The organism is Bradyrhizobium sp. IC3123 (assembly GCF_020193625.1).
GTDB classification, from domain to species: Bacteria; Pseudomonadota; Alphaproteobacteria; order Rhizobiales; family Xanthobacteraceae; genus Bradyrhizobium; species Bradyrhizobium yuanmingense.
Map to the genome: position 1 here is coordinate 514,422 of NZ_JADYVF010000005.1, position 56,587 is coordinate 571,008.

The 56,587-nt window shown below is 64.0% G+C and carries 54 protein-coding genes, 1 tRNA gene and 1 riboswitch (1 of these 56 running past the window's edge); of the genes, 26 read left to right on the plus strand and 29 right to left on the minus strand.

The annotated features are described in order from the left end of the window. The first annotated feature begins 56 nt into the window (after positions 1-56). From I6F20_RS19910 to I6F20_RS19925, 4 genes are all read left to right on the plus strand, one after another. Complete coding sequence (locus I6F20_RS19910) at positions 57-1,250, plus strand: M20/M25/M40 family metallo-hydrolase (RefSeq protein ID WP_225127508.1); 1,194 nt, start codon at positions 57-59, stop codon at positions 1,248-1,250. Between the two features lie 267 nt (positions 1,251-1,517). Next, positions 1,518-2,720, plus strand: a complete 1,203-nt coding sequence (locus I6F20_RS19915) for a calcium-binding protein (RefSeq protein ID WP_225127509.1) — start codon at positions 1,518-1,520, stop codon at positions 2,718-2,720. A gap of 166 nt (positions 2,721-2,886) precedes the next feature. After that, positions 2,887-3,972 carry a mandelate racemase/muconate lactonizing enzyme family protein gene (locus tag I6F20_RS19920; protein ID WP_225127510.1) on the plus strand — a complete coding sequence of 362 codons (1,086 nt, stop codon included), beginning with the start codon at positions 2,887-2,889 and terminating at the stop codon, positions 3,970-3,972. A 225-nt stretch (positions 3,973-4,197) separates the two neighbouring features. Further along, positions 4,198-5,346 (plus strand): amidohydrolase, encoded by a 1,149-nt coding sequence (locus I6F20_RS19925; RefSeq protein ID WP_225127511.1) that lies wholly within the window; start codon positions 4,198-4,200, stop codon positions 5,344-5,346. 1 nt (position 5,347) lies between these two features. Here the strand turns inward: I6F20_RS19925 and I6F20_RS19930 are convergent, their stop codons facing one another. Further along, complete coding sequence (locus I6F20_RS19930) at positions 5,348-5,572, minus strand: hypothetical protein (RefSeq protein WP_036026065.1); 225 nt, start codon at positions 5,570-5,572, stop codon at positions 5,348-5,350. Positions 5,573-5,662: 90 nt separating this feature from the next. Between I6F20_RS19930 and I6F20_RS19935 the strand changes: the two genes are divergently transcribed. Beyond that, positions 5,663-6,385 carry a DUF72 domain-containing protein gene (locus I6F20_RS19935; protein ID WP_225127512.1) on the plus strand — a complete coding sequence of 241 codons (723 nt, stop codon included), beginning with the start codon at positions 5,663-5,665 and terminating at the stop codon, positions 6,383-6,385. A 1-nt stretch (position 6,386) separates the two neighbouring features. On the opposite strand, the gene I6F20_RS19940 is transcribed toward I6F20_RS19935, so the two are convergent. Then, entirely contained in the window at positions 6,387-7,574 is a 1,188-nt protein-coding gene (locus I6F20_RS19940) for a CaiB/BaiF CoA transferase family protein (RefSeq protein ID WP_225127513.1), read from the minus strand. Positions 7,575-7,757: 183 nt separating this feature from the next. Between I6F20_RS19940 and I6F20_RS19945 the strand changes: the two genes are divergently transcribed. Further along, positions 7,758-8,000 carry a hypothetical protein gene (locus I6F20_RS19945; RefSeq protein ID WP_156446846.1) on the plus strand — a complete coding sequence of 81 codons (243 nt, stop codon included), beginning with the start codon at positions 7,758-7,760 and terminating at the stop codon, positions 7,998-8,000. A gap of 266 nt (positions 8,001-8,266) precedes the next feature. Beyond that, on the plus strand, positions 8,267-9,154 hold the full coding sequence (locus tag I6F20_RS19950) for a VOC family protein (protein WP_225127514.1): 888 nt from the start codon (positions 8,267-8,269) through the stop codon (positions 9,152-9,154). 30 nt (positions 9,155-9,184) lie between these two features. Here the strand turns inward: I6F20_RS19950 and I6F20_RS19955 are convergent, their stop codons facing one another. The 6 genes from I6F20_RS19955 to I6F20_RS19980 are packed head-to-tail and all read right to left on the minus strand — an operon-like array spanning position 9,185 to position 15,065. Continuing rightward, positions 9,185-10,234: a LacI family DNA-binding transcriptional regulator gene (locus I6F20_RS19955; RefSeq protein ID WP_225127515.1), complete on the minus strand. Its 1,050-nt coding sequence runs from the start codon at positions 10,232-10,234 to the stop codon at positions 9,185-9,187. Beyond that, entirely contained in the window at positions 10,231-10,875 is a 645-nt protein-coding gene (locus I6F20_RS19960; protein ID WP_036004213.1) for a ThuA domain-containing protein, read from the minus strand. Before I6F20_RS19960 ends, I6F20_RS19955 begins: the two co-directional genes overlap by 4 nt. A 10-nt stretch (positions 10,876-10,885) precedes the next feature. After that, positions 10,886-11,983, minus strand: coding sequence for a Gfo/Idh/MocA family protein (locus tag I6F20_RS19965; protein ID WP_225127516.1), 1,098 nt, complete (start codon positions 11,981-11,983; stop codon positions 10,886-10,888). Between the two features lie 21 nt (positions 11,984-12,004). Beyond that, positions 12,005-12,850, minus strand: coding sequence for a carbohydrate ABC transporter permease (locus I6F20_RS19970; RefSeq protein WP_225127517.1), 846 nt, complete (start codon positions 12,848-12,850; stop codon positions 12,005-12,007). Further along, positions 12,843-13,796 (minus strand): carbohydrate ABC transporter permease, encoded by a 954-nt coding sequence (locus I6F20_RS19975; protein WP_225127518.1) that lies wholly within the window; start codon positions 13,794-13,796, stop codon positions 12,843-12,845. The genes I6F20_RS19970 and I6F20_RS19975 overlap by 8 nt, the downstream gene beginning before the upstream one ends. A gap of 3 nt (positions 13,797-13,799) precedes the next feature. Further along, on the minus strand, positions 13,800-15,065 hold the full coding sequence (locus tag I6F20_RS19980) for an extracellular solute-binding protein (protein WP_225127520.1): 1,266 nt from the start codon (positions 15,063-15,065) through the stop codon (positions 13,800-13,802). Between the two features lie 164 nt (positions 15,066-15,229). On the opposite strand from I6F20_RS19980, the gene I6F20_RS19985 reads away from it, so the two are divergent. Next, positions 15,230-15,988: an SDR family NAD(P)-dependent oxidoreductase gene (locus tag I6F20_RS19985; protein WP_225127522.1), complete on the plus strand. Its 759-nt coding sequence runs from the start codon at positions 15,230-15,232 to the stop codon at positions 15,986-15,988. A gap of 808 nt (positions 15,989-16,796) precedes the next feature. Then, positions 16,797-17,075: a hypothetical protein gene (locus I6F20_RS19990; protein WP_036026108.1), complete on the plus strand. Its 279-nt coding sequence runs from the start codon at positions 16,797-16,799 to the stop codon at positions 17,073-17,075. Between the two features lie 514 nt (positions 17,076-17,589). Here I6F20_RS19990 and I6F20_RS19995 read toward each other — a convergent pair. The 8 genes from I6F20_RS19995 to I6F20_RS20030 all read right to left on the minus strand — a co-directional run bounded on the left by I6F20_RS19995 (position 17,590) and on the right by I6F20_RS20030 (position 26,929). Further along, positions 17,590-18,303, minus strand: coding sequence for an ABC transporter ATP-binding protein (locus tag I6F20_RS19995; RefSeq protein WP_225127524.1), 714 nt, complete (start codon positions 18,301-18,303; stop codon positions 17,590-17,592). Next, positions 18,284-19,015 carry an ABC transporter ATP-binding protein gene (locus I6F20_RS20000; RefSeq protein ID WP_036004179.1) on the minus strand — a complete coding sequence of 244 codons (732 nt, stop codon included), beginning with the start codon at positions 19,013-19,015 and terminating at the stop codon, positions 18,284-18,286. Before I6F20_RS20000 ends, I6F20_RS19995 begins: the two co-directional genes overlap by 20 nt. A gap of 32 nt (positions 19,016-19,047) precedes the next feature. Next, positions 19,048-20,037: a branched-chain amino acid ABC transporter permease gene (locus I6F20_RS20005; RefSeq protein ID WP_109144604.1), complete on the minus strand. Its 990-nt coding sequence runs from the start codon at positions 20,035-20,037 to the stop codon at positions 19,048-19,050. A 16-nt stretch (positions 20,038-20,053) separates the two neighbouring features. After that, positions 20,054-20,923 (minus strand): branched-chain amino acid ABC transporter permease, encoded by an 870-nt coding sequence (locus tag I6F20_RS20010; protein ID WP_109144605.1) that lies wholly within the window; start codon positions 20,921-20,923, stop codon positions 20,054-20,056. A 222-nt stretch (positions 20,924-21,145) separates the two neighbouring features. Continuing rightward, positions 21,146-22,321, minus strand: a complete 1,176-nt coding sequence (locus tag I6F20_RS20015; protein ID WP_036004149.1) for an ABC transporter substrate-binding protein — start codon at positions 22,319-22,321, stop codon at positions 21,146-21,148. A gap of 31 nt (positions 22,322-22,352) precedes the next feature. Then, positions 22,353-23,795, minus strand: a complete 1,443-nt coding sequence (locus I6F20_RS20020) for a glutamine synthetase family protein (RefSeq protein WP_225123766.1) — start codon at positions 23,793-23,795, stop codon at positions 22,353-22,355. Between the two features lie 33 nt (positions 23,796-23,828). Next, a complete protein-coding gene (locus I6F20_RS20025; RefSeq protein WP_036026089.1) occupies positions 23,829-25,187 on the minus strand; it encodes an aromatic ring-hydroxylating dioxygenase subunit alpha in 1,359 nt (452 codons plus the stop codon). 56 nt (positions 25,188-25,243) lie between these two features. After that, on the minus strand, positions 25,244-26,929 hold the full coding sequence (locus I6F20_RS20030) for an amidohydrolase (RefSeq protein ID WP_518513060.1): 1,686 nt from the start codon (positions 26,927-26,929) through the stop codon (positions 25,244-25,246). A gap of 217 nt (positions 26,930-27,146) precedes the next feature. Here I6F20_RS20030 and I6F20_RS20035 point away from each other — a divergent pair, with 217 nt between their 5' ends. The 3 genes from I6F20_RS20035 to I6F20_RS20045 are packed head-to-tail and all read left to right on the plus strand — an operon-like array spanning position 27,147 to position 29,560. Then, complete coding sequence (locus tag I6F20_RS20035; protein ID WP_109144607.1) at positions 27,147-27,470, plus strand: 2Fe-2S iron-sulfur cluster-binding protein; 324 nt, start codon at positions 27,147-27,149, stop codon at positions 27,468-27,470. Further along, positions 27,467-28,705 carry an NAD(P)/FAD-dependent oxidoreductase gene (locus I6F20_RS20040; protein WP_225127528.1) on the plus strand — a complete coding sequence of 413 codons (1,239 nt, stop codon included), beginning with the start codon at positions 27,467-27,469 and terminating at the stop codon, positions 28,703-28,705. Before I6F20_RS20035 ends, I6F20_RS20040 begins: the two co-directional genes overlap by 4 nt. 60 nt (positions 28,706-28,765) lie before the next feature. Then, a complete protein-coding gene (locus I6F20_RS20045; RefSeq protein WP_036026095.1) occupies positions 28,766-29,560 on the plus strand; it encodes an IclR family transcriptional regulator domain-containing protein in 795 nt (264 codons plus the stop codon). Between the two features lie 28 nt (positions 29,561-29,588). Here the strand turns inward: I6F20_RS20045 and I6F20_RS20050 are convergent, their stop codons facing one another. Beyond that, positions 29,589-29,930 carry a 5-carboxymethyl-2-hydroxymuconate Delta-isomerase gene (locus I6F20_RS20050; RefSeq protein ID WP_225127530.1) on the minus strand — a complete coding sequence of 114 codons (342 nt, stop codon included), beginning with the start codon at positions 29,928-29,930 and terminating at the stop codon, positions 29,589-29,591. Positions 29,931-30,150: 220 nt separating this feature from the next. Beyond that, positions 30,151-30,225 (minus strand) — tRNA-Gln (locus I6F20_RS20055). A gap of 243 nt (positions 30,226-30,468) precedes the next feature. Between I6F20_RS20055 and I6F20_RS20060 the strand changes: the two genes are divergently transcribed. Next, on the plus strand, positions 30,469-32,247 hold the full coding sequence (locus I6F20_RS20060) for an acyl-CoA dehydrogenase family protein (RefSeq protein WP_225127531.1): 1,779 nt from the start codon (positions 30,469-30,471) through the stop codon (positions 32,245-32,247). A gap of 107 nt (positions 32,248-32,354) precedes the next feature. Here I6F20_RS20060 and I6F20_RS20065 read toward each other — a convergent pair whose 3' ends face one another. Continuing rightward, positions 32,355-33,587, minus strand: coding sequence for an MFS transporter (locus tag I6F20_RS20065; protein ID WP_225127532.1), 1,233 nt, complete (start codon positions 33,585-33,587; stop codon positions 32,355-32,357). A 230-nt stretch (positions 33,588-33,817) separates the two neighbouring features. On the opposite strand from I6F20_RS20065, the gene I6F20_RS20070 reads away from it, so the two are divergent. The 7 genes from I6F20_RS20070 (at position 33,818) to I6F20_RS20100 (ending at position 42,185) form a co-directional block, all read left to right on the plus strand. Beyond that, positions 33,818-35,479 carry a bifunctional metallophosphatase/5'-nucleotidase gene (locus I6F20_RS20070; protein WP_225127534.1) on the plus strand — a complete coding sequence of 554 codons (1,662 nt, stop codon included), beginning with the start codon at positions 33,818-33,820 and terminating at the stop codon, positions 35,477-35,479. 123 nt (positions 35,480-35,602) lie between these two features. Continuing rightward, positions 35,603-36,532 (plus strand): histone deacetylase family protein, encoded by a 930-nt coding sequence (locus tag I6F20_RS20075; protein WP_109145896.1) that lies wholly within the window; start codon positions 35,603-35,605, stop codon positions 36,530-36,532. 73 nt (positions 36,533-36,605) lie between these two features. Continuing rightward, on the plus strand, positions 36,606-36,857 hold the full coding sequence (locus I6F20_RS20080; RefSeq protein WP_008132970.1) for an exodeoxyribonuclease VII small subunit: 252 nt from the start codon (positions 36,606-36,608) through the stop codon (positions 36,855-36,857). 628 nt (positions 36,858-37,485) lie between these two features. Then, positions 37,486-39,414: a 1-deoxy-D-xylulose-5-phosphate synthase gene (gene dxs, locus I6F20_RS20085; RefSeq protein WP_225127537.1), complete on the plus strand. Its 1,929-nt coding sequence runs from the start codon at positions 37,486-37,488 to the stop codon at positions 39,412-39,414. Between the two features lie 214 nt (positions 39,415-39,628). Then, a complete protein-coding gene (locus I6F20_RS20090; RefSeq protein WP_225127539.1) occupies positions 39,629-40,183 on the plus strand; it encodes a nucleoside 2-deoxyribosyltransferase in 555 nt (184 codons plus the stop codon). A gap of 27 nt (positions 40,184-40,210) precedes the next feature. Continuing rightward, positions 40,211-40,945: a TlyA family RNA methyltransferase gene (locus I6F20_RS20095; protein WP_225127540.1), complete on the plus strand. Its 735-nt coding sequence runs from the start codon at positions 40,211-40,213 to the stop codon at positions 40,943-40,945. Then, positions 40,938-42,185: a class I SAM-dependent RNA methyltransferase gene (locus I6F20_RS20100; protein ID WP_225127542.1), complete on the plus strand. Its 1,248-nt coding sequence runs from the start codon at positions 40,938-40,940 to the stop codon at positions 42,183-42,185. The genes I6F20_RS20095 and I6F20_RS20100 overlap by 8 nt, the downstream gene beginning before the upstream one ends. 6 nt (positions 42,186-42,191) lie before the next feature. Here I6F20_RS20100 and I6F20_RS20105 read toward each other — a convergent pair whose 3' ends face one another. The 5 genes from I6F20_RS20105 to I6F20_RS20125 are packed head-to-tail and all read right to left on the minus strand — an operon-like array spanning position 42,192 to position 47,125. Next, complete coding sequence (locus tag I6F20_RS20105; RefSeq protein WP_036004112.1) at positions 42,192-43,043, minus strand: ABC transporter permease; 852 nt, start codon at positions 43,041-43,043, stop codon at positions 42,192-42,194. 2 nt (positions 43,044-43,045) lie between these two features. Further along, positions 43,046-43,894: an ABC transporter ATP-binding protein gene (locus I6F20_RS20110; protein WP_225127544.1), complete on the minus strand. Its 849-nt coding sequence runs from the start codon at positions 43,892-43,894 to the stop codon at positions 43,046-43,048. Then, positions 43,891-44,937 (minus strand): ABC transporter substrate-binding protein, encoded by a 1,047-nt coding sequence (locus I6F20_RS20115; RefSeq protein ID WP_225112637.1) that lies wholly within the window; start codon positions 44,935-44,937, stop codon positions 43,891-43,893. The genes I6F20_RS20110 and I6F20_RS20115 overlap by 4 nt, the downstream gene beginning before the upstream one ends. Before the next feature lie 41 nt (positions 44,938-44,978). After that, positions 44,979-46,193, minus strand: a complete 1,215-nt coding sequence (locus I6F20_RS20120) for a CaiB/BaiF CoA transferase family protein (RefSeq protein ID WP_109144616.1) — start codon at positions 46,191-46,193, stop codon at positions 44,979-44,981. Further along, complete coding sequence (locus I6F20_RS20125) at positions 46,190-47,125, minus strand: hydroxymethylglutaryl-CoA lyase (protein WP_225127546.1); 936 nt, start codon at positions 47,123-47,125, stop codon at positions 46,190-46,192. The genes I6F20_RS20120 and I6F20_RS20125 overlap by 4 nt, the downstream gene beginning before the upstream one ends. Here I6F20_RS20125 and I6F20_RS20130 point away from each other — a divergent pair. Next, the gene (locus I6F20_RS20130) at positions 47,102-48,124 is read left to right on the plus strand and encodes a GntR family transcriptional regulator (RefSeq protein ID WP_225127548.1); all 1,023 of its coding nucleotides are present in this window, start codon (positions 47,102-47,104) and stop codon (positions 48,122-48,124) included. The genes I6F20_RS20125 and I6F20_RS20130 overlap by 24 nt on opposite strands. 84 nt (positions 48,125-48,208) lie before the next feature. Next, positions 48,209-49,288, plus strand: coding sequence for an Acg family FMN-binding oxidoreductase (locus I6F20_RS20135; RefSeq protein ID WP_225127550.1), 1,080 nt, complete (start codon positions 48,209-48,211; stop codon positions 49,286-49,288). On the opposite strand, the gene I6F20_RS20140 is transcribed toward I6F20_RS20135, so the two are convergent. Further along, positions 49,285-49,884 (minus strand): hypothetical protein, encoded by a 600-nt coding sequence (locus I6F20_RS20140; RefSeq protein ID WP_109144619.1) that lies wholly within the window; start codon positions 49,882-49,884, stop codon positions 49,285-49,287. The two genes, I6F20_RS20135 and I6F20_RS20140, sit on opposite strands and share 4 nt — an antisense overlap. A gap of 111 nt (positions 49,885-49,995) precedes the next feature. Here I6F20_RS20140 and I6F20_RS20145 point away from each other — a divergent pair, with 111 nt between their 5' ends. Continuing rightward, positions 49,996-50,835 (plus strand): nucleotidyltransferase domain-containing protein, encoded by an 840-nt coding sequence (locus I6F20_RS20145; protein WP_225127551.1) that lies wholly within the window; start codon positions 49,996-49,998, stop codon positions 50,833-50,835. Between the two features lie 4 nt (positions 50,836-50,839). Here the strand turns inward: I6F20_RS20145 and I6F20_RS20150 are convergent, their stop codons facing one another. Continuing rightward, positions 50,840-51,475 (minus strand): hypothetical protein, encoded by a 636-nt coding sequence (locus I6F20_RS20150; RefSeq protein WP_036004087.1) that lies wholly within the window; start codon positions 51,473-51,475, stop codon positions 50,840-50,842. A 189-nt stretch (positions 51,476-51,664) separates the two neighbouring features. Next, positions 51,665-52,528, minus strand: coding sequence for a DUF1194 domain-containing protein (locus tag I6F20_RS20155; protein ID WP_036004084.1), 864 nt, complete (start codon positions 52,526-52,528; stop codon positions 51,665-51,667). A 261-nt stretch (positions 52,529-52,789) separates the two neighbouring features. Beyond that, a riboswitch (Fluoride riboswitch) is annotated at positions 52,790-52,866 on the plus strand. 118 nt (positions 52,867-52,984) lie between these two features. Between I6F20_RS20155 and I6F20_RS20160 the strand changes: the two genes are divergently transcribed. The 3 genes from I6F20_RS20160 (at position 52,985) to clpS (ending at position 55,046) form a co-directional block, all read left to right on the plus strand. Beyond that, positions 52,985-54,187, plus strand: a complete 1,203-nt coding sequence (locus I6F20_RS20160) for an MFS transporter (protein WP_225127552.1) — start codon at positions 52,985-52,987, stop codon at positions 54,185-54,187. Positions 54,188-54,215: 28 nt separating this feature from the next. Continuing rightward, positions 54,216-54,599, plus strand: coding sequence for a fluoride efflux transporter CrcB (gene crcB / locus I6F20_RS20165; RefSeq protein ID WP_036004076.1), 384 nt, complete (start codon positions 54,216-54,218; stop codon positions 54,597-54,599). A 141-nt stretch (positions 54,600-54,740) separates the two neighbouring features. After that, positions 54,741-55,046, plus strand: a complete 306-nt coding sequence (gene clpS / locus I6F20_RS20170) for an ATP-dependent Clp protease adapter ClpS (protein WP_036004073.1) — start codon at positions 54,741-54,743, stop codon at positions 55,044-55,046. Positions 55,047-55,088: 42 nt separating this feature from the next. Here clpS and I6F20_RS20175 read toward each other — a convergent pair whose 3' ends face one another. Next, positions 55,089-56,279: an adenylate/guanylate cyclase domain-containing protein gene (locus I6F20_RS20175; protein ID WP_225127553.1), complete on the minus strand. Its 1,191-nt coding sequence runs from the start codon at positions 56,277-56,279 to the stop codon at positions 55,089-55,091. Positions 56,280-56,341: 62 nt separating this feature from the next. Next, positions 56,342-56,587 carry the final stretch of a chorismate synthase gene (gene aroC, locus I6F20_RS20180; RefSeq protein WP_225127554.1) on the minus strand. It continues 843 nt past the right edge of the window, so 246 of the gene's 1,089 nt are visible here — the last part of the coding sequence; its start codon lies off the right edge, out of view; it ends in the stop codon at positions 56,342-56,344.

A 56,587-nucleotide genomic window follows, 5' to 3' on the forward strand; every position in this document is an offset into this window, starting at 1 on the left:
AATGCGGAAGCGCAGGAGATGCTGCGCCGCCATCCGCATCAAGGGAATTCGAGTCCATGCCTGTCGACACCAAAGCCGCCACCGATCGTCTCATGCGCTTCCTCGCCGTGGAGGGCGTCACCGGGCAGGAGGCGGCGATCGGGCGGGAGCTCACGGCTGCGCTGAAGGAGAGCGGTGTGCCGGCGAAGGCGATCCGGCTCGATGACGCCAACACGCGCATTCCGGTGCCGACCGAGACCGGCAACCTCATCGTCGACCTGCCCGGCCGCGGCGCGCTGCACAACCATCCACGCATCATGTTCATGACCCACATGGACACGGTGCCGCTGTGCGCCGGTGCCAAGCCAAAGTTGACGGGGCGCAAGATCGTCAACGACGCCAAGACCGCGCTCGGCGGCGACAATCGCTGCGGCTGCGGCGTGCTGGTGACGCTGGCCGCCGAGCTCCAAAAGCAGAAGCTCGATCATCCGCCGATCACGCTGTTGTTCTGCGTGCGCGAGGAGAGCGGGCTCTATGGCGCGCGGCACGTCAAGCTCGACGAGCTCGGCAAGCCCGTGATGGCGTTCAACTATGACGGCGGCTCGGCCTCCAACGTCGTGATCGGGGCCGTCGGCGCCGACCGTTGGACCGTCGAGATCTTCGGCCGCGCCTCGCATGCCGGCGTCGCACCCGAGCGCGGCATCTCCTCGACCATGATCATGGCGCTGGCGCTTGCGGACGTGAAGGCCGGCGGCTGGTTCGGCAAGGTCGTGAAGGGCAAGAGGCAAGGCACCAGCAATGTCGGCCCGGTCACCGGCGGCGAAGGCCGCCCCGCGGGCGATGCAACCAATGTCGTCACCGACTACGTGCATGTGCGCGGCGAGAGCCGCAGCCACGACGGAAAATTCTTCAAGGAGATCACCAAGGCCTACAAGGCCGCGTTCGAGAAGGCGGCCAAGAAGGTCACCAACGCGCAAGGCAAGTCCGGCAAGGTCAAATTCAAGGCCGAGACCGACTATTATCCGTTCCGCATGAAGGAGAACCTGCCGGTGGTCAAACGCGCGATCGAGGCGGTGTCTGCCGTGGGCGGAACGGCGAACGTGCGCGCCGCCAATGGCGGCCTGGACGCCAACTGGATGGTCCGCCACGGCGTTCCGACCGTGACCTTCGGTGCCGGCCAGAACGAGGCGCACACGGTCGACGAATGGATCAATCTCGACGAATACGACCGCGCCTGCGCGCTGGCGGTGCAGCTCGCGACGATGCGGTGAGATGGCAAACGGCACGTCATAGCGCTTTAACACGGCTCTGATCTAACGAGTCGATCGCGGTTTCCGTGAAGTCCGCACCTGTCCCGTGCTGCCATCGATGGCGAGCACCGTCACGCGGTTCCTCGGCCGCAATCAAACCGAGTCAGGAGCAAACCTCCGCCATCAACTCCAAGTAGATTCAGATCCAAGCGTGACCGCAGTGCGTCTCGCCGAGACCTCCGCTGTTTTCAGAGTCACGCGACTGACATGAAATGGGAGTGATGCGCCATGCGCACGATGCCGAACGACACCCTGATCCTCACCTTTCCGGACTTCAGCCAAACCGCGACCATCGTCGGAGATCCCAACTTCCCGATCGACGGCTGGGGCGGGAACGACACGGTGACGGCAACCATCCTCAACACGGACGTGTTCGTTACGCTGATCGGCGAAGACACGGTCATGCAGGGCAATTCCCACGGCGGCAACGACACGCTCACGGCGAACGTGGATTATCCCTTTAGCGGCGCCACCATTATGGGCGACGCCGAGACCATGTTGGGCAATGCTGCAGGCGGCAGCGACACGCTCACCGCCGACGCCGGCGGCAATTTCCGCTCCAACATCTCCATTTACGGAGATGCCGGAGGCGACATGTCGGGCAACACGCAAGGCGGCAATGACACGCTGACAGGCGTGACCGGTGGGCGCGCCTTCGAGAACGTGTTCAGCGGCGATGCCGGGGGATCCATGAGCGACAACGCGCATGGCGGCAACGACACGCTGAACGTATTCGAATATGCATACGAAAGCACGGCGACCCTCAGTGGGGATGCCATCGGTGCCATGACCGGCAATACAATCGGTGGCAACGACGACCTCACGCTCGGCATCAGCAGCGGCATGGCGATCGGAGGTGGAACGCTGGCCGGCGATTCGCTCACGTCATTGACCGGCAATGCCCAGGGTGGCAACGATACCCTGACCTTCGTGACGAATGGCGGCGAGCCGCCGCCGGCCGTCTACGGCTCCCAGCTGATTGGCGACGCCATGAACATGTCCGGCAGTGCGCGTGGCGGCAATGACATCCTCAATGGCGGAGAGTTCACTGATCATCTCTACGGCGATGCGCGGACTTATGCGCCATCTACCCCTGGCTCTATCACCGGCGGCACGGACACGCTGAACGGCGGCGCGGGTAATGATCAGCTGTGGGGCGGACCGAACAACGATGTTTTCGTCTTCACGGCCGGCTCCGGCAACGACGTCATCAACGACTTCAATCAAGGCAACATCGCGGTCGGCAGCACCGCGGGGGAACTCGACGTGATCAACCTGCACGACTACGGTTTTGCCGACTGGGCGACCCTGTCCGGCCTCATCAGCGATGACAGCTCGGGCAATGCGGTGATTCAGCTCACTGCCAATGATACCATCACCCTGAGCGGAGTGCATGCGGCCTCGCTGGAGGCGACTGACTTCATAGTCTAGCGTAAGGTGGGTTAGCCCCGCGGATTGCGCGAAGCGCAAACCGCGGGGCGTAACCCACCATCTTCGTATCCGCGGAGACAGAAGAGGTGGGTTACGCCAGCGGCCTGCGCTTCGCGCAGCCGCTCGGCTAACCCACCCTACGAAGAACAAAAATCAGGGAGGCACCATGCCACGCATCGCAAACATCGAGACCGGGCTCTACCGGATCCCCCTCCCCATCACCCTGTCGGACTCCACGCATGGCGACATGACGGCGTTCGAGCTGCTCACCTGCCGCATCCGCGATGCCGATGGCGCCGAGGGCGTCGGCTACACCTATACGGTCGGGCGCAACGGCGGGGCTGTGGCCGACATTCTCGAGCGCGAGATCCCGCCGCTGGTCGAAGGACGCGAGGCCGACGATACCGAGGCGATCTGGCATCATGTCTGGTGGGGGCTGCATTATGGCGGGCGCGGCGGGCCGGCGGTGCTGGCGCTCTCGGCACTCGACATCGCGCTGTGGGATCTGAAGGCGCGGCGCGCCAAGCTGCCGCTGTACCGCCTGCTCGGCGGCTTCGATGCGCACGTGCCGTGCTACGCCGGCGGCATCGACCTCGATCTCTCCGTCGATGCGCTGCTGAGGCAGACCGACGGCAATCTCGCCAAGGGTTTTCGCGCCATCAAGATGAAGGTCGGCCGGCCCGACCTCAAGTCCGATGTCGCGCGTCTCTCCGCGATGCGGCAGCATCTCGGCGACGGCTTTGCGCTGATGGCGGATGCCAACATGAAATGGACGGTCGAGGAGGCGATCCGCGCCGCGCGTGCTTTCGTTCCTTTCGACCTCACCTGGCTGGAGGAACCGATCATCCCCGACGACGTCGCCGGCCATGTGCGTATCATGCAGGCAGGCGGCGTGCCGATCGCGGCGGGCGAGAATCTGCGCTCGCTGTGGGAGTTCAAGAACTACATCGCCAGTGGAGCGGTGTCCTACCCGGAGCCCGACGTCACCAATTGCGGCGGCGTCAGCGCCTTCATGAAGATCGCGCGGCTGGCGGAGGCGTTCAACCTGCCCGTCACCAGCCATGGCGCGCATGACATCACCGTGCACCTGCTCGCGGCCTGCCCGAACCGATCCTATCTGGAGGCGCACGGCTTCGGGCTCGACAAGTATATCGAGCATCCGCTGGTGCTGAAGGACGGGCTGGCGCTGGCGCCCGATCGGCCGGGTCATGGGATCGGGTTTGACTGGAAGGGGCTGGCGAAGCTGGCGTAACACCCATTGCTCGTCATTCCGGGGCGCGACGAAGTCGCGAACCCGGAATCTGTTGGGCCGCGGAGCTCGCTGCACGATGGATTCCGGGTTCGCGCCAAGAGGCGCGCCCCGGAATGACGGAAAAAGCGCACATTGCTGCACGCGAGGCATTCCAAGGTGCAGGGTGCATGGCGGTGATAATCCTTTATGGTGACGGCAACCGACACCTTGCGAGAGACGCCTGCCTTGTCCCCCGAACTGCACCAAAAACTGACCGCGTGGCGGCGGCATCTTCACGCCCACCCGGAGCTGTCGCTCCAGGAGAAAGAGACCGCCGCGTTCGTGCAGAACAAGCTCACCGAGCTCGGCATTCCCTTCGAGGCTGGAATCGGCGGCCACGGCATCGTCGCGACCTTGAGGCGCGGCCACGCGCAGAGGCGGGTCGGCCTGCGCGCCGACATGGATGCGCTGCCGATCACCGAGGATACCGGGCTGCCCTACGCTTCGAAGACATCCGGCGTGATGCATGCGTGCGGCCATGACGGCCATACCGCCGCGCTGCTGGGCGCCGCAGCGCTGCTCGCGGGCGACACCGATTGGAGCGGCACGGTCGATTTCATCTTCCAGCCGGCCGAAGAAGGCTTTGGCGGCTCGCGCGCGATGGTCGCCGCCGGCTTGTTCGATCGCTTTCCGATGGAGCGGATATTCGGCTTCCACAACTGGCCGGGCCTTGCCGCCGGCACCATCGCCGTGCACGACGGCGTGGTCATGGCCTCCGGCGGGCGCATCACCATCACGATCGAGGGCCACGCCGGGCACGCCGGCATGCCGCATCTGACGCGCGATCCCCTGGTGGCGGCCGGGCACCTCATCGTCGCGCTGCAATCGGTCACCTCGCGCAGCGTCGATCCGCTCGACACCGCCGTGCTGTCGCTGTGCACGATCGAAGGCGGCACCGCGCCGAACCAGATCGCCGGACGCGTCACCATCCGCGGCACGCTGCGCTATCACCGCGAAGCGGTCAAGGACGTCATCCTCGACGGCATCACGCGCACCTGCGCCGGGATCGCGACCAGCTTCGGCGTCAAGGTCACGCCCGAGATCGTCTGGGGTGTCGGCGTCGTGATCAACACGCCTGATGAGGCCGACCTCGCGCGCATCGCCGCAGAGAAGGTGCAGGCGCGGGTGCGGCGTGATCTCGCGCCTAGCATGGCCGGCGAGGATTTTGCCCATTATCTGCAGCAGCGGCCCGGCGCCTTCGTCTGGATCGGCAATGGCGAATTGCGCGATGGCGCCGAGCTGCACGGCCCGCGCTACGATTTCAACGACGCGATCCTGCCCGTGGCATCAAGCTGGATGGCGGAAGTGGCCAAGGCGGCGCTGGCGACGAACTGACTTAGGAGATCTCGCGCGGCAGCTTCCAGTCCGGCCGCGGCGCGAACGTCTCCTCCGTCTCTTCGATGCGCTCGACGTGATAGCCGGCCGGCAGAATGTGGCCGCCCTCCTCGTCCGCAATGGGGACGTCCGTGACGAGGCCCTCGATCAAGGCAGCTTCCCACACTTCCTTCTCGGTCGGAAAGGGATTGCCGATCTGCTTGTTGCCTTCGAACAGCGCGTACATCGGTTCCGGTCCTCGCGTTCACGCTCACGAGAAACGTATCGGCCGCACGGACGTTCCCTCCGGCAAATGGCAACGGATGGTACGTAAAACATGGCGCGCGTTCTGATCGGAACTTCGGGCTGGCACTACGCTTCCTGGCGCGGCCCGTTCTTCCCCGAGGGCGTGACGCTGAAGCAGCAGCTCAGCTACTATGCCGGGCAGTTCGACACCACGGAGCTGAACGGGGTGTTCTACCGCACGCCAACGCCGGAGGCGGTGACGGGATGGCGGGAGCAGACCGGCCGCGATTTCGTGTTCGCCTGGAAGGCGTCGAAATTCATCACGCACTGGAAGCGCCTGTCGGAGCGCTCCGTCAACAGCCTCGAGCTGCTGGAGGACCGCATCTCCAGGCTCGGCGGCAAGGCCGGCCCGATCCTGTTCCAGCTGCCGCCGCAATTCGAGGCGAATGCGGACCGGCTCGCCTCGTTCTTCAAGCTGCTGTCGCGGAAACGCCGCTACAGTTTCGAATTTCGTCATCCGAGCTGGTATCAGCCGCGCATCCTGCGCATGCTGGCTGAGGAGAACATCTCGCTGTGCCTGTCCGATCATCACGACGCGCCGGCGCCGTGGAAGCGCACAGCGGATTTCGTCTATGTGCGCGGACACGGGCCAAGCGGGCGCTATCACGGGCACTATACCAAACCCACGCTGGCGCAATGGGCCAAGCGCATCAAGTCGTGGAAGCGGCAGGGCTGCGACGTCTATGTCTATTTCGACAACGACCAGAAGAGCGCAGCACCCGCCGATGCAAAGGCGTTGAAGCAGCTGCTGTGAGTTAGATGATGCCGCTCTGCCGAAGCGCCGCGATCTCGTCCGCATCGTAGCCGAGATCGGCGAGGACGCGGTCGGTGTGCTCGCCGAGCGTCGGCGGACGGTGCGCGATCTCGCCCGGCGTTTCCGACAGCCGCACCGCGGCGCGGGCGACCGGCGCCTGCTTCGGCAAGCCCGGATAGTCGACGTCCTGCATGAAGCCGGCGGCGCGGATGTGCGGATGATCCAGCGCCTGTTGCGGCGAGAGCACGGGGCCGGTCGGAATCATGGCCTGGCCCAGCGTGTCGACGGCCTCCTGCGTGGTGCGCTCGGCACACCAGCGCGCCATCCGCTCGCTGATGAGCGGGCCGTTGTTGCCGCGGCTGATGTCGTCGGCAAAGCGCGGATCATTCAGCCACACATCCTCCTCGCCCATCAGCCGCGCCCAGCGCTTGAACAGCGGATGGCCGGTGACCTGGCAGAGCACCCAGCCGTCTTTGGTGCGGTAGATGTCGGCGGGCGCCGCGGTCTGGCCGAGATTGCCCGTCGGCACGCGGTTGACGTCGATGACGGCCTGCTCGATCAGCGTGGCATTGGTGAAGGACAAAGCGGTTGCGAGCAGCGCGCCTTCGACGATCTGCCCCCGCCCGGACTTGCCGCGCTCGATCAGCGCGGCGAGCGTGCCGAACGCGCAGTGCAGCGCAGTGCCGAAATCGACCCAGTTCACCGCCGCGCGGTACGGCGGATCTCCGGTGCCGGTCATGTACACCGAGCCCGACATCACCTGGCCGACGCCGTCGAAGCCGACGCGGTCGGACCACGGGCCCGGCCCGCCGAACGCGGTCGCCGTGGTCAGGATGATGTCCGGCTTGATCGCCTTCAGCGATTCGTAGTCGAGCTTCATCGCGCGCAGGGTCTGCGGCGGCAGGTTGGCGACCACGACGTCCGCGGTCGCGATCAGGCGGCGCATCACCTCCTGGCCTTCCGCCTTCATTGGATCGAGTGTGATGCCCTTCTTGTTGCGGTTGATCTGGAGGAACAGCGCGCCCTCGCCGCCTTCGCCCACCGGCGCGACGAACCGATCCTCGCTGCCGTCGCGCTTCTCGACCCGGATGACCTCGGCCCCGAACTCGGCCAGCAAGGTCGCGCAATAGGGCCCGGCGATATAGCGCCCGAAATCGAGCACGCGCACGCCCTCCAGAACTCCTCCCATCGGCTTCTTCCCTGTTGTTCCAAGGAGATTACAGGGACTGGCTGCCACGGCAAGATCAAGACAGGCATGGGCCGGCCCTCATGTATGACGGCGCGGATTCAGGTCTTGCGACAAAGGAGCAGGCGCCAGGAACGATTCGAGCATCGGAGGCTTGGTTTTTTTAGTCCAAACAAGGAGAACCCGATGAAAAAACTAGCGACGATTGCGACTGCTGCTGCGTTGGCTGTGACTTCCACGATTGCTTTGGCCCAAGGTGGCGGCGGCGCCGGGAGCGCGGGCGTTGATCGGACCAATAACAGCATGGCGAATGACGCTGGCAAGGGCGGCCCCAAGACGACGACCGGCGCCGGCAAGACGTCCGGCAGCAAAGTCAAAAGCTCCACCGATCACGGAGAAAAGACCGGGGAAAAACTGCGGGGCCAATAACGGGCAATCCGCAGAAGAAGAGACCGCTCCAGGGCGGCCTCCTCCGATGTGCTTCCGATCACGGTTAGGTGACGACGCGGGAGGAGTATCCCTCCAAAGAACTAGCCGCCGAGAGGCGGCTAGTTCTTGACCTTGTATTTTTCTTATTTCTTCACGGCGTCAGCCGCACCTCGCATCGCATGGCCCGGGGCCCGGCGAAAGCATTCGACGGCTGGAAACTATGCTCTAAGATGCACGCGTTTGTCCCCAGCGAGAAGCGCACGACCATGCCGCAACAATTCGATCGGTCCGCAGAAGATCTCGGCAACGCCATCCATTTCGAGCACGTCAATATCCAGGTCCCGGACCAGCGCCTCGCCACGCTGTTCTACGTCGCCGGGCTCGGACTCACCCGCGATCCCTACCTGATGGTGTCCGACACCAACATGTGGATCAACGCCGGGCGGAGCCAGTTTCATCTGCCGAGCGGCCGGCCGCAGGTGCTGCGCGGACATATTGGCCTCGTCATCGAAGGCCGCGAGGCGCTGCTGGCGCGGCTTGCATCGGTCGCGAAGAAACTCGAGGGCACGACGTTCGCGTTCAGGGAGCATAACGACCATGTCGAGGCGGTTTGCCCCTGGGGCAACCGCGTGCGCTGCTACGAGCCCGACGCGGCGCGGTTCGGCCGGATCGCGCTCGGCATTCCCTATGTCGAGTTCGACGTGCCCAAGGGATCGGCAGCCGGCATCTGCGCCTTCTACCCTGAAGTCATGGGCATGCCCGCGAGCTTGCGGAACGGCGATGGCACTGTGGCCGCCGTGAAGACGGGCCGCAACCAGCATCTGCTGTTTCGCGAGACCGACCGGCCGCAAGCCGACTATGACGGTCACCACGTGCAGATGTACATCACTGACTTCTCCGGCCCCTACCGCAAGCTGCTTGCGCGCAAGCTGATCTCGCGCGAGGACAATCAATACCAGTACCGGTTCTGCGACATCGTCGACCTCGACAGCGGCAAGAAGCTGTTCACGGTCGAGCACGAGGTGCGCTCAGTGACCCATCCGATGTTCATGCGTCCGATGGTCAATCGCAATCCGGCGCTCAACAACCGCAATTACGCGGTCGGCCACGACGAGTCGGCTTGGGCGATGGGGCCGGATCAGTACGAGGGGTAGTCCTCGCGCGGCGCTTCCGTGCGCTTCACGCTACGGCAGATTGTCCCGCAGGAAGATGTCGATGCGGATGCGCTCCTGGTCGGGGCTGATCGGCTCGCCAGAACAATGCGCGAGCAGGACTCGCGCCGCAGACCGCGCCTCGTGGCCGGCATCCTGGTTGATGACGGCGTCGAGCGTGCCGCGCACCAGGAACCGCCTGGTGTGCTCGGTCAGCTCATGGGTGATCCAGACCACCTCGCGCGCGCGGCCCGAGGCCTCGAGCGCATCGGCGATGCCGCGGTTTCCGGCGCCGCAGCAATAGATGCCGCGGAGATCGGCATGGCGGGCGAGCAGCGCGGCCGTGAGGTCCCGGGTGCGGTCGCTGTCGTCGCGCCCCTCGATGACAGGCAGTGCGGACAGGCTCGCATACTCGCTCGACAGGATCTGGTGGAAGCCGAACTGCCGTTCGGTGTGGTCGCGCAGCGACAACGATCCCGCAATCACGGCGACGGTGCCCTCGCGCCCGGCAAGGAAGCGTCCCATCAGCGTGGCGGCCGTGCGGCCCGCGGCCGGATTGTCGATCCCGACATAATGCACCCGGGACGAACTCGGCGCGTCCGACACCAGGGTGACCACGGCAACCCCGCGCGCGACGAGCTCGTCGATCGCGGCGCGCACCCGGGGATGATCGAGCGCGATGACGGCGACGCCCTGATAGGCCGGCGAGAGGTTCTCCAGCGCTCGGGCAAGGACATCGGGGTCGAACACGTCGACATGGTGGATGTCGATGAAGCCGCGATGGCCGGCGAGCCAGTCCGCAGTGCGCACGACCTGCTCGCTGAGGTTGGTCATGAAGCTGTTGCTGCCGGTCGGCAGCACGAAAGCGAAACGGAAGGTCTGCCCGCGGGCGAGCCGCGCCGCGGCAACATCGGCGCGATAGCCGAGCTTTGCCACCGCGGCCTCGACACGGGCGACGGTCTTGGCGCGGACACCCTCGCGCCGGTTGACGACGCGATCGACGGTGGCGAGCGAAACGCCCGCGGCGCGCGCGACGTCCTCGAGCGTGGCCCGAAGCACCGGCTGGGTCGCGCCTTCAGTCATTCGCGCGCGGCCCATAGCATGCCGCGGGTCATCAACGTCCGGATCTCCGGCACGTCGAGCTCGTAGGCGCGGTGGCCCAGCGAGGAATAGAATACCCTCCCCGCGCCATAGCGCTTCTTCCACACCACCGGCATCACCACGCCCTCGATCCAGGGCGCGTGCTCACCGGTGAAGGTCGTCGTTGCCAGGACCTCGATGGCGGGATCGACATGCATGTAATATTGCTCGGACCGATGCTCGAAGCTCTTCAGACCCGTCATGATCGGATCATCCGGCTTCGTCAAGTCGACCTTGTAGTCGATGATGTTGCCGGGATGGGCGACCCACTGCCCGCCGCACAGGAACTGGTAATCGACCGATTCGCGGAAGGCATCGCACATGCCGCCATGATGGCCGGCTAGCCCGACGCCGCTGCGCACCGCATCGCAGAGGTTGAGCGCTTCCGCCTTCTCGATCTTGGACATCGTGTAGATCGGTATGATCAGCGACAGATCGTGGATCGCGGGATCGGCAAAGGCTGCCGTCGTGGTTTCGATCCGCACCTCGAAGCCTTCGGCCTTCAGCCAGCCACGGATCATCGACGCGCAGAGATCGGGATCGTGTCCCGGCCAGCCACCCCATACAATCATTGCCTTGCGCATGGTCATACCCTCAATCGATCTGTCCGGTTTCGCGTCCCGCCGGCAGCATCGCCGGCCGCTCGACGCGGCTCTCGATCTTGACGCGGCGGCCCTCGTCGGCGGAAGTCTGGAACGCCTCCATCACCTCCAGCACGTGGAGGGCGAGCGCGCCGCTGGCGCGATGCGGCCGGTCGTTCAGGATCGCGCCAGCCATGTCGGCGACGCCGATCGAGCGGAACTCGCCCTCGACGTGGCCGTGCGTCAGCGGCATCGCCTCCCATTCGCCGCCGGTCTTCGCCACCTGCACCTCGCCGCCGAAGCGATTTGGATCCGGCACCAGCATGCTGCCCTTGTCGCCGTAGATCTCGATCGGCGCATGCCGATGTTTCGGCACGTCGAAGCTCATCGTGATCGACACGACGGCGCCGCTTTCGAACTCCAGCGTCCCGGCGACATGGGTCGGGACCTCGACCGGAATCAGCGCGCCGTTCATCGGCTGGCTGGTCACGAGGCGCTCGGTCTTGGGGCGCGCGGTCGAGCCCATCACGCTGGCGACCGGGCCGAGCAATTGCACGAGATCGGTGATGTAATACGGCCCCATGTCGAGCATCGGCCCGCCGCCGCGCAGGTAATAGAAGCCAGGCGCCGGATGCCAGCGCTCGTGGCCGGGGCAGCCGAAGAAAACGCTGCCCGCGACGGGCGTGCCGATCGCGCCGTCGTCGATCAGCTTGCGCGCGGTCTGATGGCCGCCGCCAAGGAACGTGTCGGGCGCGCAGCCGACGCGCAGGTTCTTCTGCGCGGCAAGCTCCATGACCTTGCGCGCCTCAGTGACATTGATGCCGAGCGGCTTCTCCGAATGGACGTGCTTGCCGGCGTTCAGCACCGCCAAACTGACATCGGTGTGGGCGAGCGGCACCGTGAGATTGACGATGATTTCGACGTCGTCTCGCTTCAACAATTGGTCGACCCGCATTCCCGGCAAGCCGAAGGCCGCGCCCTGGCGTTCCGCAATCTCGCTGCGCATGTCGGCGAGCGCCCTGACCTCCATGACCGGAAAGCGCTGGGCCGCCTTGAGATAGGCGGTGCTGATCACCCCGCAGCCGATGATTCCGATGCCGACTTTTCTCATGTTATCTCCTCAGAATACGGCTCATCCCTTGACCGCGCCCGCGGTGAGGCCGGCCACGATGTGCTTCTGCGCCAGCAGGAACAGAATGATCGTGGGCAGGATGGTGAGTGTGATGAAGGCCAGGATCAGGTGCCATTCGGACGAATATTCGCCCTGGTAGACCATGATGCCGAGCGGCCAGGGATACAGCGCGTCGGTGTTCAGCATCACCAGCGGCAGCAGGTAGGCGTTCCAGCTGTTGACGAAGGTGATGGTGCCGACGGTCGCCAGGATCGGACGCGACAAGGGCAACGTCACATAGCGGAAGAACTTGATGTAGCTGCAGCCGTCGACCAGCGCGGCCTCGAGCAGCTCATATGGGATGTCCTTGAAGAAGCGGCGTAGCAGCAGCACGCTCATGGCGAGGCTGAACGCCACCTGCGGCAGCGCGACGCCGAAATAAGTATCGAGCAGGCCGAGATCCCGCACCTTGATGAACAGAGGCAGCACGGCGGTCGCAGCGGGGAACAGCAGGCCCAACGTCAGATAGCTGAGCAGCATCGATGAACCGAAGAACCTGACATGGGCGAAGGTGAACGCAGCCATCGAAGCCGTGATCAGGGTCAGCGTCACCGCCAGCGTCGAGATGACAAGCGAGTTGCGCAGGAGCTGCCAGTAGCGCGCCGAGAACAGGATGTCGGCGTAGTTCTGCCATTCCCATTGTGCGGGCAGGCCGAATGGATTGACACGGAGCTCGCCGAGCGACTTGAAGCCGCCGAGCAAGGTCGCGAGCAGCGGCACCAGGACGAAGATCGCGACCAAGCCGAGGAACAGCGCCTTGAACAGCGCTGCGGGATCGAATGCGCTTCTAGCCCCGGCACTATTCATCGCGCATGAACCATCGCTTGTAGGTGAAGGCAAAGGTCACGCAGATCGCGAACAGGATGACGCCGATGGCGCTGCCATAGCCGACCCGCATGCGCGAGATGCCGTTGTTATAGAGAAAGCTCACCAACGTGTTCGAGGAATCCGCCGGTCCGCCGCGCGTCAGCGGCATGACGAGATCGAACAGCTGCAGGGATCCGATGATGGCGAAGAACACCGACAGGCGGATCGTCGGATAGAGCAAGGGGATCACGACGTGGCGCAGCGTCTGCGTCCGCGTCGCGCCGTCGATACGGGCGGCCTCGACCAGGTTCTTGTCGAGGCTTTGGAGCGCGGCGATGAACAGCATCATGTGGAAGCCGAAATACTTCCAGACCACCACAATCAGGACCGCCAGCATCGCCGTGTCGGTCGAGGCCAACAGATGCGGAGGCTCGGCGCCGAAGGTGCGCCAGATCGAGGCGACGAGGCCGTAGTCGCCGTCATAGACGAAGCTGAAGATCAGCCCCGTCGCGATCTCGGCGAGGATATAGGGCATGAAGAACAGCATGCGCAGCGCCACGGCGCCACGAAACTTTTCGGCCAGCATGAGGGCGAGCGTCAGCGCAAGCGGCAGCTGGATGGCGAGCGAAACGGCGATGATCAGCCCGTTGTTGCGCAGCGCGAGCCAGAAGGCCCGCGTCTCCAGCACGAAGCGGTAATTGTCGAAGCCGATCCAGTTCGTCGGCCTGCCGAACCCGTTCCAGTTGAAGCCCGAGTACCAGGCGGCCTCGCCGATCGGCAGCACCACGAACAGCGTGAACAGCAGCAGCGCGGGCGGCAGGAACAGGATCAGGACCGTGAAGCGGCCATCCCAGCCAGGGCCACGAACCGCGCCACGAATCCCGACCTGGGGGGCCGCCTCACCGGCAACGCCGATCGGCGACGACATCGCGATCCGTCGCGCCACCGGTCAGTTACCCTGCTTGTACGCCGCTTCGATGGCTTTCGCTGCGTTCTGCGGGCTCATGCTGCCGCCGGCGATCTCGGCCGTGACGTCGTTGACGACGCGACCGACCGAGGGGCCAAGGCTCTGATCATAGAAGTTCTGGTGATAGTTGGACTTCGCCAGATTGGCCGCGATCTGCTTCATGAAGGCGCTGTTGAGACCGGCTTCGCCGCCCTTGACGACGGGAACGATGAAGTTGCCGGCGGCAAGCCGCGCCTGCACGTCCTTGGAGATGAAGAACTTGAGGAAGTCGGTGGCTTCCTTGGGCGACCCCTTGGTGATCAACCAGCCGGTGATGCCGCCGAGCGTGTCTGACGGCTCGCCCTTGCCGCCGGGTACGACCGGGAAATCGAACCAGCCGAGCTTGTCATCGCTGAGACCGACCTTGTCGGCGGCGAGCGCGCGCTGGGTGTGATAGAAGGACGAGATGGCCAGGATCATCGCGGCCTTGCCGTCGCCGAAATAGCCGACGGCCTGCGGATTCTTGAAGCCGAGGAAGCCGTTCTGGAAGGGTTGGAGATCGACCAGTTGCTTGAACAGCTCGCCGGATTTCTGAAAGGTTTCGCCGGCGAACCCGCCATTCTCACCCTTCAGTGCTGCATCGAAGGCCGGCTTGCCGCCGATGCGCACTGCGAGATGCGTCCAGTAAAAATGCAGCGGCCATTTATCGGCACCGCCAACCACAATCGGCGTCACGCCCGCGGCCCTCAGCGTTTTCACTGCGCCGAGCAGATCGTCCCATGTCTTGATCTTGCTCGCGTCGACATTGCCCTTGGCCATCAAGTCCTTGTTGTAGAGGAAGCCGACCTGCGAGAGCGCGGTCGGCAGGCCATAGACCTTGGCGTTGCTGGTGAAAGCCGCGAGCGCTGCCGGTGCGATCGTGTCGCTGTAGCCGCCGCTTTTCACGGAATCGGTGATGTCTGCCAGGACGTCGGCCTCGATCTGGGTCTTCAGCACTCCGCCGGCCCAGCTATAGATGATGTGCGGCCGATCCTTGGATTGCAGGATGGTCGGCAGCTTGGCCTTGTAGGCCTCGTTCTCGAGGAACTGCATCTCGACCTTCACACCTGGGTGCGACGCCTCATAGCTGCGTGCGACCTCCTCCCAGATCTTCACCTGGGCCGGGTTGACCTCGATGTGCAGCCATTTGACCGTGGCGTCGGCTGACGCGGAACTGGCCCAAAGCAGGCATGCGGCAGCGGCGAGTCCCAGTTTCCCGAGCAATCTCATCACATCCTCCCGACGACTTTTATTCTTTGAACGCAATCCTGCCCTCAATTTTTGAGGTACGCAACACAAAATCTGATCTATGCACCTCACCAACGGAATGGCTAAGGTTCGCAAAAGAGTCGGCTGCGGCGCGCCGCGCCGGCCGCAACAAACCGAGGTGCCCAATGGCTGCGATCTATTCCGACCTCGCCGGCAAGGTCGTGCTCGTCACCGGCGGCGCAGCCGGAATCGGCGCTGCGATCGTGCGGCGCTTTGCGGAGCAGAAATCCAAGGTGGTGTTCTTCGACATCAAGGTCGAGGAGGGACAGCGCCTGGCGCGCGAGCTGTCCGAGCAGGGATTGGCTGCGCATTTCCAGCATGTCGATCTCACCGACATCCCTGCGCTGCGTGCCGGCGTCGTCGCGGCACGCAAGGCTCATGGCCCGATCAACATCCTGATCAACAATGCCGCGCATGACGAGCGGCACAACACCGAGGAGATGACGCCGGACTATTGGGACGACCGCATCGCGGTGAACCTGAAGCACCAGTTCTTCGCATCTCAGGCCGTGTTGCCGGACATGAAGGCGGCCAATGCCGGCGCCATCGTCAATTTCGGCTCGGTGTCGTGGATCGCAGGACAAGGCGGCATGGCCGCCTACACCGCGAGCAAGTCAGGCGTGATCGGGCTGACGCGCTCGCTGGCGCGCGACTACGGCCCCTACAACATCCGCGTCAATGCGATCGCGCCAGGCTGGATCATGACCGAGCGGCAGCTCGAGAAATGGATGACGCCGGCCGGCGAGATCGAGCTGCAGCAGCGACAATGCCTGAAGCGCCGGCTCATGCCGGACGAGGTTGCGAAGTTCACCGTCTTCCTCGCCTCCGACGAGGCGTCCGCCTGCACCGCCCAGCACTATATCGTCGATGGTGGCTGGGTCTGAGATGCCTTGAGGATCCAGTCGGAAATCTGATCCGGGCGCGGCTGCGCGAAGCTCACGAAGTCAAGGACGCGATGGATCAGGCTGGTTGTGACCGGCTGGCGCCGTGGTCGCGCGTGGCCGACCGATGCCCTCGCTCAAGGTCTTGCCGCTGGCGACATTGACGAAGTGCAGCGAGGCGCAAGCGGGACACCGGACCGGGACGTGCGTGTCCGCGGCGTCGGAGCCTGTGCCGGAAATCCAGTGCTGCACGTTCACGCCCGTGCGGGGGCATTTGAAGATGACGTTGCGCTCCATGCTGGAGATATGCGCCCGTCGCGGCGACCTGGAAATTGCGGGCCAATACTTACGCAGATGTCCTGAACGGATTGACGCGAGCAGCGGTGAAGACATCGCGCAGCGCTTGTAAGCAGGTTGCCGATCGAGAAGCGTTCGGTCGAATACCGCCGCCTCCCTTGAGCTGGATCAAGACATGTTTGCGACGCCGGCGATAGTCTTGTGTCGGCATCGGGAACGCTTTTTCGAGGTCCCCTTTGCCGGAGCGAGCGACGTTTGGATTTCGAGGCCTTCCCGGCGCCGCTTTCACGGAGAGTGCAGAAGACCGCGAACATGGAGCAGGCCGGAGAGCGGCTCCGCCGAAGAGTTCGATGGAACGAAGATCGGCAGCGCGGGTTTGCTGGACGAGTTCAGACCCTGGATGGAAGAGCCACGCGAACAATCGGCCTCGGCGCTCCCATCGAGCCCGAGGCCGGTTTTCGTCGAAGCCAGTGCATGGTCTGGACAAGGGAGGATGCCGATCAGGAGAACCGACATGCTTGCCGACATTGACACCGACGATCTCACCGAGGTCGTGCGCTACGCCCTGGAGACGACCCGCGCGACGACGGCCTGCCCGTTCCATCGGGACGTGATCGTCCGCATCGGCGATGACGCCGCCGAGAGTCACGCCTTCGAGCGCGCCAAGCGAATCGTCAGATGCGACGGCGCCGAATGGAACAAGGAGGCTCTCAGGGCCGAGCTCGGCCGCCAGCTCGGCGCAGCCGCCGACGGCCGCTGCCCGAAGTGCGATCCGACCGCCTCATGCACCTAGCGCGCCGCGATTTGCAAAATGTTGCGGCGCCATGCGTCGGCGACGAGCCATGCAGATCGACCCGCTCCGGCGACTTAACTTGTGTGAAGGCCGCAGATGGAATTGGCACCTAGCCTGAACGACGCGCGTCGTGCATCAGAGGTCAGACTTCCCGTGAAAGTGACAAAGCCGATCGCCTCGATCATGCGCGGGAGTTCCAAGACGGATCCTCCGTCGCCGGACGGGAACGACGAATGTCAGCTGCCGCCATCGGCCGAGAGGCGTCAGGTCGTCGATGAGTACGCCGAAAACTTGCGGAAGATCATCCGAAGACTGCTTGGAAGGCTGAACTGACAGCGCTTGCGGTCGTCCTTGAGCGCTTTGCGGCAAGGGATCAACTTGTCCGGCCCTTTGGCGTGCGATCGTGCTGCCGGTTCGCCTTTCCGGGCGAGCGCTACGGCCAAACCCCGCCGCCCGAAGGGGCAAGGGTGATACGAGCTTGCCCATCGTCCCAATGACAAGGACGCCGCATGCCTCAGTGCACCCCAACACCGAGCAGGCGCTCGACCATCTTGGGGTCGTCGCGCAAGTGCGCGCATTCCCCACTCCAGACCGCTTTGCCGCGTTCAACCACCATGACATGATCGGCAAAGCGCAGCGCTCGTTCGATCTGCTGCTCGACCAAAACGATGGTCATCTCACCAGAACTCGCCAGCGCGGTGATGATTTCCATGATCTGATCGCAGATCACCGGCGCGAGCCCCTCGAGCGGCTCATCCAAGAGGAGAACTGAAGGCCTTCCCAGCAGCGTCCTGGCGAGCGAGAGCATCTGCTGCTCGCCGCCCGATAATTGCGTCCCGAAATGGCGTCGACGTTCGGCCAACCTCGGAAACATCACGTAGACCTCTTCAAGTGCCTCTCGACCTCGATCCTTGAGACCCGCGACCAGGTTTTCTTCCACCGTCAGCGACCGAAATATGTCGCGTGTCTGCGGTACGTAACCGAGACCTCGTTGAGCGCGTGTCGATGCCCCGGTATCCGTGAGATCAGCCTCGCCCAGGAATACTTTTCCCCCATGATGGGTCGTCAGACCCATCAGCGATGCGAGCAAGGTCGTCTTGCCGACTCCGTTTCGACCAAGGATGCTGAGACGGCCTCCGGGCAAGACCTCGAACGACATGTGATCGATGATACGGGTGGGGCCATACCCGGCACTGAGACCTTTGACTTCAAGACGCGTGGCGGGCATCTGCGTAGCTACCTAGATAAGCTCGACGGACTTCCTGATGGTGCGTGACTTCTGCCGGATCGCCCTGGAAGATCAGCTTTCCGTTGGCGAGAACGAGCACACGGCGGGCAAATTTGAACACCAGGTCCATGTCATGCTCGATCATCAAGACCGCGATATCAGATGGCAATCTGTCGATCGCCTCGATGATCTTGGAGGACTCCTCCGACGGAACCCCTGCCGCGGGCTCGTCCAGGAGCAGGACCTTCGGCTCGAGAGCAAGCCCGATTGCCAGGTCAAGAAGGCGCTGCTGACCGTACGCCAGTTGCGAGACCTGCCTGTCGGCCAGATGGGCGATACCGAGCGTTCCAAGGGCCCGCTCCCACTCCCGACGAACGTCCGGCCGATCCATCGGGCAGGAAAACATGCTTCTCGTGAGCCCCTTTCGTTGCATCACGGCGAGCGCGACGTTTTGTGCGACCGTCAGGCTCTTGAAGAGCCTCGTAATCTGAAATGTCCGGATCAAGCCGGCGTCGACGCGATCGGAAATCGGTAGTGCGGTCACATCAACCCCGGCGAGGTGGACGGCGCCCTGTGAAGGGGTCAAGTCGCCGGAGATGACGTTGACGAGCGTGGTTTTGCCGGCGCCGTTCGGGCCAATCAACGCGACCCTTTCTCCCTTCCCGATACTGAAGGAAATATCATCGTTGACCCGCATCCCGCCGAAGGACATCGAAACGTTTCGCAGTTCGAGCAGCGGCCGGCTCACGGGCGCCTCCTCATCACCGAGGCGGTGCGACCAGCAAGCAAGCCTCCAAGGGACACCAGGCCTTTCGGGGCGAACAAAACGACCGCGATCAGCAACGCACCGACCATGGTCATCCAATGGAATGGATTCGCAGCCGAGACGTAGTGCTCGAACACTTGAAAGACGATGGATCCGATCAGCGCGCCCCAGAGACTGCCTGCGCCACCCAGGACCAGCATGACGAGAGCTTCAGCCGACCGCTCAAATCCGATGCTATCCAGTCCCACGACGCCCGTATTGATGGCATTGAGAGCACCACCAATTCCGCCAACAACCCCCGACACGCCATACATCAGCACGAGCCGGGGATACACGCGGGCACCGATCATCCGAGCTCGCAGGCTGTCATCCTTGATTGCCTGACAAAGCAGGCCGAACGGAGAGTGCACGATTCGAAGCAGCACCACGAACACGACCATGAGCACCGCAACGGAGAACACGTAGCCGGTGCGACCGTACATGTCGAACGCGTAGACCCCGAAGACTCGTCCAGGCGAAATGCCGGACAATCCGTCGCTTCCGCCCGTCAGGCTGGACAGTTTGTTGGCCAGCGCCGCGACGAGCTGTCCGACGGCAATGGATAGCACGAGCTGGGGGAGACCCTTGAACCTCGTGACAAGGACGCCTGAGACCAGCCCCATCACGGCACCGGCCACCGCCCCCACGAGCAACAACAGCAGGGGGTCGGAATGTCCGGCAAGGCAGGCGTTACCCACGACGTAGGCGCTCACACCATAGATCGCCGCATGCCCCAGGGTGGCGACACCGCAATACCCCGTGACCAGATCGAGCGACAGCACCAGAAGCGTGATGCTGATCAGTCGCGTCAGAAACGCGAGGTCCTCCGGAAAAAGCGTGTAGCCGAGCACTCCGAGCGCCAGCGTGATTGCGACAGCGCGCAGCTCAAGCGGCACGGAAAAACGCGGCGGGCTCACGCCATCGACCATGGCTCGATCGGTCACGTCAGTGCCTCCTGCCCAAAAGGCCGTTCGGGAACAGAAACACGACCAGGATGACTGCAAGATAGAAGAAGAACTCACCATATTCGGGTGCAAGATACTTGCCGGTCGTGTCCGCGAGGCCAAGCAATATCGATGCCGCCACGGCGCCCGGGATCGATCCTGCCCCGCCGACCGAGACGACGACAAGGAACGTCACCATATATCTGAGCGCGTAAAAAGGTTCGACGGGCAACAGTTCGGCGCCCACCACGCCCCCGAACGCCGCCAGGCCGACCGCAAGCGCGAAGGTCGCGGAAAAAAGGATCTGCGTCTTGATTCCGAGCGACTCGGCCATGTCACCGTTGTCGACCGCGGCACGCAGCCGGATCCCAAACTCGGTGCGGTCGATCAGTAGCCAGAGCAAGCCCGCGGTGCACACTCCGCAAATCATCACGAAAATCCGATGAGCCGGGATCATTCGGAAGCCGAGATCGACGGGACCGCTCAGCAGCGGAGGCAGCGGAATGGATTTGGTTGTCGGGCCAAGAATGTAGTTGGCAACGCCAATGATGACGAACGCGATGCCGATCGTGAGCAATATCTGGGTCAGCTCATCGGACTTGCGATAAATCCGGCGGTAGAGAAGAAATTCGAGCGGAAAGGCGATCGCGATGGTGCCGAGGACCGCCAGGACAATCGCGAGTGGATATCCAACTCCCGCGTTCTTGAGCGCAAAAGACGCGAGATATCCCCCGATCATCGCAAATGCGCCATGAGCGAGGTTCACTACCCTCATCAGGCCCATCATGATGGATAGGCCGATGGAGATGATGAAAAGCACCATGCCGTACGAGAGGGCATCTAGCCCGATGCTGAGACCCGTCCACGCCATTAGTTGAATGCTTCCGCGGCTTTTCGGATCTGGAGCCGCTCGGCAGCCAGCCCGAACAGGTGGATGTGCGCGTCCGTCAAGCCGGGTATCATCCGGTCGCTGGCATCGCCATATATGCGACCGTTGACGAAGCGAATAGACTGCGACCGACCACTCATTCCGGGCCCTTATCCGACACGATGAAGAGATTGCTCGCGAGATTTACATCGCGAGCGATCCGCCCTAGTTCTTCGCCAGGCCCCAGTCCGGCTGCGCATCGAACGTTTGCAGTTCCTTGTTGAGGAGCTTGCCGTCCTGCTTCACGACTTCGCGCAGATAAACGTTCTGACGAATATGCCGGGTATCCGGGTCGATCGACACGGGGCCGCGCGGACTGACCCATTTCATGCCCTTCACGGCCGCAAGGGCTTTGTCCGGGTCCTTTTGGCCGTTGGTGGCCTCAACCATCTTGTAGATGAGCCGAGCACCGTCATAGGCCGCGACCGACGCCATGGTGATGTCGTCAGGCTTGGCACCGGCCTTGATCAGATCGGCCAGGAAGGCTTTGTTCTCTGAAGAGTCATGCGAGACCGCGTAGTGGTAAGTCGACAGGATGCCTACGCCGCTGTCACCGATAGTCGGAAGATCGGGCTCGGTCACGACATCACCCGTGGACAACAACTTCACGCCAGACGCTTTCAGTCCATTGTCGATATAGGCCTTGACGAACCCCAGGGTTGGTGGACCGGCCGGCAAGAACGTGAAGATCATGTCTGCGCCGGAATCCTTGATCCTTTGCATGATCGGGCCGAAATCGGTCGTATTGAGCGGCATCCTGATCGATTGGACGATGGTGCCTCCATCTGCCTCGAACGTCTTTTTGAAGGCCGATTCGGCATCGATGCCGGGGCCGTAATCGCTGACGGCGATCGCCACCTTCTTGGCCGCTCTGGCCTTCGCCACCTTCGCCGCGGGGACCGTGTTCTGCCACATCGTAAAGGACGTCCGCACGATGTAGGGGCTCTTCTCGACGATCGCGGACGTCGCGGCGTTCATGACGATCATAGGCACCTTCGCTTCCTCGAGAAGCGGAGCGACGGCCAGGGCGTCCGGAGTGAAGTACAGTCCCGCGATGTACTGAACCTTCTCCTTGACGATCAACTCCTGAGCCAATGATTTCGACTTGGCGGGGTTCGGCGATTCTTCGTCGCGATAGACAAACTCGATCTGATGATCGCCGACTTTCGATCCATGCTTGGCCACCCAGGCGTCAATGCCGTACTTGAAGTTCTGGCCGAACAAGGCATACGGACCGGACATGGTGCCGATGATCCCCACCTTGATGGTGTCGCACTGCGCCGGCGACATCCAGGCAGTGGCAATCGCGACGGCCCCAACAAGTCCAAACCTCAAGCTCATATCTCTCTTCTCCCGCTTCGGTGATGCTGTTTCAGAACATTTCGAAATATTCTCGCTGCTCCCACTCGGTGACCGTCGATTGGAAGCGCTCAATTTCCGCGTTCTTGATGAAAACGTAGTAGTCGACGAATTTCTCTCCCAGAGCCTCGCGGAAGAAGGGGTCATCGCGCAACGCGAACACCGCCTCGCGCAAGGAGGTCGGCAGGAGGTTCGCCTTGGTCTCGTAGGGGGTGTCCGCCGACGGACCGGGATCGAGCTGGCGATCAATGCCGTTGAGGCCGGCCAGAATCTGCGACGCCATGTAAAGATAGGGGTTTGCGGCCGGCTCGCCGATCCTGTTTTCGAGCCGGGTGGCCTTATCGTCGGGACCGCCCAGCACGCGGATCATGACGCCCCTGTTATCGCGTCCCCAGATCGCCCGATCCGGAGCCAGCGAGTAGGAACGGTAGCGTTTGTAGCCATTGATCGTCGGCGTCGAGAAGACCGCGGATGCCCTGGCATGCTCCAGCAGCCCGGCCATATAGTGCTTGCCAAGGTTCGACAGGCCGGCCGGTTCGCTGGTCATGAACGCGTTGACGCCGTCTGTTCGGGAGACCAGCGATTGGTGAAGGTGCCACCCCGATGACATCACGTTCGGTATCCGCGGCCGGCACATGAAGGTCGCGTGATAGCCGTGGCGGTTGCAGATCTGCTTCACTGCCGTACGAAACAGCACCATGGTGTCCGCCGGCTCAATGCCGACGGTGGGCTGGAACACGAACTCGCACTGGCTCGGGCCGTATTCCAACTCGATCGACCGAAGCGGCAAGCCCAGCGCCACGATGTTTTGCCTGATCAGCTCGAGCGCAGGCTCCATCTGGTCGTAACGTTGCTCCGTCAGGTACTGATAGCCCTGCGAAAGCAGGCTGACCTCCGGAGGCTCACCCGGTTGGCCGGGACTGCCGGCGTCCCAAGGCGCCAGTCGGGGATTCTCGACTCTGAAGATGTGGCATTCGACCTCGAGGCCCGCTTTGAAATCATAGCCCCGGTCTTTGAGCTGCCCCAGCACGGATTGATACAGGCCCCTGGAGGCGAAGGGCACGGGTCGTCCATCGGAGAAGTAGAGGTCGCAAAGCACCCACCCGGTTTTTGATGCCCAGGGGAGAACCTTGAAGGTGGTGGGATCAGCGACCATCAAGATGTCGCCTCCCCCCTGCATCTCGTGCATCCCGAACCCGCCGCCGGCGGTGAAGACGGGAAACACCGTGCGGTGAGAGGTATCTTTCGCGAGCAATGTCGTCGTTATCGAGCAGCCACTCTCGATCGACGAGAGCGCCTCGGAAGCGACCAGCGCCTTGCCGCGCAAGATGCCGTGCTGGTCCGGAAAGGAGAGCCGGATCGTATGCAACTCCTGCTCCTCCGCCATCCGCCGCATGCGGATGGCAGCCTCCTTCTGTTCGGCCGACCAGAGACCGTGCTTTTCGACGAAACTCAACGACATCTCCTTTGCTGAGCTGGGCGGCCTGGCTTATTCGGCGGCGGTCAGGTGAGGCACCTTCTTGGCGAGCTCGGCGGGCACCGGCGCGGCCCAGGGAGCGCCCCGACGACGCTTGACGTCCACTTCCATCCAGTAGGTTTCCCAGCCCTTCGTCGGACCGATGCCGTCCATTGTGGCCGGCCCCTGGATGCTGCGCGCGCTGGCAGCGTCGAGGAACAACAGCGGCTTGCCCCCGGAGGCCACCTTCTCGATCTCCTGGCGAAGCAGCCGGCGGTACTGAATGATCGCCTTGTCGGATTGCCCGAGATGCTCACGCGTCCGGTCCTGAATAGCGCCCATCGACTCGACGGCCCACTGGTCGTGGACGTTGATGTCCGCGCCCATGCCGGTGTAAGTCTCGGTCGCCTGCTCGTGCGGGTCGAAGCCGTAGTCGTTCGACTTGTTCTTCCGCGAGCGGTATTCCGGCAATTCGTAAAGCTCGAGGCGCTGCGCGCGCATTTTCGCCTTGTCGACGGGCGCGGCGTAGCTGGTGAAAATCGCATACCAATAGCAATTCACGTCGTCGACGGGCACGTGCCACTGGGTAATCGTCATCTCCGTGCTCATCGGAATGACGAACGCATGCGGGAATAGCTGGTTGGTGACGCGAACGTGGGTGCGCTGCTCGTCGATTTCTCGCAAGGCGATGAGCCGCAGGCCGTATTCGGTGTGCTCGACGTTGATGATCGGCCGGTCGTACTCGCGCAGGACCTTCGTCATGGGCATTTCCGAGTCGGCCGACGCACCGCGAAACTGCTTGCCATAGGCCGCCGATGTATCCTCATCCTCGAAGAACCGGTGAAGGAACGATGCGTGAGCCGGGTCGATGCCGACTTCCAGCGCCTGCAGCCAATTGCATTCGATCAGGCCCTTGAAGGCGAAGGTGTATTCGTCCGGCGCCGCGAAGCAGTCGATCTCCGGAAACGCGGGCGGCTCGCCTTCACCCAAATACGCCCACAGGATTCCACCCTTCTCCACGACGGGGTAGGACCGCTGCTTGATATTTTTGCAGAGCGAGGAGTTTGCAGGCTCGGCGGGCGTCTCGAGACACTGTCCCGTGACGTCGAACAGCCACCCGTGGAAGGCGCAGCGCAGGCCACCGTTCTCGAGCCGGCCGAAGGCAAGGTCGGCGCCCCGATGCGGGCAGTCGCGATCGAGCAGGCCATAGCGCCCCGTTTCGTCCTTGAACAGAACGAAGTTCTCGCCGAGAAGCTTGACGGCCTTGATGGGGCGCCCCTCCGCGAGTTCGTCGACGAGCGCAGCAGGCTGCCAATACATCCGCATCAGCTTTCCCGCAGGCGCCTTCGGTCCGACGCGGGTAATAAGGTCGTTCTGCTCTTGGCTCATCATGACTTGGATCTCCTCTCTCGGCTTCGAGATGCGTCCTCATGCTATCGGGACGCAGACTAACGCTGAAACACGATCTTGCCGCCGACGATCGTCAGGTCGGCTTTGATGTCTTTGATCTGCTCCTCGGGGACCGTCATGAGGTCCGCCGACAACACGGTCAGGTCCGCGAGTTTTCCGGCCTCGATCGTCCCCTTCTCGTTCTCTTCGAACATATAGTGCGATGCCGCGCTGGTGTAGAGGCGCAGCGCCTGCTCGCGGCTGACGGCTTCGTTCGCTCCATAAACGCGTCCGGCGAGATCCTTGCGGGTTACCATGACGTAGATGTTGATGAAGGGATTGATCGTGTTCACCGGGAAGTCGGTGCCTGCGCCGAGGCTGTTCAGCCCCACCTTCTCGATGAGAGTTTTCGTGGGCACGGCCCGATTGGCGACCGCCGCACCCAGGAAGCGCTCGACGGTGGCCGCCTTGTCCCACATGAAAACGTTCTGGAGGTCGACTCTGACACCGAGACGCTTTGCGCGCTCCATTTGCTCGGGCACTATCAAGCTTCCATGGATCAGGACGAAACGCCGATCCTTGATCGATTTCTCCTTGTCGGCCGCTTCGAATGCATCAAGGACGTGGTCGATGCCCTTGTCGCCGACGGCATGGACACCCACGCGCCAATTGTGGCGATTGCAAATGGACACCAGATCCTTGAGGCGTTGCGGCGATTGCTGGGCAATGCCGTGGTAGCCATCATGCGAGTCTGGATAGGCCTCGCGCATGAGCGCCGTCTTGAGCGTCATGCCGCCATCGTAAAGGATCTTGATTCCGGCGAACTTCAGCCAGTCATCGCCAAAGCCGGAGGAGGCGCCGTTGCCTCGCATGATGGCCTCCCAGGCCGCGTTCTCGGCGGGGGGCTCCGGGCGCCACATGAGACCGACCCGTAGCGTTGCTTCACCGGCCTGCGCCACGCGCTGCAGGGCCGCGATGTCCCTGGGCGAGGTGGCCCCTTCTACGGCGCTGGTGATCCCGAACGAGTTCAGCACACCTTGCGCGAGCTTGAATTGGCGAAACTCGTCGTCCGCCGTCCACTCCGGAACGGTCTTTTCGACCTGATCGATCGCCGTCTCGACCAGAACGCCGGTCAGGTCACCGGCACTGTCGCGCTCAAACGATCCGCCGCTTGGGTTTGGCGTGGCCTTGGTTACGCCGGCCTTCTCGAGCGCCATCGAATTGGCCATCGAGAAGTGGCCAACGGTCCGGAGATAGACCGGATTGTTCGGCGCGACGCCGTCGATTTCCTGGCGTGTCAGGTAACGCTTTTCCGCGAGCTGTGACGGGGGATGCCAGGCGCTTCCGATGATCCACTCGCCGGGCTTTTTCTTCGCCACGAACTGCTTGATGCTTGCGAGGGCATCCGCAACAGTCTTGGCGCCGCTCATGTTGACTACGTAGTCGGACAGACCGGCAGCCTTGAAATGCGCGTGCGTGTCGATCAGCCCGGGAACGACAGTCTTGCCCTGCAAGTCGATCGTGCGGGTGCGATTTCCGGCCAACGCCTTGATCGTCGCCGCGTCTGCTACGGCCAAGATTCTTCCGTCGCGAACGGCAAGCGCTTCCGCAACCTTTGACTGACCGTCCATGGTGAGAATCTTGCCGTTGATCAAGGCAAGCGAGGGAGCATTGGCCTCCTGCTGCTGGGCAAACGCCGCGCCTGATGTCAGCACCACTCCCACGATCGCTGTCGTCAGCTTCATTGCATCCTGCCCTGTCGTTCGGTAGTCGAACATTAGTTCGATATCATTCAGAATGACTCCAATGTGACGCGCAAGCAAGCAAAATATTTCCGCATAACTTGCCTAATGGAACCGCAGCGGCGGCCAACAGGTCGGGATTGAGGGTCCGCCAGAACTGCTGTAACCGTTTAACGAACTTATGTTCTCAGATCGAACAAACTTAGGAAACGGAGGTCGGATGCCGCGAGTGAGATTTGTCCAGCAGGACGGCAGCGGAAAATCCATCGAGGTCGGACCCGACGTGAGCGTGATGCTCGCGGCCGTCCGCAACGGTATTCACGGCATCGACGGCGAATGCGGCGGCTGCCTCGATTGCGCGACCTGTCACGTCTACGTCGATGAAGAACAAGCAAGCTCTCTCCCTCAGCCGAGCGAAGAAGAGCTCGAGTTGCTGTCCGCCGTCTCGGGAGAGCGAAAGCCGAACAGTCGGCTGAGTTGCCAGCTGAAGGTGCCCGCCCCTCTCGACGAGCTGGTGGTCCATGTGCCGGCGAGGCAATCATGACAGGGCTGGTCATCATCGGCGCATCATATGCCGGGGTTCAAGCCGCTCTCACGGCTCGTGACGCCGGCTATTCTCAGCCCATCACCATTGTGTGCGACGAAGAGTGGCTGCCCTATCAGAGGCCGCCGCTATCCAAGGACTTCCTTCTCGGGCGCATCAGCGAGCAAAATCTGACCTTGCGCGACGAGACTTTCTTCGAAGGCAAGCAGATCAATCTCGTTCTTGGGCAGCGCGCCACGCTGCTCGATTTGCACGCGCGACAGGTCACTCTGGCCGGCGGCAACGCTTTGAAGTTTGAAAAACTCCTCTTCGCCACGGGCTCGCGCGCGCGGCGCATCGCGGTTGAAGGCGCGGACTTCGATGGAATTTTCTATCTGCGTTCGGTGACCGATGCGATCGACCTGAAGGCAGGTCTGGCCAATGCTGCGGAGATTGTCATCATCGGGGGCGGCTTCATAGGGCTGGAAGTTGCGGCCTCCGCGGCAAAGCTGGGCAAGAAGGTCACCGTCGTGGAAGCGAGCAGCCGCCTGCTTGAACGTGCCGTCTCGCCGGTCTTGTCGACCTTTCTTCTTGATACGCATTTGCGGGCTGGCGTCGACGTGATGCTCGACGAAACGGTTGCTTCCTTCAAAGGAAACGGTCGAAAAGTTTCCGCTGTCGTGCTGGGCAACGGTGCCGTTGTCCACGCCGACCTGGTGCTGGTGGGGATTGGTGGTGTCGCCAATGACGAGATCGCGCGCTCGGCGGGGCTTAGATGCACGAATGGAATTGTCGTTGACGCGCACGGACAATGCGAAACATCGGACATCTTCGCGGCCGGTGACTGCGCCAACCACTTCAACCGCTTTTGCGAAAGCTGGGTGAGATTGGAATCGGTGCAAAACGCCCAGGATCAAGCGAAGGCCGCTGGACTGGCGATCGCCGGCGCTCGAGCGCCCTATGAGAATGTGCCGAGGTTCTGGTCCGACCAATATGACGTCAAGCTGCAGATCGTCGGGCTGGCCGGACGATATGATCGGCAGGCGGTCCGAGGTTCGGTCGACGACGGAAGATTCTCGGTCTTCTACTATCGCCAGGGCCGATTGGTCGCGGTGGACAGCGTCAACCGGCCAGGCGAGCAAATGGCAGCCCGACGCCTGATTGCGGCGGGAATCTCCCCTGCACCGGAGCAAGCCGCAGACTCTTCCTTTGACCTCAAATCCCTGGTGACAGCCGGAGACAAGGCTGGCGCCTAGCGCGCGGATTTGTGATGGTTCTCGCTTTCGAGAGGCCACTGAGAGGGACCGCCCAATAGAATGCCGAGGCTGAAGCGTACGGAAGAAGAGGAAAAGGCGCGGGAGGGCAGCGAGTTCATCGAGACCCTGGATCGGGGTCTTCGCGTGATACAGTCGTTCGGTATCGATCGCCGTCCAATGACCCTCAGCGACCTCTCCAAGAGCGCGAATCTTCCGCGGGCGACGGTGCGCCGGATTCTGATGACCCTCGTAAAATCCGGATTCGTCGCGGGCAACGAGCGGTTGTTTTCGCTAACGCCCAGAGTGCTGCTTTTGGCTTCGGCCTATTTGACGTCGAACCAAATCAGCACCGTGATGCAGCCGTTGATGGACGAGGTCGCCGGCAAGGCCAGGGAGGTCTGCTCCCTTGCGGTCCTGGATGGCGAAGAGGTCGTTTTCATCGCCCGCTCGAGTCCGGCGCGGGTATTTTCGACCGGACTGGACATAGGATATCGGCTGCCGGCTTTCTGCACGTCGGTGGGACGCGTTCTGCTGGGCAGATTGGCAAACGACGAGCTGACGAGAACGGTCGACGGCATGAAGCTGGCGGCTCTGACCCAGTCGACGCTGGTCGACAAATCGGCAGTGATTGCGACGATCATTGCCGACCGCACCAAAGGGTATAGCCTTGTCGATCAGGAAGCCGAAGAGGGCTTTCGGTCGATATCGGTGCCAATTCGCCGCTACGATGGCGCCGTCATCGCGGCCGCAAATATCGGCGCTCATGTCGATCGCATCACGACCGGTGAGATGATCGATCGCTTCCTGCCTCTCCTCAAGGAGATGTCCCTCGCCGCGCAGCCCCTGCTCGTCTGAGAAGCTGCCGTCTTTTGGCGAGCACCCGTCATTTTAGCCGTTTCTTGTAGGCGACCGGGTCCATGTCACGGACATCCACGCTTATGCTGGCCACATCCGGGCATCGCTCTGTCATCGTCCGCCGAAGGCTCGTACTCAGCTCGACCTTCTGGTCGGGCGATCGACCTTCGAGCAAATAGACAGACAGATGCACGAAGCTGTCACGCTTCCCGGCAACCAGGAAATGGTTGTAGACGCACGCGCGCACCTTGACGTCCTCCGCCTTCATGATGCCCGTTCGCCAAGCGGCTTCAAAGAGCGCTTCCATCAAGCCTGTTACGTCGTCGCGAGCGAGCGCCCCTTCCGAATATTCGATCACCAAGTGCGGCATGACGTTGTTCTCGTTTTAGGTGGCGTTCATGAGATGACCTCACCGTCGTAGACCGTTCGCCCCTCAACGTCGCCATCTTTGTCGCGGCGGGTCATGGTTCGCATGGGGAAGGCCCGGTCGGCGGAATCTTTGCCGAGAAACGCCCTGTGCAGCGCAGAGCTGTGCAGCAGCTCCCCAGCCGGGCCGGGTCCGTGGGTGATTTCAGGCTGGGCGGAAGATCTGGCTGGGGCGGGAGGGATCGAACCTCCGAATGGCGGAATCAAAATCCGCTGCCTTACCGCTTGGCTACGCCCCAACAGACGACGAACGGAACGGGCAGAACCGGCACCCGCAGATTCCCGTCGGTCGCAGCCGGTCTATAGGGAGCGGCGCGGCATTTCAACCGCCTGGAGGGGCAAAAAGGGCCCGGCGGCCGACACTCTATGCTGGGCCCCAACGGCCCTGCCCGTTCCGGCCAGGCCATCCGGCGTCCCGGCAGTTGAGACCGCTCCCGTTTCATGGGAATACGGCGCCAATATCTGTTCTCGGGGAGTGAGCCATGACCTACCGCGCGCCGATTTCTGACATGCTGCTGTCGCTCAACCATGGCGCGGGCCTCAAGGCCGCCCTGGAGGCCGGCCATTACGGCGATTTCGACGCCGACATTGCCGCGGCCGTGCTGGAGGAAGCCGGCAAGTTCGCATCCGACGTGCTGGCGCCGCTCAACAAGGTCGGCGACGAGCACGGCATCAAGCTCGAGGGCGCCAAGGTCACGACCGCGCCGGGCTGGCCTGACGCCTACAAGCGCTGGACCGAGGGCGGCTGGAATGCGGTGTCCGGCCCGGAAGATTTCGGCGGCCAGGGCCTGCCGCTCGCCATCAACGCCGCCTGCACCGAGATCTGGAGTGCGGCCAACGTCGCCTTCGGCCTTTGCCCGCTGCTGACGGCATCGGCGATCGAGGCGCTGGACGCCCACGGCAGCGACGAGCTGAAGCAGATCTATCTCAAAAAGCTCGTCTCCGGCGAATGGACCGGGACGATGCAGCTGACCGAGCCGCAGGCCGGCTCCGACGTCGGCGCGCTGCGCACCCGGGCCGAGAAGCAGGCCGACGGCACTTATCGCATCAAGGGGACGAAGATCTTCATCACCTATGGCGAGCACGACATGACCGACAACATCGTGCATTTCGTGCTGGCGCGTCTGCCCGATGCGCCCGCCGGCACCAAAGGCATTTCGCTGTTCCTCGTTCCCAAGTTCATGGTCAACGCGGACGGCTCGCTGGGGCCGCGCAACGACATCTATGCGAGCGGCGTCGAGCACAAGCTCGGCATGCATGCTTCGCCGACCTGCACCATGACCATGGGCGATCATGGCGGCGCGATCGGCTTTTTGATCGGCGAAGAGAACCAGGGCATGCGCTGCATGTTCACGATGATGAACCAGGCCCGCCTCGGCGTCGGCCTGGAGGGCGTCGGCGTCGCCGACCGCGCCTACCAGCAGGCCCTGTCGTATGCGCAGGAGCGCCGCCAAGGCCGCGCGGTAGGCAAGAAAGGCGACGGCTCGGATCCGATCTTCGTGCATCCCGACGTCAAGCGCATGCTGATGCGGATGCGGGCCCAGACCGCGGCCGCCCGCACCATCTGCTATGCGACGGCTGTTGCGATCGACGTCTCGACCCGCGCCAAGGATCCGACGGTGCGCGCTGAAGCCGCCGCACGCGCGGCGCTGCTGACGCCGATGGCCAAGGCCTATTCCACCGATATCGGCAACGAGGTCGCCTATCTCGGCGTGCAGGTGCATGGCGGCATGGGCTTCATCGAGGAGACCGGCGCGGCCCAGCACTACCGCGATGCCCGCATCACCGCGATCTACGAGGGCACCAACGGCATCCAGGCGATCGATCTCGTCACGCGCAAGTTAGCTGCCAATGGCGGCGCATCGGTGTGGGCGCTGCTCGACGAGCTCTCGGCAACGGTCAAGCAGGTGGAGGCCTCCAACGATCCCGCTTTCGGCACCACCGGCACCAAGCTGCGCGAGGCGCTGGAGGCGCTCACGCGCACCAGCAAATGGCTGCTGGAGCGCGGTGCTTCCGCGCCGAACGACGCGCTTGCGGGGGCGACGCCCTATCTGCAGCAATTCGGCGCGACGCTCGGCGGCTGCCTGCTCGCCTCCGAGGCGCTCGCCGCCAAGGCCGAAGGCCTTGGCGATGCGCCACGCTACGTCGCGCTGGCGCGCTTCTTCGCCGAGAACATCGCGGTGCAGGCCGGCGCACTCGAGCGCACCGTGACGGAGAGCGCGGAGTCGGTCGCCGCGGCGGATGCGGCGTTGCTGGGGTAAGGTGAGCGCCGCAAACGCGACATCGTAGCCCGGATGGAGCGTAGCGAAATCCGGGAAAGTCTCACCGCGGATACAGCGGTCCCGGATTGCGCTGCGCTCCATCCGGGCTACAAAGCTGCGACCTGAGCCCTTCTCCCCGGCCGCCACAGCACCACGCCCGCCGCGGCGAGATCGAGCACCACGCAGATCGCAAACGCCGTCGTGTAATTGCCCGTAACGCTCCGCACGAGACCGACGACACCGGGGCCGAAGGCGCTGACGATGCCGCTGATCGAGGTGCCCAAGCCCACCGCGGTCGCGAAGGCCGAAGCACCGATCTCGCGCTGGATGATCAAGGGCGGGAACGTGATGATGTTGCCCATCGAGAAGCCGTAGACGGCGCAGCAGGCCAGCAGCACGGTCGGGCTCGTGCTTTGCAGAGCTACGAACAGCGCAGCCGCCTGGCTCGTCATCGAAACCGCACAGGCGAGCCGGGCATCGAGCCGGTCGACGAACAGGCCGAGCGAGAGGCGCCCGACGATCGCCATCGCCGCCATGATCGTGACGGCAAGCCCTGCGGCGGAGCGGCCGATCAGCGGCTCGAGAAACGTCACCTGGTGGACGATGAAACCCATCTGCGCCAGCAGCGCGAGCGCGATCGGCAGCACCATGGTCCAGAACGCCGCGTTGGCGAGCACCGCCTTGCGCGAGCGAACCGGCGCTGAGGAGCCGGAGGAACGTCCGCCGGCTGCAGGCGACATCCCTGCGGGCCATCCGATGAAGGTCACGACCGCCGGCAGCACCAGCACCATCATCGCGAGGGTCGCCGTCAGCATCGCAGACCGGAAGCCGATGCTGCCGGTCAGCGATAGCAACAGCGGAACGAGAATGATGCCGCCGCAAGTCGCGCCGTTGAAGGCAAGGCTGAGCGCGAGGCCGCGCCGCTGCTCGAACCAGGAATTCAGCACGGTCGCGATCACCACCGTGCCCATGCCGGTCCAGCCAACCGACATCAGCGCATAGGCGAGATAGAGCTGCCAGGGCGTCTGCACCAGCGCCAGCAGCACGGTCGAAGCGCCGAGCGCCGACAGGCCGCACAGGATCAGCGCGCGCAGCCCGATGCGCTCGAGCAGGTCATCGGTGAAGATGACGAGCACGGAGGTCAGGAGAAACGAGAAGGTGCTGGCCGCGGAGATCAGCGTGCCCGGCCAGCCGTGAGCGCGCTGCAACTCGGCGAGATAGACGCCTTGGCCGTAGAGGCCGAAGCCGAACATGAAGAAGGCCATCAGGAAGCACGCCAGCACGACCCGCCAGCCGCGATAATACGGTGAGGATTCGTCGATCCGGGGGGCGGCAATCATGAATCTGACGGTCTGTCTGAAGGGAACGGGGCCGGATCGTGCCCCACAACCAGCGGTTTTTCAAATGAAACATTGTAGCTAATTGTTGCGGCACGTAGCGGACCTGGCATTCATCGAGCGGCATGGCTCGTGCGATGATGGGATTGTCGGGGGAACGACGCTGCGCGTGCCTCAAAAATGACGACAACAACCTTCGTGAAATCTTCGCGCCGAACGAATAGTCTAACTCCATGCGACATCTTCTCCGCCTGGCTTGCTTCGTCCTCGCTCTCACCGGCACCCTCCCCGCTGCGGCCCAGAGCGCAGCCCCCGTCGAGCTGCGCATTCTCGCGATCAACGATTTCCATGGCCATCTGCGGCCGCCGCCGGGCGGCATCCGCATCAACGACCCCGAGGACAAGTCCAAGAAGGTGACGGTGGCGGCCGGCGGCGCCGAGTACATGGCGACGCTGCTGAAGCAGCTGCGCGAAGGACACAAGAACGCCATCTTCGTCGCCGCAGGCGACCTGATCGGCGCGAGCCCGTTTCTGTCGGCGATGTTTCACGACGAGCCCTCGATCGAGGCGCTCTCGATGATGGGCCTTGCGATCAGCTCGGTCGGCAATCACGAATTCGACGAGGGCAACACCGAGCTTCTGCGCATGCAGAACGGCGGCTGTCATCCCGTCGACGGCTGCCAGGGGCCGCATCCCTTCACGGGCGCCAAATTCCGTTATCTCGCGGCCTCCACCGTCGAGACCGCGACCGGCAAGAGCGTGCTGCCGCCCTACGAGATCAGGGAGTTCGACGGCATCCCCGTCGGCTTCATCGGCCTGACGTTGAAGGAGACCGCCGGCATCGTCTCGCCCGCGGGCATCGCCGGGCTCGAATTCCGCGACGAGGCCGAGACGGTGAACGCGCTGGTGCCGCAGCTGAAGTCGCGCGGCGTCGAAGCGATCGTGGTGCTGATCCACCAGGGCGGCGAGCCCGCCGGCGACTACAATGAATGCCCTGCCATCACGGGACCGATCGTCGACATAGTCAGGAAGTTCGATCCTGCCGTCGACGTCGTCGTCAGCGGCCACACCCATCGCGCCTACATCTGCGATATCGACGGGCGGCTCGTCACCAGCGGCGACAAATACGGCACACTCGTCACCGCGATCGACCTCAAGCTCGATCCTGTGACTCGCGATATCGTCGCCGCCAAGGCCGAGAACGTCATCGTCGCCAATGCTTCGCTGGCCAGGGATCCCGAGCAGACCGCGTTGATCGACGCCTACGACAAGCTCTCCGCGCCGATCGCCAACCGGCCCGCCGGCTCGGTGACGCAGACATTGTCGCGCGTGCCGAACGAGGCCGGCGAAAGCGCGCTCGGCGATATCATCGCCGACGCGCAATTGCTCGCAACGCGCGATGCGAAGGATGGCAGCGCCGTCATCGCGCTCACCAATCCCGGCGGCATCCGCACCGACATCGTTCCAAAGGAGAACGGCGCGATCACGTTCGGCGACGTCTTCGCCAGCCAGCCGTTCCGCAATCGTCTTGTCACCATGACGCTGACGGGCAGCCAGCTCAAGGACTTACTCGAGCAGCAATGGCTGGACCCGAAGCGGCCGCGGATTCTCCAGGTGTCGAACGGCTTCAGCTATACCTGGGATGCTTCAAAACCGTTCGGCGAGCGCGTCAGCCTGGAGAAGATGACACTCAACGGCAGGCCGATCGAGCCAGGAAGCGGCTACCGCGTCACGCTCAACGATTACCTCGCCGTCGGCGGAGACGGGTTTACCGTCGCCAAGCAGGGCACCGCGCCACAATACGGCGGTTACGATGCGGACGCGCTGTTCGCGTTCTTCCGGGCGCACGGGCCGGTCGGTCCGCTGCCGCCCAGGCGCATCCTGCGGGTGAATTGATCCGGATCAAGCGGGCAGCCCTTTGCCATTCCCGGCCAAGCGCTTAGATTGGGTTTTGCATTGCGTTTTGGCGCCGGATGCGCCAACGACGGCAAAAGCCCGTTTTTCCGTGAGGCCGACCTGATGAGCACGCTTCTCCTTTCCCACAAGGCCTGCCTCGACCATGTCACGCCGCCGGGACACCCTGAAAGGCCGGATCGCCTACGCGCGGTGGAAGAAGCCTTGTCGCATGAGCGCTTCCAGTTCCTGGCGCGCGAGGAGGCGCCGGAGGGCGATCTCGATCTCGTCACGCTCTGCCACAACGAGCATTACGTCACCGAGCTGCGCCACATCGCGCCCACCAGCGGTCAGGTCTACATCGACGGCGACACCTCGATGTCCCCGGGCACATGGGAGGCGGTGATGCGCGGCGTCGGCGGTGCGGTTGCGGCGACCGAAGCGGTGATGGCCGGCGAGCATCGCAACGCCTTCGTCGCGGTCCGCCCGCCCGGACATCACGCCGAGATCGGCAAGCCGATGGGCTTCTGCTTCTTCGACAACGTCGCGATCGCCGCGCGCCACGCCCAGCGCAAATACGGCATCAGGCGCGCGGCCATCGTCGACTTCGACGTGCATCACGGCAACGGCACGCAGGACATCTTCTGGTCGGACCCGACCGTGATGTACTGCTCGACGCACCAGATGCCGCTGTTTCCGGGCACCGGCGCCAAAAGCGAGCGCGGCGATCACGACACCATCGTCAATGCGCCGCTCGCCTCCGAGGACGGCGGCCCGGAATTCCGCGTCGCGTTCGAGAATCTGATCCTGCCGCAGCTCGAGAAATTCAGCCCGGAGCTCTTGATCATCTCGGCCGGCTTCGACGCGCATTATCGCGATCCCCTGGCTTCGCTCAACCTGCGCGCGGAGGACTATGCCTGGGTGACGCGCAAGCTGATGGACCTCGCCGACAAGACCGCCGGCGGCCGCGTTGTTTCGGTGCTCGAGGGCGGCTATGACCTGCAGGGACTGAAAGAATCTGTTACGGCGCATGTCGGCGCCCTGATGGGCGCTTGACCCACCCGCCACATTACGCCCGTAAAACTCTGCTTTCTCAAAGGTGAAGCGAATCGGGCAATCGGAAACGGATATGGCCGAAAACACTCAAGTCGACGTCTCCAGGCTCACCTTCGAGCGCGCGATCGAGGAACTCGAAACGATCGTGAAGCGGCTCGAGGACGGCAAGGTGCCGCTCGAGGAATCCGTGACGATCTACGAGCGCGGCGAGGCCCTGAAGCGGCGCTGCGAGGAATTGTTGCGCCAGGCCGAGGCGCGCGTCGACAAGATCACCACCGATGCCAGCGGCCAGGCCACCGGCACGGCCCCGCTCGACGTCCAGTAATAAGAGTGCTCTCCCGCTCAGTCTTCTGACCCCCGCAGGGCCGTGCAAGACCGCGACGCAGGTCCGCGTAGAATGTCTTCGCGGTGAGCGTGGCCGCTGCGTCCTTATCGCCGTGCGCAGTTCCCGGCCGGCATGCGGTTCCCTGGCGGTGGATACGTCCCTGCCTTCGAATCGGGTCGTTGAGAGCTAGAAAAGCCCATACTCGGGCCAAAAAGCCTGCCAAGAACCGAGCAAGGCCGGAACCCCTTACCCCGCACCGAGGTTAACCACTTCTGGTCCGCGAGTTGCACCTGCATACCCCTAATCGGCCCAGCGGGTTGGCTTTGGCCTAAGCTTTGGTGTAAAGCTGCGCGGAGTGTGGCTTTTTGTAAGCCTTGCGTGGGCACCGATTACCGACGACAAGTGCTTCAAACTGCTGATGAAATTGGCTTGGGACGGACGAAGCCGATCTAAGTGACAGGGATCACAGAGACTGAACCGGAGCACACTTAAGCTTACCTAAGCTTGAAGGCGGGGCCTTGCCCCGTGCAGGTGGCTCCGACGGTTATAGGACTCGCGCTGCGCCGATATTGTGCAAACCCATCGCGCACCGGAATGACCTTCCGGTGCTGACAAATTGGAAATCGCCGTGAACGCATACAGTAAGACGCCGCTTCTCGACACCATCCGGACGCCGGAAGATCTGCGCAAGCTCAAGGTCGAGCAGGTTCGCCAGGTTGCCGACGAGCTGCGGCAGGAGACCATCGATGCCGTCTCGGTGACCGGCGGTCACTTCGGCGCGGGCCTCGGCGTGGTCGAGCTCACCACCGCGATCCATTACGTCTTCGATACGCCGCGCGACCGGCTGATCTGGGACGTCGGCCACCAGGCCTATCCGCACAAGATCCTCACCGGCCGGCGCGACCGCATCCGCACGCTGCGCACCGGCGGCGGCCTGTCCGGCTTCACCAAGCGCAGCGAGAGCGACTACGATCCGTTCGGCGCGGCGCATTCCTCGACCTCGATCTCCGCCGGCCTCGGCATGGCCGTGGCGCGCGACCTCTCCGGCGGCAAGAACAACGTTATCGCCGTGATCGGTGACGGCGCGATGTCGGCCGGCATGGCCTATGAGGCCATGAACAATGCGGGGGCGATGAACTCGCGCCTGATCGTCATTCTCAACGACAACGACATGTCGATCGCGCCGCCGGTCGGCGCCATGAGCGCTTATCTGTCGCGCCTCTATTCCGGCAAGACCTATCGCACGCTGCGCGATGCGGCCAAGCAGATCAACAAGCGCCTGCCCAAGATCCTCGCCAACCGCGCCAATCGCGTCGAGGAATATTCCCGCGGCTTCATGATGGACGGCGGCACGCTGTTCGAGGAGCTCGGCTTCTACTATGTCGGCCCGATCGACGGCCACAACCTCGACCATCTCCTGCCCGTGCTGAAGAACGTCCGCGACATGGAGACCGGTCCGATCCTGGTCCACGTCGTGACGCAGAAGGGCAAGGGCTACGGCCCGGCGGAAGCCTCCGCCGACAAGTATCACGCCGTCGTCAAGTTCGACGTCGCGACCGGCACGCAGGCCAAGGCCAAGCCGAACGCGCCGGCCTATCAGAACGTGTTCGGCCAGAGCCTCGTCAAGGAAGCGCAGAAGGACGACAAGATCGTCGCCATCACCGCGGCGATGCCGTCGGGCACCGGTGTCGACATCTTCAACAAGGCCTTCCCCGACCGCACCTTCGACGTCGGCATCGCCGAGCAGCACGCGGTGACCTTTGCCGCGGGCCTTGCTACCGAAGGCTACAAGCCGTTCTGCGCGATCTACTCGACCTTCCTGCAGCGCGGCTACGACCAGATCGTCCACGACGTCGCGATCCAGAGCCTGCCCGTCCGCTTCGCCATCGATCGCGCCGGCCTCGTCGGCGCCGACGGTGCGACCCATGCCGGCTCGTTCGACAACGCCTATCTCGGCTGCCTGCCCAACATGGTGATCATGGCGGCGGCGGATGAAGCCGAGCTGGTGCACATGGTGGCGACCCAGGTTGCGATCGACGACCGTCCGAGCTCGCTGCGCTATCCGCGCGGCGAAGGCCGCGGCATCGAGATGCCCGAGGTCGGCATTCCGCTCGAGATCGGCAAGGGCCGCGTGATCCGCCAGGGCAGCAAGATCGCGCTGCTCTCCTTCGGCACCCGTCTCGCCGAATGCGAGAAGGCCGCCGACGAGCTCGCCGCCCACGGCCTGTCGACCACGATCGCCGATGCGCGCTTCATGAAGCCGCTCGACACCGAGCTGGTCCTCAAGCTCGCGCGCGACCACGAGATCCTGATCACGATCGAGGAAGGCTCGATCGGCGGCTTCGGCTCGCATGTCGCGCAGTTCCTGACCGATCAGGGCGTGCTCGACACCGGCATGGTCAAGTTCCGCTCGATGGTGCTGCCCGACGTGTTCCAGGATCACGACACCCCGGCCGCCATGTACGCCCGCGCCGGCCTCGACGCCAAGGGCATCGTGGCCAAGGTGTTCGAGGCGCTCGGCAAGGATGTGAAGACCGAGACGGTCAAGCTGGCTTGATTGTCGCGGCAGACGCTGAACCCCACCTCTCCCGTAGGGAGAGGTCGGATTGCTCCTGGCGATGCGCATCGTCCAGTGCAATCCGGGTGAGGGGCTCAGATCCCACGTGAGAGCGTAACCCTCACCCGCACCTTCGGCGCGACCTCTCCCCTTGGGAGAGGTTTTGCACCGCCGACGTCGCGGCAACTCCGATGCCTTCTCAATCGGTCGTGCGATGAATATCTATCTGGCAGGCCCCGACGTGTTCCTGCCGGATGCCGTCGAGATCGGCCGGCGCAAGGTCGAAATCTGCGCCGCGCACGGGCTTACCGGCCTTTATCCCCTCGACAACGCGATCGACCTCACCGCGTGCGACGCCTCGCGGCAGATTTTCTGCGGCAACGAGGCGATGATGGACGCGGCCGATGCCATCATCGCCAACCTCACGCCGTTCCGCGGCGCCGGCGCCGATCCCGGCACCGTCTACGAGCTCGGCTACATGGCCGGCCGCCGCAAATTCTGCCTGGCTTATTCCAACGATGGCGCCGCCTATGCCGACCGCCTCAGTCGCTTCATGGAGGTCACCTCCGAGAACGGGCGGCTGGTCGATGCCCAAGGGCTGACGGTCGAAGATTTCGGCCTCGTCGACAACCTCATGATGATCCATGCGCTGGAGCTGCACGGCTGCCCGCTGGTGACGCCGGCCACTATGCCGACCGACGTCTGGCACGATCTCACCGCGTTCGAGACTTGCGTCCGGATGGCGGCCGCGCGATTGATCGCTACATAAGCTTTTTAGTCGTCCGTCGGAGATCCGATGCCCCCTGCCCGCAAGCGCGCGGATGTATTGCTGGTCGAGCGCGGCCTGTTCGAGAGCCGGGCGCGGGCCCGCGCGGCGATCGAGGCCGGCCTCGTCACGGCCGACGACAAGCAGGTCGCAAAGCCGTCGGAGACGATTGCCGAGGACGCGGTGATCCAGGCCGAGCCGGCGCACCCTTACGTCTCCCGCGGCGGCGTCAAGCTCGCCGGGGCGCTGGAGCGGTACCCGATTGAGATCGAGGACCATGTCTGCCTCGACGTCGGCGCATCCACCGGCGGCTTCACCGAGGTGCTGCTGGCGAACGGCGCGAGCCTGGTGTTCGCCATCGATGTCGGAACCAGCCAGCTGCATCCCTCGCTGCGCGATCATCCCAAGATCGTGTCGATGGAGGAGACCGACATCCGCAGCTATGAGGGCAAGCGCCTGCCGGCGCGGCCCGATGTCGTCGTCATCGACGTCAGCTTCATCTCGCTGAAATCAGTGCTGCCGGTAGCTCTGTCGCTGGCAGCCGCGCCGATGAGCCTGCTGGCGCTGATCAAGCCGCAATTCGAGGCGGAGCGGAAGCACAACAAGAAGGGCATCATCCGCGATGCCGCCGTGCACCGGGAGATCTGCGACGACATCGCAGCCTTCGCGGCTTCGCTCGGCTGCACCGAGATCGACATATTCCCCTCGCCGATCACCGGCGGCGACGGCAATATCGAATTCTTCCTGGGCGCGCGCCGTGGTTGAGCGCATCACGATCGATCATGTCGGCCATCGCGGCGACGGCGTCTGCCTCGACGCCGGCGAAGCAATCTATGTGCCCTATACGCTCGGCGGCGAGACCGTCGAGGTCGATCACGTCGCAGGCCATCATCCCGACCGGCGCAAGCTGCTGGCGGTGGAGGTCGCAAGCCCGGAACGCGTCGAACCATTCTGTCCGCATTTCGGCGTGTGTGGCGGCTGCGCGATCCAGCATTGGGCGAACGAGCCGTATCGGGCCTGGAAGCGCAACATCGTGATCGAAACGCTGGCGCAGGCCGGCATCGATTGCGAGGTGGCGCCGCTGGTCGACGCCCACGGCGCCGGGCGCCGGCGCATCACGCTGCACGGCCGGTTCGGCACGCACGACATCCTCAAGGTCGGCTTTTCGGCTGCGAGCTCGCACGACGTCATCCCGATCCATCGTTGTCCGATCCTCGATCCCGCGCTCGAGGGCGCACTCGATGCCGCCTGGGCACTGGCCGAGCCGCTGACGTCCAAGATGCCGGTGACCAAGCCATTGGACATCCAGGTCACCGCGACCGCCAACGGGCTCGATGTCGACGTGCGCGGCTCGGGCCCGCTGCCGACGGCGCTGGTCACCGCGCTGTCGCGGGTCGCCGAGCAGCACCGCCTGGCGCGGCTGACCCGGCATGGCGAGCTGGTGCTGCAACGCTTGCCGCCGACGGTGAGGATGGGCCGCGCCGAGGTGACGCTGCCGCCGGGCTCGTTCCTGCAGGCGACGGTGGCAGGCGAGGAGGCGCTTGCGGCACTCGTCACAGAGCGCATCGGCAAGGCCAAGGAGGTGCTCGACCTCTTCTGCGGCGTCGGTCCGTTTGCGCTCAGGCTCGCGGAGAAGGCGCGCGTTGCAGCCTATGACAGCGACGCCGGCGCCATCGCGGCGCTGGCGAAAGCTGCGCGAACACCTGGCCTGAAGCCGATCAAGTGCGAGCCCCGCGATCTGTTCCGCCGGCCGCTGGTGCCGCAGGAGCTGCGGGACTTCGACGCCGTGGTATTCGACCCGCCGCGCCAGGGCGCGCAGGCGCAGGCTCTGAAGCTTGCGGCGAGCAAGGTGCCGCTCGTGATCGCCGTGTCCTGCAACGCCGCGACCTTTGCCCGCGACGCACGGCTCTTGATCGACGGCGGCTATCGGCTGGAGTCCGTGGTACCGGTCGACCAGTTCCGCCACACGCCGCATGTCGAGCTGGTGGCGCGGTTCAGCCGCTGACGCGGGCTACGCCGAAGCCTCGAATTGCGGCTGCCATCGCAAGAGGTAGGACTGCAGCGAACGCACCGCGATCGCCAGCAGGATGCCGACGAACATCATGACGAAGATGGCCACCATCATCTCGCTGGCATTGGCCCGCGCCTCGGCTTCGATGATGAGCTTGCCGAGACCGCGTTCGGCGCCGATGAACTCGCCGACAATGACGCCGATCAGCGCGAAAGAAACGGCCGGCAGGAGCGAGGCAAACACCCAGGCGAGCGCGGACGGGATCACGACCGTGCGCAGCACCGTGAATTCGCTGGCGCCGAGCAGGCGGGCGGCAGCGATCTGGTCACGGTCGACCGCACGCGTTCCTTCGAAGGTATTGAAGAACACCACGAAGAACACGACGAGCCAGGCGGTTGCGATCTTGGAGAGGTCACCGAGGCCGAAAATCAGGATGACGAGCGGGACCAGCGCAATGCGCGGTATGGAGTTGAGCGCCACGATGTAGGGGCTGAACACGCGAGAGAGGAAATCGGAACGGCCGAGCACCAGGCCGGCCGCGATCCCGCTCGCCGAGCCGAACAGAAAGCCCCACCAGGTGTTCTTCAACGTGACGAGTGTGGCAAGCCATAGATTGTTGTCGCTGCCCTTGATGCAGGCGGTAAAGCCGGTCGCGTCTGCGAAGCAGCCAAGCCGCAAGAAACTCTGCCAGATCAGCGACGGCTTGGCGACGAAATAGGGATCGAGGATTTTCGGCACGTAGGCCTTCGGCAGCAGCGTCTTGCTCCATTCGAAGCCCCATTGCCAGACGACGAGAACCACTGCGAGAATGGCCAATTGCCAGAACAGGATGACGGTGCGGCTGTTGGACATGATCAGTCGGCCCTGGTGCGGCGGAATTCTTCGCCGAGGGAATGCCAGATGTGGGAATAGAGCCGGGCGAACTCGGCCGTCTCGCGCACGGCCACGGGATCGCGCGGACGCGGAATGGCGACGTCGAAGTCTTCCTTGAGACGCCCGGGGCGCGCCGAGAGCAGGATGATGCGGCTCGCCAGCGTCAAGGCTTCGCCGAGATCGTGCGTCACGAACAGAACGGTCTGCCGCTCGCGTTCCCAGATCTCCAGCAGCGTCTTGTGCATCTCGAGCTTGGTGTGGGTGTCGAGCGCGCCGAACGGCTCGTCCATCAGCAGGATCTCGGGCTCCAGGATCAGCGTGCGCATTAAGGCGACACGCTGGCGCATGCCGCCGGACAGCATGCGCGGGAAGCTCTGCGCAAAGCCTGCAAGGCCGGCCTTCTCGATGGCGGTGGCAACGCGCGCGGCGCGCTCGCTCTTTGGCACTCCCGCGATCTCCAGCCCATAGCCGATGTTCTGCTCCACGGTCCGCCACGGAAACAGCGTATCGCGCTGGAAGACATAGCCGACCCTGGGGTTGACCTCGCCGGTCTCGACCGTGTCCTGGTCGATCAGGATGCGTCCGCCGGAGCGCGGCAACAGCCCCGCGACCATATTGAGAATGGTGCTTTTGCCGCAGCCGGATGGACCGAGCAGCGCGACGAACTCGCCCTGCTTGACCTCGAAGGAAACGTCATCCACCGCCACGAACTCGCGTCCGGACGCGTTGAAGCGCTTGGCAAGACCCTGTACGGCGATGCGCGTGCGCGCAGCCGCTGCTCGATCCTCGTCGCGCGCGAGCGCGAGGCTCTGGCTTGGCGCGGCGATCATTTGTATTTCGCCCTGGCCGCCTGAAGGAAGCTCATGTCGACCGCATCCTCGTACCTGGTCTCGGGAATGTCCGTGCCCTTGCGGTACCAGGGCTTGGCGCCGCGCTCGAACGACGCCTTGTCGATGACGCCGTCATAGGCCCAGGTCGACTTGTCGAAGCCGAGCTCGGCGCTGACGGCATCGGGATCTATCCCTGAAAAATACTTCGGCGTGACCAGCGCCTGCACCTCCGCGAGCGGCGCCGCCTTCACAAAAGCCATCGCCCGGTAGATCGCGTTGACGTAGGCCTGCACCATCGCCTTGTCCTGCTGGACCGTGTCCTGGAGCGTGTAGATCACCAGCACGGGCAACGTCCCGCCGAAATCCTTCTCGAACACGCCAGGCTTCGACGTGTCGTAGATCGTCCGGCCAAAACCCTTCTTCTCGACCTCGACGATCCAGCTCGGCGGCGCCACGATGGCGTCGAACTGCTTGGTCTGCAGCGATGGGAACATCGTGTTGGGCCCGCCGCCCGCAACCCAGTTCACCTTGTTGCCGAGCCCACGCGCTTCGAACACATAGGTGCCGTACACCCAGGTGCCTGACCCGATGGCGGTCGCGGCAACGATCGGCTTGGCGCCGTCGGGGCGCTTGTAATCCGCGAGCTTCTCGATCGAATTGATGCCGCTCTCGTAGAGGTCCTGCCGGACCACGATGTTGGCGTAGGAGCATACCATCTCGGTCGCGAGCAGCATCCTGCAGGGCTTGCCGCGCGCACCGAGCTGGAGCGGATGGCTGGCATCGCCGTGCGCGAACAGCGCCTGCCCCGCCGCCAATGTCTGCCGGCCGAACGTACCGGCATTGCCGGTAACGAGCTTGGAGTCGAGCCCTTCGTCCTTGAAGTACCCCTTCAGCTCCGCGATCATGCCGACGGCGTAAACCGGCGACACCGGCCCGAAAGCGAGCGAGACCTGCTTGGCCTCCGCACGCAATGGCCCCGGCAGCAGTGACGCGCCGGCCCATGCAGACCCCGCGAACAGCGCCTGGCGTCTCGAAATGCTCATGTGATCCTCCTCCCTTGGTTCTTGTTCAATCGCGCGGTCCGTCAGGACGGCGGGACCTTGATTGTCCCTGCTTGTCGCAGCTGTTCGATCTCATCCGGCGACATCCCGATCTCGCGCAGGATCTCGCCGCTGTGCTCGCCGATACCGGGTGGATCGTAGCGGTTGGACAGCCGCTTTCCGTCCATGGCAATCGGCAACAGCGGTGTCTTGACCTCATTACCGTCAGGCAAACGGATGTCGGTCAGGCCGCCGGATTGGTTGAGATGCGGATCATCGAAGAGATCGCCGGGCTTGTTCACCGGTGCGTAGGGCAGATCGAGCTGCTCGAGCCGCGCGGCGAGATCGGCCTTGTCCCATTGCTTGAAGATATTTGCGATTTCCGGGATCAACCAGCCGCGATGATCGACCCGGTCATTGCTGGTCGCAAAGCGTGGATCGGAGAGCCAGGCTTCGCGATCGAAGGCGCGGCAGAACGCTTCCCATTGCTCTTCACCGACGATGGTGACGAACAGTTTCGAACCATCCCTGGTGTCGAAGAGGTCGTAGACGGGCCACGGGCTGTCCTTGATCGAATAGGGGATCGATGGCTGCCCGCTGACCACCTCGCACATCATCGCCTGGGCCATCAGGAACACGTTGTTCTCATACAGCGCACTCTGGATGTAGCGGCCCCGGCCGGTACGCTGCCGCTCGGCGAGCGCGGCCTGGATCGCGATCACACCGAACATGCCGCCCATGACGTCATTGACCGAGGCGCCGGCGCGCATCGGCCTGTCGGGCAAACCGGTCATGTAGGCGAGGCCGCCCATCATCTGCACGACTTCGTCGAGCGCCAGGCGGTTCTCGTAAGGACCAGGCAGATAGCCCTTGAGCGAGCAATAGATCAGGCGCGGCGCGAAAGCCGCGACGCTCTCGTAGTCGAGACCAATCCGCTTCAACAGGCCCGGCCGGAAGTTCTCGATCAGCACGTCGCTGTGCTCGATCAGTCTGCGTGCGATGTGCTGGCCCTGTGCTGTCGACGTGTCCAGAGCGATGCTGCGCTTGTTGCGGCTGTAGGTCGCAAAGAAGCCAGCGGCAGGTCCCTTGAAGGCGCGGGTACGGTCACCTTTGGGCGGCTCGACCTTGATCACGTCGGCACCGAGATCGGCCAGGATCAAGCCGCAGCTCGGCCCCATCACCATCTGGCTGAATTCGATGACCCGAAGGCCCGCCAACGGACGAAGCTCAGATCCCGTCTCACGCACAGCCATGGTCATGCCGCGCTCCGCAGGAGCTTGGGAATTCCGGCCTCGTGCAGATGCCCGGTCAGATGGTCTGCGGGGATGTGGCGGGCGAGAATCTCGCGGGTCTGCAGCAGGCGGTCGAGGTCGATGCCGGTGGAGAGCCCCATGCGCTCCAGCATGAACACCAGATCCTCGGTGACGATGTTGCCGCGTGCGCCCGGAGCGAAGGGACATCCGCCGAGGCCGGATACGGCGGCATCGAAACGGCGAATGCCCGCTTCAAGGCCGGCGACGGCATTGGCCAGGCCGGCGCCGAGCGTATCGTGCAGATGCAGCCGCAGCGTCATTTGCGACCCGAGCTCGCGCTGCACCGCCCCGACGATCTGCCGGATCGATTTCGGCGTCGCATAACCGACGGTGTCGGCAAGCCCGATCTCGTCGGCACGCGCTTCGGCAAAAGCGCGCGCAACCCGGCACACCGCCGCTTCGCTCACCTCCCCTTCCAGCGAGCAGCCGAAGGAGGTGGAGATCGCCCCCATCAAGCGCGGCCGCTGCCCCAACGGCTGGGCGTCGATCGCAGCGCGGACTGCGCGAAACCCCTCGACCTGCTCGTCGACCGAGCGGCGCACGTTTGCGCGGTTGTGCGTCTCGCTGGCCGAGATGACGAAATAGACGGCGTCGACGCCGGCGCCGATGGCGCGCTCGGCGCCCTTCGGGTTCGGCACCAGCGCACCGATGAGAGTCGATTTGTGCATGAGCGCATGCGCCATCACCGCATCAACGTCGGCGAATTGCGGCACGACCTTCGGCGGGACGAACGACCCGGCATCGATCTCGCGTATGCCCGCGGCGGCGATCATGTCGATCAACGCGCATTTAGCCTCGGTCGGAACGAAGATGTCCAGGTTCTGAAGACCATCGCGGGGCGCGACCTCGCAAATGTGGACATCGGGCTCGCGGGCCATGTGGGTCTCCCTCGGGACGATTGTATATTATTGCATAAAAGAACAATTCATGAGACAGTCTGTCAAGCCCTAAAACTTGCGTGCACTGCAATGAGCGCCACCGACAGTTCCCGACCGCGCAGCGACAAGAACGGTTCCGAGCGGGCCGAGCAGCTCGCCGGCCTGATCATGGCGCTAGCCCGCCGCGAAGGCATGAAGGCCGGAGACCGCTTGGTCGAACAAAGGCTTGCGGATGCGCTGGACCTTTCACGCGCGCCGATCCGGCTCGGCCTGAAGGCCCTGGAAGCGGCGGGGCTGGCACGCGGCGAGCCGCATCGTGGCTTCGTGCTGGCGAAGAATCCGACCAGCGGCGCCGCCCAACCGGCGCTCGCGGCCGTCAGGCGCGGCGAGCAGGTTTATACGGCCATCGCAGGGGACGTGCTCGCGAGCCGACTCCCAGCCGACGTCACGGAGGCGGAGCTCTTGCGCCGCTATGATCTGAGCCGCGCGGAGTTGCAGCGGCTGCTGGACCGTATCGCCGCCGAGGGCTGGATCGCACGCCTGCCCGGCTATGGCTGGCGTTTCGCGGAGACGGTCTCGAGCCCCGAAGCGCAGGCGCAGGCCAAGGCGTTTCGCGCGGTGATCGAGCCGGCGGCGATCGCACAGCCCGGCTTTGCACTGCCCCAGGAGGTGATCACACGCCTGCGTGAGCGCCAACAGCGGGTCTTCGACGGCGAAATCGAGAAGATGACGATTGGCGAGATCTTTCACTCCGGCTGCGAATTCCACGAGGAGATCATCCGCGGAACAGGCAATCCATTCTTCCTCGAAGCGCTCAAGCGTGTGAACTCGATCAGGCGCCTGTTCGCCTATCGCAGCTTCGCCGATCGTGACGGCATGAGGCGGCACGTGCGCGAGCATCTGCGCCTGCTCGACGTTCTGGAAGCGCGGCGCTACGGCGAAGCCGCCGACCTGATGGCCCGGCACCTGCAGCGTCCGCTGGTCGCCGGCGTATCGTGATCCTGCCGACCTTGATTCCGGTCAATCTTCTCGGCGCCGCCTGGCGCTAAGAATGCCCCATCATGGGGTGTGGAGCGGAAGTCCGTGGCCAACCGGCGACAATTCATCACGACCGCGCTCGGGCTTTCTGCGGCAGCGATCGGCAGCCCTTCCGCCGCGCTGGCGGCGATGACCTACGACGAGGCCGTCACCTCGTCACGGGCTCCGCTGCGAGCCGGCCTAAGGGATCGCGAGCTGGTCCGGTTTGCGACGCTGGCGGCCAACAGCCACAACACCCAGCCCTGGCTTTTCTCCGTCCGCGGCAATGTCATCACGATTGCGCCTGACGTCGCGCGGCGCTGTCCGGCCGTCGATCCCGACGATCATCATCTCTTCGTCAGTCTCGGCTGCGCCGCCGAAAACCTCATCCTCGCCGCGGCCACGCTGGGCTGCCGCGCCGATCCGGTCGTCGACGGCGATCGCATCGTGATCACGCTCGGCGAGGCCGCTCCTGCAGCATCGGCCCTGGCCGATGCAATTCCCGTCAGGCAGTGCACCCGCGCGGCCTTCGCCGGCAAGCAAGCCGCGCCCGAGATCCTGCGCCAGCTCGAGAACGCCTGCCGGCAACCCGGCGTCGCTGCGATCCTGATCACCGAGCGTGCCGGAATGGCTGAGGTCGCCGACTATGTGCTCGAAGGCAATTCGGCGCAGATGCGCGACAAGGCCTTCATGCGCGAGCTCGTCGACTGGATCCGCTTCAACGAGGCAGAGGCGGTCGCGACCATGGACGGGTTGTTCGCGCCCGCATCGGGAAATCCTGCGCTGCCGTCCTGGATAGCCCGGCCGCTTCTGAAGCTGTTCTTCACCGAAAGCGGAGAAAACAAGAAATATCGCGAGCAGCTCGACAGCTCGGCCGGTGTCGTCGTGCTTGCTGCCGATCGCAGCGACACCTCGCACTGGATCGCGGTCGGCCGCGCCTGCCAGCGCTTCGGCTTGCAGGCGACCGCACTGGGACTGAAATATTCCTTCGTCAACCAGCCGGTCGAGGTCGCAGCACTGAGGCAGCAATTCGCGACCCGGCTCGGCCTCGGCGAACGACGCCCCGACATCGTGATGCGCTTCGGCACCGGCCCAAGCCTGCCGCAATCGCTGCGGCGTCCGCCGGAGCTGGTGATGCGACCCTAGCGCCGAAGGCCGCTCAGCGCCGGCGATTCGCCGGGCAGCATGTTCGATCTGATGTCGCTGTCCATGCGGCCCGAATCCTGCTGGGCGTAGCCGACACCGAACGACAGGCTGAGATTTGAGGTCGGCTTGAATTCGACACCCGCAAACCCGCCATAACCGGGCCCGGCGCTGGAGGTGAGCGGCGCCAATGAGCTGCCGATGCCGTTGCCGTATTTCAGCGTGTCGAAGCCGGCAAAGAAGGTGACGGGCATGCCGCCGGCGGTCTTCATCTGATAGCCAAATTGCGTGCTGTCATAAGAGAGCGCGCTGAAATTGCCGAGCGAGCCCGCCTGGTTGAAGCCGCTCAATCCGAGATTTCCGCGTTCGCGACCGATGACGAAGCCGTTCGCAGAGCTCGTACGCCAATCGGCCTCTCCGGCGTTGAAGCCCGCAAAGTTGCCATAGCTGTCGGAGCTCAGGCCGGCAGCGCCGCCAAGGCCGAAAGGCCCGCCGGGAATCCAATATCGCAGCGGCGCCACTTGCGCGTGAACCGGCGCTCCGCCGAGGCAGAACACGGCGAGAGCTGCAAGAGCGCATGAGCGTGCAAGGTCGAACATTCTGGCTACCGTCTAAAAGCCCTTAAAACTATACTCCTCGACCATCATCAATGCCAGCGGAGTGACCGCGCCGGCCCTCGCGGCCGCAGTTCTTTCGGGGAACCGCACCTGATGCCGGACGATCCGCTGCTCACCCGCCTGACATCCGTTCTTGCCGATGTACCTGGCGTTCAAGCTGTTGTGCTCGGCGGCTCTCGCGCGCGGGGCCGCGCGCACGCGGCCTCGGACTACGATATCGGACTCTATTTCAAGTCAGTGCTGGACACAGGACGGTTGCTGGCCGCCGCGAAGACGATCGCGGACGATCCCGCCGCCACGACGGTGACGCCCGTCGGAGAATGGGGGCCCTGGATCGTCGGCGGCGCCTGGCTTTCGGTGGAAGGCCGCAAGGTCGACCTGCTCTACCGCGACGCCGACGCGGTCGAGGCCGTCATGGAATCCTGCGGCGCCGGCGTGGTCACCATGGACTACCAACCCGGCCATCCACATGGCTTCTGCTCGGCGATCTGGATGGGCGAGATCGCATATTGTCAGCCGCTGCACGATCCGACCGGCCTGATTGCCCGATTCAAGTCGATCGCACTTCCCTATCCGGAAGCTCTGCGCAGCGCCCTGATCCGGCGCTTCCAATGGGAAGTCCTGTTCAGCATCGAAAATGCCGAGCTCGCGGCCGCACGCAACGAGCGGACCCACGTCGCGGGCTGCCTCTACAGATCGCTCGCCTGCGTCGCGCAGGTTCTGTTCGCACTGAACGAGCGCTATCTGATCAACGAGAAGGGGGCGCTGCAGGAGGCAGCCGGCCTGCCGCTGACGATTCCACACCTGGTGGAGCAGGCCGACGAAATCTGGCGACTCGTCGCTGATGGCGGTTTCGCGCAGGCCTGCGCAATGCTGCGGCAGGTCGACCGAGAATTGAAGGCGCTGGCTCACCCCGGCGGAACAGCGCCGTAAAGGGTTATGCGGTCTTGTCGACCGAAGACGACGAATCCGCCGGCGGATATTTCGTCACCGGCACCATGAAGGATTTGGTGCCGACCTGGTAGATGATCTTGCCGTTCTGCCCGTCGTCGCTTGCGATCTGCGTCTGTCCGAACATGATGACGTTCTTGTAGACGAAGCCGGTGCCCTTGCGGGTGACGCCGTCGGTGGTGACGCTGACCTCGGCCTCCTTGCCATTGACGGACAGCACCTTGAAGCTCGCGCTCTTGCCGTTCTCGCTGGAATAGCCGCCCCAGCTTCCCATCAGGCGGCTGTCGGACGCGGGCGGGTCCTGCTTTTGCAGATTTGCGGTTTGCTTGCCGACGCCCCCGAACGAGAACAGCATCACCATGTTCTTGCCGTCCTTGGTGCCGACCGTGACCCCGCCGAAGGTGATGAGCGTGCCCTGAACCTCGCCGAAGCCGCGCTCGGTGCGTCCGTTGTGGGTGTACTCGACCTGCGCCCGGGCGCCGCGGATGTTGACGACCTTGAAACCGACGGGCTGGTTGTTGCCGACCCAATTGCCCTTCCAGTCGCCGAGCAGTGCGCTCTGGCGATATAGCCGCTCGTTGGCGGGCGAAATCTGGCTGGTGCTCGATGTGACGATGGCCATTGGATTGCTCGGACGGGCCTGACAAACCCGCTTTCGCTCGCTTGGGCAGGTCAGGATGCCGGCGGGAACGCACAGTAACGATGCGATTAGGGCCACGCACCCGTTAACGAGCCGTTAAGCGCGCGCGTCGGCGGCGGGCAAAAGATCTCAGCCGGAACTGGCGTGATGCCACCGGAAAAAACCGCCCCCTCACCGCCCCCAGCGATCGGACCAGATCTTCTCGCCGATGAGGCAATTGACGCGCGGCTCCTTGTCGGCAACCGGCATCACGGGCCGCTCCGGGGTGCGGCCGGCGATTTCCATCAGCAGCTTGGTGCGGATCGCTTCCTTGAACTTGTCGCGCTCCTTGATCGTGATGACGAAGGACCCCGGCCCTCCGATGACGCAGTCCTCGTAATAAAGATCGAGATTGTCGATATCCATGGTCGAATAGGACGGCTCCTTGACCATGATCGGCAGGCCGTTGATGACGATGCCTTTCTCCAGCGCGGCGTCACGCGCCATCGTGACCGGGCCGCCATTGTTGTTCGGACCGTCGCCGGAAATGTCGATGACGCGGCGCAGGCCGCGATAGGGATCCTCGTCGAACAGCGGCATCGCGAAGTTGATCGCGCCTGATATCGAGGTGCGCGAAGCGCGCCGGATCGGCGTCTTCATGATCTCGGCGGCAACCGCGTCCGCCGTCTCCGGACCATCGATCAGCCGCCAGGGAATGATGATCTTCTGGTCGCTGGAGGCGGCCCACTCGAAATAGGTCACTGCGATGCGGCCGTTCGGGCCGAGCTTCAGCGCCTGCAGGAACTCCTTCGACTGGATCGCCTGTGCATAGCCCTCGCGCTGGATCGCGAGCTCGTCCATGTCCATCGAGTAGGACACGTCGACCGCGAGGATCAGCTCGACATCGACGCTCTGCGCGTCCTTGTCGGCCGCAAGCCGCTGCGGTTGAGTTCTGGGCGATTCGAATTTGGGTCCTGGTGCCGCGATGCCCGCGACGTCCCCTCCGGCGAACATGCCGGCCACCAGCACAGCCCCGATCGAGAACAGCAAACGCATCGCAGTCTCCCGTCGTATGACGCGATGGTGACATGCAATCGGCTTGCCGCAAAGGCCGAAGATCGCTTGTGCTTCACATTCGAGTTAGGAATTCACACGTTACGCAAGTCTGCCGCCATGTTGCCGCGCTTGCGTCGGGAACAGGGGCGATCTCAAGAGCCGTCGTTCCGGGACTCGCGAAGCGAGGGCCCGGAATCCAGCTGCCGGCGGAGGCACGCGACCCCGCCCACTTGTCCGGCACGATTTCCATGCTAGGTTGGTCGCACAGATGGGGATGGAGTCCCCCGACAACCGCCCGGCGGTCGATGACCTCATGGGCTGATGACTCCTGCTCGAGGAGAGGCAATCTTGGGCCTCTGCCTTTGGCGGGAGCATGGACGTACCCGCCGATGGCGGGTTTTTTGTTGCCTGCTGGCGGCCGGCAGGCGAATGCGAGGGGACGACGAAGACGTGACGATGACGACACCGAATGCCGTGCCTACCGCGCTGCCCAGGGGGATCTGGGTGCTCGGCTTTGTCTCGATGTTCATGGATATCTCCTCCGAGATGATCCACGCGCTGCTGCCGGTCTATCTCGTCACCGTGCTCGGCGCCTCCACCCTCACCGTCGGCTTCATCGAGGGCATTGCCGAGGCGACCGCCTCGATCACCAAGATCTTCTCCGGTGCGCTGTCGGACTGGCTCGGCCGCCGCAAACTGCTCGCCGCGCTCGGCTATGGGCTGGCCGCCTTCACCAAGCCGCTGTTCCCGCTCGCGCCCAGCGTCGGATGGCTGGTAGCGGCGCGCTTCATCGATCGAGTCGGCAAGGGCATTCGCGGCGCGCCGCGCGATGCGCTGATCGCCGATATCGCCCCGGTCGGCCTGCGCGGCGCGAGCTTTGGCCTGCGGCAATCGCTCGACACGATCGGCGCCTTCGTCGGGCCGCTCGTCGCCATCGGCCTGATGTGGTGGACGGCCGACAATTTTACCCTCGTGTTCTGGGTGGCGGTGCTGCCGGCCTTCCTGTCCTTCGGGCTGATCGCGTTCGCGGTGAAGGAGCCGGAGCCCGATCCGAGCCGGAAACGTGCGGAAAATCCGCTCAATCTCGCCGCAATGCGCCAACTCGGAGCGGTCTATTGGCGCGTCGTCGCCGTGGGCGTCGTGTTCACGCTCGCGCGCTTCAGCGAGGCCTTCCTAATCTTGCGCGCACAGAACATCGGGCTCGACGTGATGTGGGTGCCGGCTGTACTGGTGCTGATGAACGTCGCCTATGCACTGTCGGCCTATCCGGCCGGCGTGCTGTCGGACCGGATCAACCGGACCGGCCTGCTCGCGCTCGGCCTGGTCTTCCTCGCCGCGGCCGACCTCGCGCTGGCGCTGCTCCCGAGCCTTGCGGGCCTCGCGCTCGGAGTCGTGCTGTGGGGACTCCATATGGGACTGACGCAGGGCCTGCTCTCGGCCATGGTCGCCGATGCCGCCCCGCCAAGCCTGCGCGGCACCGCCTTCGGCTATTTCAACCTGTTCACCGGGATTGCCTTGCTGGCTGCGAGCGTGATCGCGGGTGCGCTGTGGGACGCCTATGGACCGGCGAGCACGTTTCTTGCCGGGCTTGGATTCGCGCTGGTTTCGCTGGTGGGGCTGCTCGCCGTCGGCAAAGGTCTGGCCACGGAGGGCAAGTGAAGCAAATGGCGAAGTGGGGAACGAGACATTGAACATTCAATACATCCTCGCCGTTGCCGGCGGCGGAGCGCTCGGCGCGGTCATACGCTATCTCGTTGCGATCGGGTCGGGCCGCGCGTTCGGTACGGATTTTCCGTGGGGCACGCTGATCGTCAACGTCACCGGATCGTTCCTGATCGGCATTTTTACCGCACTGTTCGCGACCAAATGGAACCTGCCGCAGGCCGCGCGGATCTTTCTGACGGTCGGAATTTGTGGCGGGTACACGACGTTCTCGACGTTCTCGCTGGATGCCTGGTATCTGATCGAGCGCGGCCAGACATGGGCATCTGCCGCCTACATGATTGCATCGGTCGTGCTGTCGGTGGGCGCTCTGATCGCCGCATTACAGCTCGTTCGCGCACTTCCGTAACTCGCGCAGGCGCAAGTCGTGCATTCCTGCCCAGCCGCGACGGCATAGTGGCGAGCGGCCGCATATCTTGGAGCGCTCCCCGCTCCTGCGGTATGATGTGTTGGCTGGTGGCTCATTCGAGCTAGGGCGTTTCGGGGCACGATGAACGACACCGTCACCAAACCGAAAACCAGGACCAGGACCAAGGTCGAGCGGCCGAAGCTCCACAAGGTCATCCTGATCAACGACGACTACACGCCGCGTGAATTCGTCACTATGGTGCTGAAGGCCGAATTCCGCATGACCGAGGATCAGGCCTACAAGGTGATGATCACCGCGCACAAGCTGGGCGCCTGCGTGGTGGCCGTATTCACCAAGGACGTCGCCGAAACCAAGGCAACGCGCGCCACCGACGCCGGCCGCGCCAAGGGCTATCCGCTATTGTTCACGACGGAGCCGGAGGAATAGGTTTCATCCTGCGACGATGAATGGCCTTCAGCTCAGTGCACATCACGCCATCACCACCGGCGTCTCCTCCGCCAGCCCGTAGACGCGCTGCGCCTTGGAAAATCCTGCGATCGGAAACTCGCCGAGCTGGTGCCAATCATGGCGGCAGACATTGGCAAAACCTTCCGAGGCGACGACGGTCCGCCCCAGGCGCCCCGTGATCTTCTCCAGCCTTGCCGCGAGATTGACCGCCGGGCCGATGCAGGTGAAGTCGAGGCGGTTGCCGCCGCCGATATTGCCGTAAAGGATGTTTCCGACATGCAGCGCGACGCCGAAGCGGAAGCGCTCGACGGCCTCGCCCACCGGAAAGGCGAGCGCCTCGACGCTGGCGCGCGAGTCGCGCGCCGCCTCCAGCACCTGCGCGCAGACATGAGCGGCATCGCCGACATATTCGTCGATCGGGAACACGGCGAGCAGGCCGTCGCCCATGAACTTCAGCACCTCGCCGCCATGGTCTCGGATCGCCGTGACTTGGCAGTCGAAATAATGATTGAGGATCTGGACAACCGTCTCGGGCGGCAGCCGGTCCGACAGCGCGGTGAAGCCGCGCAGGTCCGACAGCCAGATCGCCGCCTGCATGGTGTCGTTGTGACCGCGGCGGATCTGGCCGCCGAGGATGCGCGCGCCGGCGCGATTACCGACATAGGTGTCGAGCAGCATCTCGGCGGTGCGGCGCATAGTGATGATCTCGCTGATGCGTGCGAGAGGCGCTATGAGAGCTCGGATGGCTGCGATGTCGTCGTCGCTGAAGCCGCCGGGCTGCCGCGTGATCCAGCTCGTCGCGTGAATGGAGCCGTCGAGAAAAGGCACCGGCACCGCGATATAATCGGTCGCGCCTTCGGCGTGCATGTCCTCGAGGAACGGAAATCGCTTGCTGTCGGGGTCGCCCGCGCGGCCCCTGACCTCGATGCCCTGCTCGAAAACCACGCGAAGCGGGCTGTGGGCGAATTGGGGCGTGTCCAGGATTTCGAAATCGACGGCACCGATTTCGACTCCCTCGCCCTGCCGCCAGATGAAGTTGCGGCCGAAGACTTCGGGATGCAGCGTGCGGATGAAGATGCCGAACCGCCACAGCGGCAGGCCCGCCGCGATCAGACGTTCGCAGAAATCGGCAATCCCTACGGCCGACTCCTGAGCCGCCCAAGTGCCGTCGATCAGCCAGTTGGTGATGCGCTGAAGCTCGGAGCTGTTCATGGCCGCATTTGCGGACGAAGTTGCGGGGCCGTCAAGCTGCGCGGTGGACTAGTACCGCGAGTTCAACGCCCGACCTGTCCGCGATCGCGCAGGAAGTGATCGGCCAGCACGCAGGCCATCATGGCCTCGCCGACGGGGACGGCGCGAATGCCGACGCAGGGATCGTGGCGGCCCTTGGTGAATATCTCGGTCTCGGTGCCTTGCCGATCGACGGTGAGACGCGGCTGCAGGATCGACGAGGTCGGCTTCACCGCGAAACGTACCACCACGGGCTGCCCGGTGGAGATACCGCCCAGCACGCCGCCGGC

Bases quoted from the DNA above. Each gene is read 5' to 3' on its own strand.
- I6F20_RS19985 (WP_225127522.1), top strand. From the start codon at position 15,230: ATGGCTGCGATCTATTCCGACCTCGCCGGCAAGGTCGTGCTCGTCACC.
- I6F20_RS20115 (WP_225112637.1), bottom strand. From the start codon at position 44,937: ATGAGCATTTCGAGACGCCAGGCGCTGTTCGCGGGGTCTGCATGGGCC.
- I6F20_RS20005 (WP_109144604.1), bottom strand. From the start codon at position 20,037: ATGGTCGATGGCGTGAGCCCGCCGCGTTTTTCCGTGCCGCTTGAGCTG.
- I6F20_RS20150 (WP_036004087.1), bottom strand. From the start codon at position 51,475: ATGGCCATCGTCACATCGAGCACCAGCCAGATTTCGCCCGCCAACGAG.
- I6F20_RS19960 (WP_036004213.1), bottom strand. From the start codon at position 10,875: ATGCGCAAGGCAATGATTGTATGGGGTGGCTGGCCGGGACACGATCCC.
- I6F20_RS20015 (WP_036004149.1), bottom strand. From the start codon at position 22,321: ATGAGCTTGAGGTTTGGACTTGTTGGGGCCGTCGCGATTGCCACTGCC.
- I6F20_RS20060 (WP_225127531.1), top strand. From the start codon at position 30,469: ATGACCTACCGCGCGCCGATTTCTGACATGCTGCTGTCGCTCAACCAT.
- I6F20_RS20095 (WP_225127540.1), top strand. From the start codon at position 40,211: ATGCCCCCTGCCCGCAAGCGCGCGGATGTATTGCTGGTCGAGCGCGGC.
- clpS (WP_036004073.1), top strand. From the start codon at position 54,741: ATGAACGACACCGTCACCAAACCGAAAACCAGGACCAGGACCAAGGTC.
- I6F20_RS20145 (WP_225127551.1), top strand. From the start codon at position 49,996: ATGCCGGACGATCCGCTGCTCACCCGCCTGACATCCGTTCTTGCCGAT.
- I6F20_RS20000 (WP_036004179.1), bottom strand. From the start codon at position 19,015: ATGTCCTTCGGCGGGATGCGGGTCAACGATGATATTTCCTTCAGTATC.
- I6F20_RS20155 (WP_036004084.1), bottom strand. From the start codon at position 52,528: ATGCGTTTGCTGTTCTCGATCGGGGCTGTGCTGGTGGCCGGCATGTTC.
- I6F20_RS20075 (WP_109145896.1), top strand. From the start codon at position 35,603: ATGAGCACGCTTCTCCTTTCCCACAAGGCCTGCCTCGACCATGTCACG.
- I6F20_RS20160 (WP_225127552.1), top strand. From the start codon at position 52,985: ATGACGACACCGAATGCCGTGCCTACCGCGCTGCCCAGGGGGATCTGG.
- I6F20_RS20105 (WP_036004112.1), bottom strand. From the start codon at position 43,043: ATGTCCAACAGCCGCACCGTCATCCTGTTCTGGCAATTGGCCATTCTC.
- I6F20_RS20035 (WP_109144607.1), top strand. From the start codon at position 27,147: ATGCCGCGAGTGAGATTTGTCCAGCAGGACGGCAGCGGAAAATCCATC.
- I6F20_RS20120 (WP_109144616.1), bottom strand. From the start codon at position 46,193: ATGACCATGGCTGTGCGTGAGACGGGATCTGAGCTTCGTCCGTTGGCG.
- I6F20_RS19920 (WP_225127510.1), top strand. From the start codon at position 2,887: ATGCCACGCATCGCAAACATCGAGACCGGGCTCTACCGGATCCCCCTC.
- I6F20_RS19915 (WP_225127509.1), top strand. From the start codon at position 1,518: ATGCGCACGATGCCGAACGACACCCTGATCCTCACCTTTCCGGACTTC.
- I6F20_RS19980 (WP_225127520.1), bottom strand. From the start codon at position 15,065: ATGAGATTGCTCGGGAAACTGGGACTCGCCGCTGCCGCATGCCTGCTT.
- I6F20_RS19955 (WP_225127515.1), bottom strand. From the start codon at position 10,234: ATGACTGAAGGCGCGACCCAGCCGGTGCTTCGGGCCACGCTCGAGGAC.
- I6F20_RS19945 (WP_156446846.1), top strand. From the start codon at position 7,758: ATGAAAAAACTAGCGACGATTGCGACTGCTGCTGCGTTGGCTGTGACT.
- I6F20_RS20025 (WP_036026089.1), bottom strand. From the start codon at position 25,187: ATGATGAGCCAAGAGCAGAACGACCTTATTACCCGCGTCGGACCGAAG.
- I6F20_RS20090 (WP_225127539.1), top strand. From the start codon at position 39,629: ATGAATATCTATCTGGCAGGCCCCGACGTGTTCCTGCCGGATGCCGTC.
- I6F20_RS20045 (WP_036026095.1), top strand. From the start codon at position 28,766: ATGCCGAGGCTGAAGCGTACGGAAGAAGAGGAAAAGGCGCGGGAGGGC.
- I6F20_RS19950 (WP_225127514.1), top strand. From the start codon at position 8,267: ATGCCGCAACAATTCGATCGGTCCGCAGAAGATCTCGGCAACGCCATC.
- I6F20_RS20050 (WP_225127530.1), bottom strand. From the start codon at position 29,930: ATGCCGCACTTGGTGATCGAATATTCGGAAGGGGCGCTCGCTCGCGAC.
- I6F20_RS20070 (WP_225127534.1), top strand. From the start codon at position 33,818: ATGCGACATCTTCTCCGCCTGGCTTGCTTCGTCCTCGCTCTCACCGGC.
- I6F20_RS20040 (WP_225127528.1), top strand. From the start codon at position 27,467: ATGACAGGGCTGGTCATCATCGGCGCATCATATGCCGGGGTTCAAGCC.
- I6F20_RS19910 (WP_225127508.1), top strand. From the start codon at position 57: ATGCCTGTCGACACCAAAGCCGCCACCGATCGTCTCATGCGCTTCCTC.
- I6F20_RS20065 (WP_225127532.1), bottom strand. From the start codon at position 33,587: ATGATTGCCGCCCCCCGGATCGACGAATCCTCACCGTATTATCGCGGC.
- I6F20_RS20030 (WP_518513060.1), bottom strand. From the start codon at position 26,929: ATGAAGCTGACGACAGCGATCGTGGGAGTGGTGCTGACATCAGGCGCG.
- I6F20_RS19970 (WP_225127517.1), bottom strand. From the start codon at position 12,850: ATGAATAGTGCCGGGGCTAGAAGCGCATTCGATCCCGCAGCGCTGTTC.
- I6F20_RS19935 (WP_225127512.1), top strand. From the start codon at position 5,663: ATGGCGCGCGTTCTGATCGGAACTTCGGGCTGGCACTACGCTTCCTGG.
- I6F20_RS19940 (WP_225127513.1), bottom strand. From the start codon at position 7,574: ATGGGAGGAGTTCTGGAGGGCGTGCGCGTGCTCGATTTCGGGCGCTAT.
- I6F20_RS20110 (WP_225127544.1), bottom strand. From the start codon at position 43,894: ATGATCGCCGCGCCAAGCCAGAGCCTCGCGCTCGCGCGCGACGAGGAT.
- I6F20_RS19995 (WP_225127524.1), bottom strand. From the start codon at position 18,303: ATGCCCGCCACGCGTCTTGAAGTCAAAGGTCTCAGTGCCGGGTATGGC.
- I6F20_RS20010 (WP_109144605.1), bottom strand. From the start codon at position 20,923: ATGGCGTGGACGGGTCTCAGCATCGGGCTAGATGCCCTCTCGTACGGC.
- I6F20_RS20125 (WP_225127546.1), bottom strand. From the start codon at position 47,125: ATGGCCCGCGAGCCCGATGTCCACATTTGCGAGGTCGCGCCCCGCGAT.
- I6F20_RS20175 (WP_225127553.1), bottom strand. From the start codon at position 56,279: ATGAACAGCTCCGAGCTTCAGCGCATCACCAACTGGCTGATCGACGGC.
- I6F20_RS19965 (WP_225127516.1), bottom strand. From the start codon at position 11,983: ATGAGAAAAGTCGGCATCGGAATCATCGGCTGCGGGGTGATCAGCACC.
- I6F20_RS19990 (WP_036026108.1), top strand. From the start codon at position 16,797: ATGCTTGCCGACATTGACACCGACGATCTCACCGAGGTCGTGCGCTAC.
- I6F20_RS20140 (WP_109144619.1), bottom strand. From the start codon at position 49,884: ATGTTCGACCTTGCACGCTCATGCGCTCTTGCAGCTCTCGCCGTGTTC.
- I6F20_RS20080 (WP_008132970.1), top strand. From the start codon at position 36,606: ATGGCCGAAAACACTCAAGTCGACGTCTCCAGGCTCACCTTCGAGCGC.
- I6F20_RS19930 (WP_036026065.1), bottom strand. From the start codon at position 5,572: ATGTACGCGCTGTTCGAAGGCAACAAGCAGATCGGCAATCCCTTTCCG.